The 54,205-nt window shown below is 74.2% G+C and carries 59 protein-coding genes and 1 pseudogene (2 of these 60 cut by a window edge); 23 read left to right on the top strand and 37 right to left on the bottom strand.

Annotated features, from left to right (window positions below; genetic code table 11):
* The 3 genes from ACH414_RS01600 to ACH414_RS01590 form a co-directional block, all read left to right on the top strand.
* Positions 1-1,093, top strand: the 3' portion of a protein-coding gene (locus tag ACH414_RS01600; protein ID WP_398940538.1) for an alpha/beta hydrolase. The gene continues 407 nt to the left of window position 1, outside the view; the window shows 1,093 of its 1,500 coding nt (coding positions 408-1,500); the start codon falls outside the window, past its left edge; the stop codon is at positions 1,091-1,093.
* 150 nt (positions 1,094-1,243) lie between these two features.
* Positions 1,244-2,446, top strand: coding sequence for an MFS transporter (locus ACH414_RS01595; protein ID WP_391768105.1), 1,203 nt, complete (start codon positions 1,244-1,246; stop codon positions 2,444-2,446).
* A 118-nt stretch (positions 2,447-2,564) separates the two neighbouring features.
* A complete protein-coding gene (locus ACH414_RS01590; RefSeq protein WP_382534356.1) occupies positions 2,565-2,966 on the top strand; it encodes a heme-binding protein in 402 nt (133 codons plus the stop codon).
* A gap of 37 nt (positions 2,967-3,003) precedes the next feature.
* On the opposite strand, the gene ACH414_RS01585 is transcribed toward ACH414_RS01590, so the two are convergent.
* Positions 3,004-3,534 carry a PadR family transcriptional regulator gene (locus ACH414_RS01585; RefSeq protein WP_398940537.1) on the bottom strand — a complete coding sequence of 177 codons (531 nt, stop codon included), beginning with the start codon at positions 3,532-3,534 and terminating at the stop codon, positions 3,004-3,006.
* A gap of 114 nt (positions 3,535-3,648) precedes the next feature.
* Between ACH414_RS01585 and ACH414_RS01580 the strand changes: the two genes are divergently transcribed.
* Positions 3,649-4,236, top strand: coding sequence for a hypothetical protein (locus ACH414_RS01580; RefSeq protein ID WP_386561941.1), 588 nt, complete (start codon positions 3,649-3,651; stop codon positions 4,234-4,236).
* A 52-nt stretch (positions 4,237-4,288) separates the two neighbouring features.
* Here ACH414_RS01580 and ACH414_RS01575 read toward each other — a convergent pair whose 3' ends face one another.
* On the bottom strand, positions 4,289-4,948 hold the full coding sequence (locus tag ACH414_RS01575; protein ID WP_398940536.1) for a Tat pathway signal sequence domain protein: 660 nt from the start codon (positions 4,946-4,948) through the stop codon (positions 4,289-4,291).
* A 448-nt stretch (positions 4,949-5,396) separates the two neighbouring features.
* Between ACH414_RS01575 and ACH414_RS01570 the strand changes: the two genes are divergently transcribed.
* From ACH414_RS01570 to ACH414_RS01560, 3 genes are all read left to right on the top strand, one after another.
* Positions 5,397-6,086, top strand: coding sequence for a TetR/AcrR family transcriptional regulator (locus ACH414_RS01570; RefSeq protein ID WP_382534348.1), 690 nt, complete (start codon positions 5,397-5,399; stop codon positions 6,084-6,086).
* 178 nt (positions 6,087-6,264) lie between these two features.
* Positions 6,265-6,918 carry a DUF6230 family protein gene (locus ACH414_RS01565; RefSeq protein WP_382534346.1) on the top strand — a complete coding sequence of 218 codons (654 nt, stop codon included), beginning with the start codon at positions 6,265-6,267 and terminating at the stop codon, positions 6,916-6,918.
* A gap of 2 nt (positions 6,919-6,920) precedes the next feature.
* On the top strand, positions 6,921-7,346 hold the full coding sequence (locus tag ACH414_RS01560; RefSeq protein WP_382534344.1) for a DUF6114 domain-containing protein: 426 nt from the start codon (positions 6,921-6,923) through the stop codon (positions 7,344-7,346).
* 130 nt (positions 7,347-7,476) lie between these two features.
* Here the strand turns inward: ACH414_RS01560 and ACH414_RS01555 are convergent, their stop codons facing one another.
* On the bottom strand, positions 7,477-7,827 hold the full coding sequence (locus ACH414_RS01555; RefSeq protein WP_382534343.1) for a winged helix-turn-helix transcriptional regulator: 351 nt from the start codon (positions 7,825-7,827) through the stop codon (positions 7,477-7,479).
* Between the two features lie 66 nt (positions 7,828-7,893).
* Here ACH414_RS01555 and ACH414_RS01550 point away from each other — a divergent pair, with 66 nt between their 5' ends.
* On the top strand, positions 7,894-8,787 hold the full coding sequence (locus ACH414_RS01550) for an NAD(P)-dependent oxidoreductase (RefSeq protein ID WP_386561935.1): 894 nt from the start codon (positions 7,894-7,896) through the stop codon (positions 8,785-8,787).
* A gap of 19 nt (positions 8,788-8,806) precedes the next feature.
* Here ACH414_RS01550 and ACH414_RS01545 read toward each other — a convergent pair whose 3' ends face one another.
* Positions 8,807-9,973 carry an alpha-hydroxy-acid oxidizing protein gene (locus tag ACH414_RS01545; protein ID WP_398940535.1) on the bottom strand — a complete coding sequence of 389 codons (1,167 nt, stop codon included), beginning with the start codon at positions 9,971-9,973 and terminating at the stop codon, positions 8,807-8,809.
* A gap of 118 nt (positions 9,974-10,091) precedes the next feature.
* Entirely contained in the window at positions 10,092-10,676 is a 585-nt protein-coding gene (locus ACH414_RS01540; protein ID WP_382534337.1) for a Type-2Aa cytolytic delta-endotoxin, read from the bottom strand.
* 339 nt (positions 10,677-11,015) lie between these two features.
* Here ACH414_RS01540 and ACH414_RS01535 point away from each other — a divergent pair, with 339 nt between their 5' ends.
* From ACH414_RS01535 to ACH414_RS01510, 6 genes are all read left to right on the top strand, one after another.
* The gene (locus tag ACH414_RS01535) at positions 11,016-12,110 is read left to right on the top strand and encodes a sulfite oxidase (RefSeq protein ID WP_398940534.1); all 1,095 of its coding nucleotides are present in this window, start codon (positions 11,016-11,018) and stop codon (positions 12,108-12,110) included.
* Positions 12,111-12,140: 30 nt separating this feature from the next.
* Positions 12,141-13,514, top strand: coding sequence for a rhodanese-like domain-containing protein (locus ACH414_RS01530; protein ID WP_398940533.1), 1,374 nt, complete (start codon positions 12,141-12,143; stop codon positions 13,512-13,514).
* 139 nt (positions 13,515-13,653) lie between these two features.
* Positions 13,654-14,769: a hypothetical protein gene (locus ACH414_RS01525; RefSeq protein ID WP_398940532.1), complete on the top strand. Its 1,116-nt coding sequence runs from the start codon at positions 13,654-13,656 to the stop codon at positions 14,767-14,769.
* A 14-nt stretch (positions 14,770-14,783) separates the two neighbouring features.
* A complete protein-coding gene (locus ACH414_RS01520) occupies positions 14,784-15,305 on the top strand; it encodes an NUDIX hydrolase (RefSeq protein WP_386561924.1) in 522 nt (173 codons plus the stop codon).
* Between the two features lie 90 nt (positions 15,306-15,395).
* Positions 15,396-16,250 carry a DUF6585 family protein gene (locus tag ACH414_RS01515; RefSeq protein WP_382534327.1) on the top strand — a complete coding sequence of 285 codons (855 nt, stop codon included), beginning with the start codon at positions 15,396-15,398 and terminating at the stop codon, positions 16,248-16,250.
* A gap of 112 nt (positions 16,251-16,362) precedes the next feature.
* Complete coding sequence (locus ACH414_RS01510; RefSeq protein ID WP_382534325.1) at positions 16,363-17,157, top strand: VOC family protein; 795 nt, start codon at positions 16,363-16,365, stop codon at positions 17,155-17,157.
* Between the two features lie 74 nt (positions 17,158-17,231).
* Here the strand turns inward: ACH414_RS01510 and ACH414_RS01505 are convergent, their stop codons facing one another.
* From ACH414_RS01505 to ACH414_RS01450, 12 genes are all read right to left on the bottom strand, one after another.
* The gene (locus ACH414_RS01505; protein ID WP_398940531.1) at positions 17,232-18,824 is read right to left on the bottom strand and encodes a hypothetical protein; all 1,593 of its coding nucleotides are present in this window, start codon (positions 18,822-18,824) and stop codon (positions 17,232-17,234) included.
* Positions 18,825-18,953: 129 nt separating this feature from the next.
* Positions 18,954-19,148: a hypothetical protein gene (locus ACH414_RS01500; protein WP_382534321.1), complete on the bottom strand. Its 195-nt coding sequence runs from the start codon at positions 19,146-19,148 to the stop codon at positions 18,954-18,956.
* A 150-nt stretch (positions 19,149-19,298) separates the two neighbouring features.
* Entirely contained in the window at positions 19,299-19,952 is a 654-nt protein-coding gene (locus tag ACH414_RS01495) for a hypothetical protein (protein ID WP_386561844.1), read from the bottom strand.
* On the bottom strand, positions 19,949-20,632 hold the full coding sequence (locus ACH414_RS01490; RefSeq protein WP_382534317.1) for an ABC transporter ATP-binding protein: 684 nt from the start codon (positions 20,630-20,632) through the stop codon (positions 19,949-19,951). The genes ACH414_RS01495 and ACH414_RS01490 overlap by 4 nt, the downstream gene beginning before the upstream one ends.
* Positions 20,625-21,647: an ABC transporter ATP-binding protein gene (locus ACH414_RS01485; protein WP_382534315.1), complete on the bottom strand. Its 1,023-nt coding sequence runs from the start codon at positions 21,645-21,647 to the stop codon at positions 20,625-20,627. The genes ACH414_RS01490 and ACH414_RS01485 overlap by 8 nt, the downstream gene beginning before the upstream one ends.
* Positions 21,644-22,480, bottom strand: a complete 837-nt coding sequence (locus ACH414_RS01480; protein ID WP_398940530.1) for an ABC transporter permease — start codon at positions 22,478-22,480, stop codon at positions 21,644-21,646. Before ACH414_RS01480 ends, ACH414_RS01485 begins: the two co-directional genes overlap by 4 nt.
* Positions 22,473-23,465 (bottom strand): ABC transporter permease, encoded by a 993-nt coding sequence (locus ACH414_RS01475; RefSeq protein ID WP_386561837.1) that lies wholly within the window; start codon positions 23,463-23,465, stop codon positions 22,473-22,475. The genes ACH414_RS01480 and ACH414_RS01475 overlap by 8 nt, the downstream gene beginning before the upstream one ends.
* Positions 23,462-25,069 carry an ABC transporter substrate-binding protein gene (locus tag ACH414_RS01470; protein ID WP_398940529.1) on the bottom strand — a complete coding sequence of 536 codons (1,608 nt, stop codon included), beginning with the start codon at positions 25,067-25,069 and terminating at the stop codon, positions 23,462-23,464. The genes ACH414_RS01475 and ACH414_RS01470 overlap by 4 nt, the downstream gene beginning before the upstream one ends.
* A gap of 111 nt (positions 25,070-25,180) precedes the next feature.
* Entirely contained in the window at positions 25,181-26,260 is a 1,080-nt protein-coding gene (locus ACH414_RS01465; RefSeq protein ID WP_382534307.1) for an acyl-CoA dehydrogenase family protein, read from the bottom strand.
* Positions 26,257-27,447: an acyl-CoA dehydrogenase family protein gene (locus ACH414_RS01460; RefSeq protein WP_382534305.1), complete on the bottom strand. Its 1,191-nt coding sequence runs from the start codon at positions 27,445-27,447 to the stop codon at positions 26,257-26,259. The genes ACH414_RS01465 and ACH414_RS01460 overlap by 4 nt, the downstream gene beginning before the upstream one ends.
* Positions 27,444-28,424, bottom strand: a complete 981-nt coding sequence (locus ACH414_RS01455) for an NADPH:quinone oxidoreductase family protein (RefSeq protein WP_398940528.1) — start codon at positions 28,422-28,424, stop codon at positions 27,444-27,446. The genes ACH414_RS01460 and ACH414_RS01455 overlap by 4 nt, the downstream gene beginning before the upstream one ends.
* Before the next feature lie 82 nt (positions 28,425-28,506).
* Entirely contained in the window at positions 28,507-29,097 is a 591-nt protein-coding gene (locus tag ACH414_RS01450) for a helix-turn-helix domain-containing protein (RefSeq protein ID WP_382534301.1), read from the bottom strand.
* A 112-nt stretch (positions 29,098-29,209) separates the two neighbouring features.
* On the opposite strand from ACH414_RS01450, the pseudogene ACH414_RS01445 reads away from it, so the two are divergent.
* From ACH414_RS01445 to ACH414_RS01435, 3 genes and pseudogenes are all read left to right on the top strand, one after another.
* A pseudogene (locus tag ACH414_RS01445) lies at positions 29,210-29,382 on the top strand (thioredoxin reductase); the annotation flags it as partial.
* A 42-nt stretch (positions 29,383-29,424) separates the two neighbouring features.
* The gene (locus tag ACH414_RS01440) at positions 29,425-30,363 is read left to right on the top strand and encodes an SDR family oxidoreductase (RefSeq protein WP_386561825.1); all 939 of its coding nucleotides are present in this window, start codon (positions 29,425-29,427) and stop codon (positions 30,361-30,363) included.
* Between the two features lie 145 nt (positions 30,364-30,508).
* Positions 30,509-31,288 (top strand): VOC family protein, encoded by a 780-nt coding sequence (locus ACH414_RS01435; protein WP_386561823.1) that lies wholly within the window; start codon positions 30,509-30,511, stop codon positions 31,286-31,288.
* A gap of 13 nt (positions 31,289-31,301) precedes the next feature.
* Here ACH414_RS01435 and ACH414_RS01430 read toward each other — a convergent pair whose 3' ends face one another.
* From ACH414_RS01430 to ACH414_RS01370, 13 genes are all read right to left on the bottom strand, one after another.
* A complete protein-coding gene (locus ACH414_RS01430; protein ID WP_391768095.1) occupies positions 31,302-32,135 on the bottom strand; it encodes an enoyl-CoA hydratase/isomerase family protein in 834 nt (277 codons plus the stop codon).
* A 60-nt stretch (positions 32,136-32,195) separates the two neighbouring features.
* The gene (locus tag ACH414_RS01425) at positions 32,196-32,960 is read right to left on the bottom strand and encodes a PIG-L deacetylase family protein (RefSeq protein WP_398940527.1); all 765 of its coding nucleotides are present in this window, start codon (positions 32,958-32,960) and stop codon (positions 32,196-32,198) included.
* A gap of 42 nt (positions 32,961-33,002) precedes the next feature.
* Positions 33,003-33,896, bottom strand: a complete 894-nt coding sequence (locus ACH414_RS01420; RefSeq protein WP_382534291.1) for an SIS domain-containing protein — start codon at positions 33,894-33,896, stop codon at positions 33,003-33,005.
* A 135-nt stretch (positions 33,897-34,031) separates the two neighbouring features.
* Positions 34,032-35,147 (bottom strand): substrate-binding domain-containing protein, encoded by a 1,116-nt coding sequence (locus ACH414_RS01415; protein ID WP_386561817.1) that lies wholly within the window; start codon positions 35,145-35,147, stop codon positions 34,032-34,034.
* 225 nt (positions 35,148-35,372) lie between these two features.
* Positions 35,373-36,674, bottom strand: a complete 1,302-nt coding sequence (locus tag ACH414_RS01410) for an alpha/beta fold hydrolase (protein WP_386561816.1) — start codon at positions 36,672-36,674, stop codon at positions 35,373-35,375.
* Between the two features lie 41 nt (positions 36,675-36,715).
* Positions 36,716-37,114 (bottom strand): VOC family protein, encoded by a 399-nt coding sequence (locus tag ACH414_RS01405; protein WP_386561814.1) that lies wholly within the window; start codon positions 37,112-37,114, stop codon positions 36,716-36,718.
* 132 nt (positions 37,115-37,246) lie between these two features.
* Entirely contained in the window at positions 37,247-38,095 is an 849-nt protein-coding gene (gene nadE, locus ACH414_RS01400) for an ammonia-dependent NAD(+) synthetase (RefSeq protein ID WP_382534284.1), read from the bottom strand.
* A 98-nt stretch (positions 38,096-38,193) separates the two neighbouring features.
* Entirely contained in the window at positions 38,194-39,348 is a 1,155-nt protein-coding gene (locus ACH414_RS01395; RefSeq protein ID WP_398940526.1) for a sulfite oxidase, read from the bottom strand.
* 83 nt (positions 39,349-39,431) lie between these two features.
* Complete coding sequence (locus tag ACH414_RS01390) at positions 39,432-41,021, bottom strand: molybdopterin-dependent oxidoreductase (RefSeq protein ID WP_398940525.1); 1,590 nt, start codon at positions 41,019-41,021, stop codon at positions 39,432-39,434.
* Between the two features lie 45 nt (positions 41,022-41,066).
* Positions 41,067-41,984 (bottom strand): amino acid ABC transporter permease, encoded by a 918-nt coding sequence (locus tag ACH414_RS01385; protein ID WP_398940524.1) that lies wholly within the window; start codon positions 41,982-41,984, stop codon positions 41,067-41,069.
* Positions 41,981-42,646, bottom strand: coding sequence for an amino acid ABC transporter permease (locus ACH414_RS01380; RefSeq protein ID WP_382534276.1), 666 nt, complete (start codon positions 42,644-42,646; stop codon positions 41,981-41,983). Before ACH414_RS01380 ends, ACH414_RS01385 begins: the two co-directional genes overlap by 4 nt.
* A 10-nt stretch (positions 42,647-42,656) precedes the next feature.
* The gene (locus ACH414_RS01375) at positions 42,657-43,502 is read right to left on the bottom strand and encodes a glutamate ABC transporter substrate-binding protein (RefSeq protein WP_382534274.1); all 846 of its coding nucleotides are present in this window, start codon (positions 43,500-43,502) and stop codon (positions 42,657-42,659) included.
* A gap of 30 nt (positions 43,503-43,532) precedes the next feature.
* On the bottom strand, positions 43,533-44,288 hold the full coding sequence (locus ACH414_RS01370; RefSeq protein ID WP_382534272.1) for an amino acid ABC transporter ATP-binding protein: 756 nt from the start codon (positions 44,286-44,288) through the stop codon (positions 43,533-43,535).
* 155 nt (positions 44,289-44,443) lie between these two features.
* Here ACH414_RS01370 and ACH414_RS01365 point away from each other — a divergent pair, with 155 nt between their 5' ends.
* Positions 44,444-44,953, top strand: a complete 510-nt coding sequence (locus ACH414_RS01365; protein WP_382534270.1) for a hypothetical protein — start codon at positions 44,444-44,446, stop codon at positions 44,951-44,953.
* 6 nt (positions 44,954-44,959) lie between these two features.
* Here the strand turns inward: ACH414_RS01365 and ACH414_RS01360 are convergent, their stop codons facing one another.
* The gene (locus tag ACH414_RS01360) at positions 44,960-45,655 is read right to left on the bottom strand and encodes an alpha/beta hydrolase (protein WP_382534268.1); all 696 of its coding nucleotides are present in this window, start codon (positions 45,653-45,655) and stop codon (positions 44,960-44,962) included.
* Positions 45,656-45,843: 188 nt separating this feature from the next.
* Between ACH414_RS01360 and ACH414_RS01355 the strand changes: the two genes are divergently transcribed.
* Positions 45,844-46,302, top strand: a complete 459-nt coding sequence (locus ACH414_RS01355) for a cyclic nucleotide-binding domain-containing protein (protein ID WP_382534266.1) — start codon at positions 45,844-45,846, stop codon at positions 46,300-46,302.
* A gap of 34 nt (positions 46,303-46,336) precedes the next feature.
* Here ACH414_RS01355 and ACH414_RS01350 read toward each other — a convergent pair whose 3' ends face one another.
* Entirely contained in the window at positions 46,337-46,801 is a 465-nt protein-coding gene (locus tag ACH414_RS01350; RefSeq protein WP_382534264.1) for a GNAT family N-acetyltransferase, read from the bottom strand.
* Between the two features lie 167 nt (positions 46,802-46,968).
* Between ACH414_RS01350 and ACH414_RS01345 the strand changes: the two genes are divergently transcribed.
* Genes ACH414_RS01345 through ACH414_RS01330 form a run of 4 tightly spaced genes read left to right on the top strand, consistent with a single transcriptional unit; the run spans position 46,969 to position 49,920 of the window.
* On the top strand, positions 46,969-48,429 hold the full coding sequence (locus ACH414_RS01345; RefSeq protein WP_398940523.1) for a diacylglycerol/lipid kinase family protein: 1,461 nt from the start codon (positions 46,969-46,971) through the stop codon (positions 48,427-48,429).
* Complete coding sequence (locus ACH414_RS01340) at positions 48,422-49,024, top strand: phosphatase PAP2 family protein (RefSeq protein ID WP_382534260.1); 603 nt, start codon at positions 48,422-48,424, stop codon at positions 49,022-49,024. Before ACH414_RS01345 ends, ACH414_RS01340 begins: the two co-directional genes overlap by 8 nt.
* A 49-nt stretch (positions 49,025-49,073) precedes the next feature.
* Positions 49,074-49,433: a zinc ribbon domain-containing protein YjdM gene (locus ACH414_RS01335; protein WP_382534258.1), complete on the top strand. Its 360-nt coding sequence runs from the start codon at positions 49,074-49,076 to the stop codon at positions 49,431-49,433.
* Between the two features lie 55 nt (positions 49,434-49,488).
* Positions 49,489-49,920, top strand: a complete 432-nt coding sequence (locus ACH414_RS01330) for a PPOX class F420-dependent oxidoreductase (RefSeq protein WP_398940522.1) — start codon at positions 49,489-49,491, stop codon at positions 49,918-49,920.
* A gap of 50 nt (positions 49,921-49,970) precedes the next feature.
* Here the strand turns inward: ACH414_RS01330 and ACH414_RS01325 are convergent, their stop codons facing one another.
* The 5 genes in view from ACH414_RS01325 to ACH414_RS01305 are tightly spaced (at most 40 nt apart) and all read right to left on the bottom strand, a layout consistent with a single transcriptional unit that may run on beyond the window.
* Positions 49,971-50,687, bottom strand: a complete 717-nt coding sequence (locus ACH414_RS01325) for a GntR family transcriptional regulator (RefSeq protein WP_382544663.1) — start codon at positions 50,685-50,687, stop codon at positions 49,971-49,973.
* 40 nt (positions 50,688-50,727) lie between these two features.
* Positions 50,728-51,714 (bottom strand): ornithine cyclodeaminase family protein, encoded by a 987-nt coding sequence (locus tag ACH414_RS01320; RefSeq protein ID WP_398940521.1) that lies wholly within the window; start codon positions 51,712-51,714, stop codon positions 50,728-50,730.
* Complete coding sequence (locus ACH414_RS01315; RefSeq protein WP_398940520.1) at positions 51,711-52,757, bottom strand: proline racemase family protein; 1,047 nt, start codon at positions 52,755-52,757, stop codon at positions 51,711-51,713. Before ACH414_RS01315 ends, ACH414_RS01320 begins: the two co-directional genes overlap by 4 nt.
* Complete coding sequence (locus tag ACH414_RS01310) at positions 52,754-53,758, bottom strand: proline racemase family protein (RefSeq protein ID WP_382544671.1); 1,005 nt, start codon at positions 53,756-53,758, stop codon at positions 52,754-52,756. Before ACH414_RS01310 ends, ACH414_RS01315 begins: the two co-directional genes overlap by 4 nt.
* A gap of 39 nt (positions 53,759-53,797) precedes the next feature.
* Positions 53,798-54,205, bottom strand: partial view of a dihydrodipicolinate synthase family protein gene (locus ACH414_RS01305; protein ID WP_382544673.1) — the 3' end only. Its footprint extends 504 nt past the window's final position; 408 of the gene's 912 nt are visible here — the last part of the coding sequence; its start codon lies off the right edge, out of view; the stop codon is at positions 53,798-53,800.

Here is a 54,205-nt window from a genome sequence, read left to right as displayed (position 1 = left end):
GCCGCCGTCGGGCGAGGGATGGGGGCGGTGGGGCAGTGTCGAGGGGATCCCGGCCGATGCGCTGGCCCGCCTGGACCGGCTCTCCGCGCCGCAGCCGGCGCGGACGCTCACCCAGCCGCTGCGACTGGCGGGCAGCCCCTTCGACCGGCCGTCGACCGGGGTGCTGTGCACCGCGAACGGCTCCGGGATCGCGATGGTCGAGTTGCTCGTGGCGTCGGGGCCGCCGGTGTTCCGGGCGCTCGCCGATCCGCGGGTGGGCTTCATCGAACTGGCCACCGGGCACTGGCCGATGCTGTCCGCGCCCGGCGAGCTCGCGGCGGCGCTGTCACGGGCCGCCGCGGACGAGGGGCACCGGGTGGCGGCGCCGGAGCACGCCCGGCCCGCGGACCCGGGCGCCTTCCTGCTGGACGTCCCGGAGCGTGCGCGCGTGCGCGAGGGGCGGGTCGACCTGCATCTGCCGGACGGGGAGGGACCGCGCCCCGCGGTGCTCTTCGTGCACGGCGGTCCGGTCGCCCCCGACCAGCGGCCCACGCCCCGGGACTCGCCGACGCTGCTCGGCTATGCCCGGTACCTGGCGGGTCTGGGGGTGGTCGGGGCGACCCTGGACCACCGGCTGCACGGCCTGGCGGACTACCCGGTCTCGGCCGGGGACCTCGCCGAGGCGGTGGAGTGCCTCCGCGCCGACCCGCGCGTGGACGGGGACCGGATCGCCCTGTGGTTCCTGTCGGGCGGCGGCCTGCTCTCGGCGGACTGGCTGGCGGCGCCGCCGCCCTGGCTTCGGGCCGTGGCCCTGAGCTGTCCCGTCCTCGCTCCGCCGCGCTCCTGGCGTGCCGTGCACTCCCGTTTCCGGCCGGTCGCGGCGGTGACGGAGGCGAGCCCGCCGATCGTGCTGATCCGGGCGGGCCTGGAGCACGAGATGTTCGCGACGGGCGTGGAGGAGTTCCTCACCGCCGCGGCGAGGGCCGGCGCAGGGATCGACCTGATCGACGCCCCGCTCGCCCACCACGGCTTCGAGACCCTCGACCACACCCCCGAGACCCGTGCCGCCGTGACCCGCGCGGCCCGCTCGGTGCTGGGGCACCTGGAGTCGTAGGGGACTGGGCGGGCCCCGGTGGCCGCGATCCTTTCGGATGCACACGCAGGTACCCATCGAGCACGATTACCCCCGCTTGCAATTATCCAGCGCCTGCAAGTATTGTCATAGCTCGTAAAACCCCTGTGCAATCTTTCCGGAAGGTTCGTCATGCCACTCGCGCTTCTGGCCTTGGCCATCGGGGCCTTCGGCGTCGGCACGACCGAGTTCGTGATCATGGGACTGCTGCCCGAGATCGCCGCCGACTACGGTGTCTCCATCCCCACCGCCGGCCTGCTGGTCACCGGCTACGCGCTCGGTGTCGTCATCGGTGCGCCGCTGCTGACCGTGCTCGGGAACAAGGTGAGCCGCAAGCGGATGCTCATGGTGCTCATGGGCCTGTTCGTGGCCGGCAATCTGCTCTCCGCCCTCGCCCCGAGCTTCGGGGTGATGCTGGCCGGCCGCGTGGTCGCCTCGCTCGCGCACGGCTCGTTCTTCGGCATCGGTGCCGTCGTCGCCGCCGATCTCGTCGCGCCGGACAAGAAGGCCGGCGCCATCGCCACCATGTTCACCGGACTGACCGTCGCCAACATCGTCGGCGTGCCGCTCGGCACCTTCATCGGGCAGGCGGTCGGCTGGCGGGTCACCTTCGCGCTGGTCGCCGGGCTCGGCGTGGCGGGCCTGCTCGGCATCGCCCGGCTCGTCCCCGCCATGCCCCGGCCCGAGGGCGCCCGACTGCGCCGGGAGCTGACCGCGTTCCGCAACCCGCAGGTGCTGCTCGCGATGGCGATGACCGTGCTCGGCTTCGGCGGCGTCTTCGCCGCGATCACCTACATCGCGCCGATGATGACCGAGGTCACCGGCTACTCCGACGGTGCCGTCACCTGGCTGCTCGTGCTCTTCGGCGTCGGCATGTTCCTCGGCAACCTGATCGGCGGCCGGTTCGCCGACCGCGCCCTGATGCCCCTGCTGTACGTCACCCTCGGCGGGCTCGCGCTCGTGCTGGCGCTGTTCACGGTCGCCGCCCACGACAAGATCCTGGCCGCGGTCGCCGTCCTGCTCGTCGGCGCACTCGGCTTCGCCACGGTGCCGCCGCTGCAGAAGCGGGTCCTCGACCAGGCCCACGGAGCGCCGACCCTGGCCTCAGCCGTCAACATCGGCGCCTTCAACCTCGGCAACGCGCTCGCCGCCTGGCTCGGCGGTCTCGTCATCGCCTCCGGCTTCGGCTACACCGCACCGAACTGGGTCGGCGCCGTCCTCGCCGCCGCCGCCCTCGGCCTCGCCTTCTGGTCCGCGGCCCTGGAGCGAAGGACCCCCGCGGCCGACGCCGCCGCCACCACCGACGCCGGCGCGCGCATCCCCGTACACCACTGAATCCCGCGGGGACCCTCCCCCGCGCCACCGAGACCCCCGTCAACCCCCGACCCCTCCCGCACCTCCGATTCCCCCAGCCCCGCCGAATCCCCCAGCACCACAGCAAGGACGCCCCACCATGAGCCTCACCACCCACGACGCCGAGATCCTGCTGACCGCCGCCCAGCGTGCCGCCGAGGCCGCCGGGGTCACCGTCAGCGTCACCATCCTGGACGCCGGCGGCCACCTGCTCGCCTTCCGCCGCGACGACCGTGCCGTGCTGATCTCCGGCGAGACCAGCACCCGCAAGGCCTACACGGCCCTCCAGCTCGCCGCCCCCACGGCCGACCTGGTGGACCTGGTCAAGCCCGACGGCCCGTTCCACTCGCTGCCCACGGCCCTCGACCGGCCGCTGCTGTTCATCGCCGGCGGCGTGCCCGTACACCGTGACGGGCGCCTGATCGGCGCCATCGGCGTCGGCGGCGGGGCCCCCGAGCAGGACCACTCCTTCGCCACGGCGGCGATCGCCGAACTCGGCTGATCCGGCCCAGCCCCTCCCCCGGCCCGTTCGGCCCGCGTCAGCGGGGCGGACGGGCCTTCGCGATCTCCTGCTCCGCCCAGGCGGCCCACTCGGCCTGCAGCAGCGTCATCCGCTTGCCCCACTCCAGGGTCAGCCGGCCGTAGACCGACAGGCCGCTGTCGTCCCAGTCCGTCGCCCGGTCCACGGCCTCCAGCTCGGCGTGCTTGCGGCGCGCGTTCTCGGCCTCGCGGCGCAGATAGGAGCCGGCCTCGTCCGCGGCGACCGCACCGAGCAGGAAGACCCGCAGCAGGTTGTCGTTCCGCTTGGAGCCGCTCGGCGGGACCTCCAGGAGCCAGTGGCGCAGCTCGACCAGGCCGGCGTCGGTGATCTCGTACGTCTTGCGCCCGCGCGGCCCCTCGTCGGCGACCCGGGTGAGTCCGGCGGCGTCCAGCTTGGTCAGCTCCGTGTAGATCTGGCTCTGGGTGGCGGGCCACACGTGCGAGAGCGTCGTACGGAAGGTGCCGAGGAGGTCGTATCCGCTGGCCGGACCCTCCGCGAGGAGGCCGAGGAGTGCGTGTCGAAGGCTCATGGGATCACTCTATCCCCGACATTCCACAGTTGACAGGTCGGGAGAGGAGTTTCTAGATTCGACATGTCACTTCAGGAATGTGGCCACCTGGACATGAGGAATGTGGGGGCTCCCATGACGTACCTGCTCAGCTTTCTTCCGTGGATCGCCGTCAGCGCGCTCACCGGCACGCTCGACATCCGTTACGCCCTGCTCACCGGACTGGTGCTCGCGGTCGCGGTGACCGTCCGGCAGCGGCGGGCGGGCCGCGCCTGGGACGCGCTGGTGATCGAGGCGAGCGCGGCGGTCTACTTCGCGGGCTGCACGGCCGCGGCCTTCGCGGCCCCCGACTCCGCCTTCGTGACGCGCTACGCCTCGGCGGGCGCCTCGCTGTGGCTGGCGGCGGTCGCCTGGGGCTCCCTCGCCGTGGGCCGCCCGTTCACGCTCGGCATCGCGCGCGCCTCGGTGCCCGCCGAGCACTGGGACAACCCGCTGTTCCGCAGGGTCAACCGCGTCATCACCGCCGTCTGGGCCACGGCCTTCACGGTCGGCGGCGCGGGCACGGTGTGGCTGCGCCAGGCGCGGCCCGAGGACGGCACGGCGCGGGCGCTGCTGACCGTCGGCTGCTTCCTCGTCCCGATCGTCTTCACGATGCGCTACCCGGCCGTCGCCCGCGCCCGGTTCGTCGCGGCCGCCGCCGCCCGGGGCGAGTCGACCGAGTGACCCCCGGCCGCCACGGAGGCGGCAGGGGGTCACAACGACCCTCGCCTTTGGGTCAGTTCACGATCACGGCCGGGCTGCCGGCCTGGGTGACGTCGAGCACCGGACCGTACTTGGCGGTGAAGTAGCCGCTGCCGGGACAGGTGCTGGGACCGCTGTACTTGGTGAACAACTGGTCGGTGAAGGTGAGCGAGTTGTCGGCGTTGGAGGGCGTGGCGGTCAGGCTGCCGGCCCGGTAGACGCAGGTGGTCAGACCCAGGATCGTGTTGATCTTCAGGGTGGTCTGGATCGGGCCCGCACTGCCCGCGGAGACCGTCAGCGGGCCGCCGGAGGTGACGGCCGCCGCGAACGGCAGGTTGTTGACGGTGATGCTCTGGACACCGGTGGCGCCGGTGATGTTGGTGGTGCAGGTGCTGAGCGTGTGGGCGGTGACCGTCTCGGTCGCGGTGCCGGGGGCCGCCGGGTTGGTGTTCGCGGTGGCGGTGAACGCGGAGGTGCTGCAGGTGATGCCGGTGCTGCCGCCCGGCGTGGTGGCGATTCTGGCCTTGGTCCCGGAGGCGAGGGAGGCCGAGAGGGTGTCACCGGACGCGACGGCGGTACCGCTCGTGGTGGTGAGGACCGCGCCGGCCGCGGCGGTCGCGGAGGCGGAGGCGGTCACCGCGAGCACGGCGGCGACGGCGGCGCCTAAGGCAGCACTGAGGGCACGCTTGTCCATGGGGGTTCCTTTCGCACGATGGCGGAGGGTGAGAGAAGGTGAGGGAACTCGACGGGCTGCGTGGGTGGGCGCACATGGGGACATGCGGGCCCACGGGGACGGTCGAGGGGCGCGCCGTGCGGGGATCGCGCACCGGGTACGGCCGACGGGAACGGCGCGCCGGAGCGTTCGGGGACGCGGTGACACGGCGGTGACGCGGACAGGCCTGCACGGACAGGCCTTGCTGGGCGACGGCCACCGCCGGAACGATCCGGCGCCACGGATCTCCGACAGCGGTGTCGCGATACGGGGTGGAGCGTAATACTCGGTGTGCGGCCCGCGGCGGCGGCGCAACCCGTCCCACCGGGGTGCGACTCCAGCGGTCCGCCCGGAACACCGAGAGGAAAACCCACGAGGGTTGTAATCCTGTCGCGTCCCTGACGTCAACAACCGCCGGAGGAAGTGGCCGATGACGAGCGCTCGCGGTGCCGAGGAGGAACTGGTCCTGCCGGGGGCCCGTACGGGCCGCGAGCCCGAGCGTTCGCTGCGGCCCGGCCCGCGCCGGCTCAGCCCCGAGCAGGTGGCCTCGCGCCAGCGCGAGCGGCTCCTCGACGGGGTGGCCCGCACGGTCGCGGCCAACGGCTACGCGGGCGCCCGGATCAGCGACATCTGCCGGGCCGCCGGGGTGACCCGACCGGTCTTCTACGAGCTGTTCTCCGGCAAGGAGGACGCGATGATCGCGGCGTACCGGGGTGGCACGCAGACGGTGGTACGGGCCATGCAGCGGGCGTACGAGGAGGCCGGTGGCGCCGCTTCCTGGCCCACCGCGGTACGGGCCGGGCTGCGGGTCCTGCTCAGCCTGCTCGCCCAGACCCCCGCCTTCGCCACGATGGTGGTCGAGATCGAGTCGGTGGGACCCGCGGGGCGCCGGGCGCGGTCCGAACTTCTGGCCAGTTTTCGCCGGTTCTTCGCGGACGCCCCGCCGGGCCCGTCCCGGGTCGGCCGGGCCGAGCTGGTGGACACGGTGGTGGGCGCCGTCCACGCGGCGGTGCACCGGGCGGTCGACGAGGGCAGGTTCGACGAGCTGCCGGAGCTCCTCGACGTGCTGGTGCACGTCGTCGTGACGCCCTTCGCCCGCTCCGCCTCCGCCGTCGGTTGATCATCAACACCCTTTTGTTACCGGGTAGTTGACGGCATGTATAACCCGGCGTACGGTCCGATCGGTTCCCTGCGGCAGGCTGCCTCCGCACGAGTCCGGGAAGACCCAGGCGGGTCGGGGAACCGTCCGCGCCAGGACGTAGCCGCGCTCTGTTTCTCACTCATGTCAGGAGCACCGCATGGCCCTGTCCGAAGGCACCACCGACCCCGACTCCCCGCCCGAGCCGCCCGGCGCGGACAGACGCGGCGGGGTGCGCTACCGCCGCGCCGCCGCGATGGGCATACCCGCGTTCCTGATGGCCGGGGCCCTGGTGGGCCTGACGGCCTCGGGCGCCCTCGCCGCCCAGTTCGCCATCTCCGGCATGCCGTTCGTCGTGACCGCCGACTCCCTGGAGGGCTCGGGCTTCGGGCAGTTCGGCGCGCTCGACACCATGGCCGAGGGCAGCCCCAACGAGGGCGACACCGGCGGCCAGGTGCTGGTGATCGTCACCGCCTTCCGCGAGGCGAAGCTCACCAACCTGTGCCAGAGCGTGGAGCTCGGCGGCACGTACCTGGTGATCACCGCGGGCGACAAGGGCACTCCGGTCAAGGCCGCCGGGCTGACCACCGACTCCACGGACATGGCCGCCAAGCTCGCCGAGTTCGAGGACATCGAGATCGGCCGGGACGCCAGCACCTACGACAAGCCCCCGATCAAGGGCCCGCTGGGCTCCTTCGGCCAGCAGGCCGAGAAGGTCAGCATCCAGAAGGTGCGGCAGAACAACTACGCCACGACCGCGACCCGGTTCACCCTGCCCGACCTTCACATGGGCTTCAGCTCGAAGGGCTGCTGAGCGTGGCACCCGACGCGGGGACCGAGGCCCCGCCGGCGGCCGGCCGGCGCCACCCGTGGCGGACCTTCCGGCGCTGGCGGCACCGCAGACCGTTCGGCGCCGGCCTCGCCGTGGCCCTGGGCGGCGCGGAGATCCTGGTGACCCAGCGGGCGAGCGTCTCCGTGGTCCTCGCGGCCGGAGCCGACAGCCTGGCCGGCTATGTGCTGCCGATCCTGATGGTGGTCTGCGGAATCCTCATCGTCCTCAACCCCCGCCAGCGCCTGTTCTATTCGGTGATCGGGGTGCTCGCCTCACTGGCGAGCTGGGTCACGTCCAACCTCGGCGGCTTCTTCGTCGGCATGCTCCTCGGCGTCGTCGGCAGCTCCCTGGCCTTCGGCTGGCTGCCCGACCGGCCGCGCCGCCGCCGCTGGCGGAAGCGGCACGCGTAGGACAGGGGCCCGGCCAAGCCGGGCCCCTCACCCACTTTTTTGTGGGTACTTGTCGCCCGCACGGCGCCCGGGAGAACCTGGTGGCGGCCGGAAGACCGGCCACCACCAGGCGAAGGAGGACGACGAACCCTCAGGACGCGGCCCGCTCCCCGGCGAGCCGGTCCAGTCGGCGATGGCCCCAGTCAGAGAGCGGAGCCAGCGCCTCGGCGAGCTCGCGGCCGAAGTCGGTCAGCGAGTAGACGGTCTTCGGCGGCACCACGTCGTACACCTCCCGGTGGACGAGACCGTCCGTCGCCATCTCCCGCAGCGCCTGCGTCAGCACCTTCTCGCTGATCGCGGGGATCTTCCGGCGCAGCTCGCCGGGCCGGTGCGGGCCGGATTCGAGCAGCCACAGCAGCAGGGTCTTCCACTTGCCGTCGATCACGGCGACGGCGGCGGTCACTCCGCAGACATCCGTCTCCCGGGCCCGGCTGCGTGTCATCGCCTCGTCCTCCTCCGCCTGGTTTCCCTTCCCTCTTCTTACCTCATGCACCAAGGGAGTTCCGCCATGTCCTCTTCCCCCGTCTCCCCCGCCGTCACCGTGATCGGCCTCGGCCCCATGGGCCGCGCGCTCGCCGGCGCCTTCCTGTCCGCCGGGGTGCGGACCACCGTGTGGAACCGCACCCCGGGCCGGGACCGCGAGCTCGTCGAGCGGGGGGCGGCCGGAGCGGCGAGCGCCGAGGCGGCGGTCGCCGCGAGCCCGCTGACGGTCGTCTGCCTGGTCGACTACGACGCCTCGGACGCCGTGCTGCGCCGCGGGCCCGTCACCGCCGCGCTGGGGGGCCGCACCCTGGTGAACCTGAGCGCCGACACCCCGGAGCGGGCCCGGGACACCGGGCGGTGGGCCGGGGAGCACGGCATCCGCTACCTCGACGGTGCCATCATGACCCCGACCCCCACCATCGGCACGCCGCACGCGGTGTTCCTGCACAGCGGCCCCGAGGAGGTCTACCGCGCGCACCGGCCGGTGCTCGACGCGCTGGGCGGCACCCACACCCACCTCGGCGAGGACGTCGGCCGCGCCGCCGCGTACGACATCGCGCTGCTCGACATCTTCTGGACCTCGATGGCCGGGTACGTGCACGCGCTGGCGCTGGCGTCGGCGGAGGGCGTGTCGCCGCGCGAACTGGCCCCGTTCGCGCAGGGGATCGGCGCGATCCTGCCGCCGCTCTTCCAGGAGTGGGCCGAGGACGTGGAGAGCGGCGGCTACTCCGGCGAGGGCAATCCGCTGACCTCGGCGGTGGCGTCGATGGGCCACATCGTGCACACCTCGGAGGCCCATGGCATCGAGGCGGGCGTGATGCGTGCCGCCGAGGGCCTGGCGCGCCGGACCGTGGGGCTCGGTCACGGCGCGGACGGCTTCTCCCGCCTCGCGGAGGTCCTCGGCCGGGGCGGCCGCTGAGCTCCTCCGCCCGGCGCGGTCACACCCGGCGCAGTGCTCCCTCGGCCCGCAGGTCGGCGAGGGTGGGGTAGCCGTCGACGGCCATGACGAGGTCGGCCTCGGCCAGCAGGGAGCGCAGGACGTGGACGATGCCGTCGGTGCCGTCGAGGGCGAGACCGTAGGCGTACGGGCGGCCGACGGCGACGGCGGTGGCGCCCAGGGCGAGGGCCTTGACGGCGTCGGTGCCGCTGCGGACGCCCGAGTCGAAGAGCACGGGCAGTCCGTCGGCGGCGGCCACCACGTCCGGGAGGGCGTCGAGGGCGGGCAGGCCGCCGTTGGCCTGGCGCCCGCCGTGGTTGGAGCAGTAGACGCCGTCCACGCCGCCGTCCCTGGCCCGGCGGACGTCCTCGGGGTGGCAGATGCCCTTGAGGATCAGGGGGAGGCTGGTGAGGGAGCGCAGCCAGGGCAGGTCGTCCCAGGTGAGCGGGTTGCCGAAGACGCCGGTCCACTCCAGGACGGCGGCCTGCGGGTCCTCCTCCGGCGGCTTGGCGAGCCGGGCGCGGAAGACCGGGTCGTAGGTGTAGTTGGCGAGCGCGTGGCCGCGCAGCTGCGGGAAGTTGGCGGTGGCGAGGTCGCGGGGGCGCCAGCCGGTGATCCAGGTGTCGAGGGTGACGACGATCCCGCGGAAGCCGGCCGCCTCGGCGCGGTGCACCAGGCTCTCGGCGAGGGCGCGGTCGGTCGGGGTGTAGAGCTGGAAGAAGCCCGGGGTGTCGCCGAGTTCGGCGGCGACCTGCTCCATGGGGGCGGCGCTCAGGGTGGACGCGATCATCGGGACGCCGGTGCGGGCGGCGGCCCGGGCGGTGGCGAGGTCACCGTGTCCGTCCTGGGCGCACAGGCCTATGACGCCGACGGGCGCCATGAGCAGCGGGGTGGGCAGCCGCAGGCCGAACAGGTCGACGGTGAGGTCGCGGTGGGCGGCGCCGACCATCATCCGGGGCACCAGGCCCCAGCGGTGGAAGGCCTCGGCGTTGGCGCGCTGGGTGTGTTCGTCGCCGGCGCCTCCGGCGACGTACGACCAGACGGACGGCGGGAGTGCGGCGCGGGCCCGCTCTTCGAGCTCGGCGAAGGTCATGGGCAGTTTCGGCAGGGTGCCGAAGAGCCCGTTGAGGTAGATCTCGTTCTGGTAGTCGCCGAACCGCTGGGTCATCGCGTGCCTCGTCCTTCCGCCGGTCAACCGCTGTGCGGCGACGCTACCGCCCGGTTCGGGCCCGGGGCCATGGCCCGGGACGGCGGGCCGTGACGTGGGGAGGGCGGGCGCGAGGGGATCAGGCGGTGAGCGCCCGCGCGAGTTCCTGGCGCACGACGATCGCGTTCAGCCGGAGCGCGAAGGGGACGGCGTCGGTCATCTCCAGGGCGCCGACGCGCGCCTTGTCGAGGCCGATGGTGACGTCGATGCAGAAGGCGAGGGCGTACATGTGACCGCCCGTCTCCTCGTCCTGGAGGGCGAAGAAGAGGTCCCGGTAGTAGCGGGTGCGGTCGGCGCCCTCCTCGTAGTACGAGAGTCCCGGCAGGCCCTCCTGCGCGGCGAGGCCGGTGAAGGCGTCGACGAGTTCGCGTTCGACGGTGGCCCAGAAGGAGGCCTCCGCGGACTCGGGCGGCAGGGCCTGGCGAACGGCCTCCTTGAGGGAGAGCACCATCACGAGGACGGGGGCGTGCTCCTGGAGTCCCCAGCCGCGGACCATCTTCACGATGCTGCTGTCGGGGATCGCGGCGGCGGCGTCGCGGATGTGGTCGAAGTCGTAGTTGACGGTGGCGGGGGCGATGGCCTCCTGGAAGGCGCGGGCGAGTGCCCGCGCCTGGTCGAGGTGGGCGGGGCCCACCTCGATGACCGTCTTGAAACTGGCGGCCAAGGGTCCTCCTTAAACATTCTGTTGATCAAGGAGGGGTCAGTATGACGCAGCGAGGGCCCGGCGGAGGAGGAGGGTCCGGCCCTCGGTCCGGACATGACAGTCCCCGGCGACTCTCTTCGGTGCCCGGGTGATCGGTCGTCGCCGATCGTCCGTCACCGACAGGGTCTGCCGGGGGCCTGGCCAGAGCCGAGATCAGGGTCACGCGGGCCTTCGGACGTCTCCGTCGGCGGGTGCGGCTCTCTCCGGTTATCCGGTGTATTGACGAGTTTCCTCCCTCTTCGTCCGAAGTCAATACCTTCATGGGAATCGGTCCGGATTTCCGCGTAGCCTGGAAGGACCATGTGCCCCTCCGTGATCCCCCGCGGGCCGGGCGCCACCGCCTGGTCGCCCGAGACGGTGACCACCGACCCGTACAACGCCCAGACGCCGTCGGCCGCCCTGACCGCACCGGTCACCCCCGCCGGCGCCCTCTTCGTCCGCGACCACTTCGGCGTGCCGGACCTCACGCCCGGGGGATGGCGGCTGCGGATCGACGGAGCGGTGCGGCGGCCGTGCTCCCTCGGGTACGCCGAGCTGCTCGGCCTCCCGCACACCGAGCTCGACGTGGTCCTGGAGTGCGCGGGCAACGGGCGCGCGCTGATGACACCCCGGCCACCCGGACTGCCCTGGGGGCAGCGGGCGGTCGGCTGCGGGCGCTTCGCGGGCGTGCCGTTCCGGCTGGTCGCCGAGCGGGCCGGGATCGACGCGGCGGCCGTCGAGTTCGTGTTCTCCGGCGCCGACTCCGGCACGGTGCGCGGGCGCCGCACGGCCTTCGAACGCAGCCTGCCGATCGCCGTCGCCCTCCACCCCGACACCCTCCTCGCCACCCGCCTCGACGGCGCCCCGCTCACCCCCGAGCACGGCGCACCGGTGCGCCTGGTGGTCCCCGGGCGGTACGCGGTCGCGGACGTGAAGTGGCTGGTCGGGGCGCGGGCCGTGACGGAGCCCTTCGCCGGGGTGTTCCAGGCCGAGGAGTACGTGTACGTCGACGCGGACGGCCGCTCCCGGGAGCCGGTCGCCGGGCTGCGGGTCAAGTCGCTGATCACCGCGCCGGAACCGGACGAGGACCTGCGGCGCGGCCGGGAGACGCTGGTGCGGGGCAGCGCCTGGTCCGGCGACGGCGTGCCGGTGCGGCGGGTGGAGGTGCGGACCGTGCCCGAGGACGAGCCGGACGGAGCGTCGGCGGCGTGGCGGGACGCGGAGCTGACCGAGCCCTCGGGGCCGTACGCGTGGACGGGCTGGTCCTGCCGGTGGACGCCGAACGCCCCCGGCCGCTACCGGGTGCTCGCCCGGGCCACCGACGCGCACGGCGCCGTCCAGCCGGAGCGGGCGCCGTGGAACGCCCGCGGCTACGGCTGCAACCCCGTGGCGTCGGTGGACGTGGTCGTCGTGTGAGGACGGCCGGCGGACGGAGGCGGTGGCGCCATGCACGAGATCGAGATCACGACCGCCGACTCGCTCGGCGACAACAGCTATCTGCTCGTCAGCGGCGACGAGGCCGCGCTCGTGGACCCGCAGCGCGACAGCTGGGCACTGATGGAGTCCTGCGCCCGTCGGGGCGTGCGGATCCGCTACGCCCTGGAGACCCACGTCCACAACGACTACGTCTCCGGCGCCCTGGAGGTGCGCGCGGCGACCGGGGCCACCGTGGCCGGACCGGCCCGCGCCCCCTACGCCTTCGCCCATCTGCCGCTGGCCGAGGACGACGAGATCACCGTCGGCGATGTCACCGTGCGGGCGATGGAGACCCCGGGCCACACCGCCGAGCACACCTCCTACCTCGTCCTCGACGGCGCCGGCCGCCCGCCGGCGGCCGTGTTCACCGGCGGCAGCCTGCTCGTCGGCAGCGCCGGCCGCACCGATCTGTCGGGGCAGGCGCACGCCGAGGAGCTGGCCCGCGCCCAGTACCGCTCGCTGCGGCGGCTCGCGCTGCTGCCGGACGCCACCCGGGTGCTGCCGACGCACGGCGCGGGCAGCTCCTGCGCCTCGGCGCAGGTGCCGCGCGAGCGGGACCGCACGACGACGGTCGGGGCCGAGCGGCGCGGCAACCCGGCGCTCGCCCCGCGCGACGAGGCCGAGTACCTGGCCCAGCGGGCCGTCGGCCTGCCGCCGTATCCCGCGTACTACCGCCACATGGCGCCGATCAACCGCTCCGGGCCCGCCGTGCTCGGCGGTCCGCCCGTGCCGCGCTCGCTCTCCCCGGCGGTGGTGGCCGGTCTGGTCGGGGACGGCGCGCAGGTCGTGGACGCGCGTGACCGCCGGAGCTTCGCCGCGGGCCATCTGCCGGGCTCGCTCTGCGAGGAACTGGACGAGCGCTTCGCGGGCCTGGTCGCGGAGGTCGTGCCCTTCGGCACCCGGCTGGTGCTCGTCCTGCCCGAGCCGGCGGACGAGGCGGCGGAGGAGGCGCTGGTCCAGCTGCTGCGGATCGGGTACGAGAAGGTCGTCGGTGTGCTCGCGGGCGGGGCCGACGCCTGGGGGCGGGCCGGGCGGGCCCTGCGCTCCTTTCCCACGGCCGACGCCGCCGAGCTCTCCGCCCGGCTCGCCGAGGTGCGGGTGCTCGACGTGCGGCCGGAGCGCCCGGAGGGCGGGATCCCCGGCACGCGGCACATCCCGCTGCGCGAACTGCCGCGGCGGGTGGCGGAGTTGCCCCGGGACCGGGAGATCTGGACGGTGTGCGGCAGCGGCCGGCGGGCGACCATCGCGGCGAGCCTGCTGGACCGGGCGGGCCTGGCGGTGCGGGCCGTGACCAGCGGCGGAGTGGGGGACCTTCGGATCCCGCCGGGTCAGCCGATCGGATGACCCGACGGGCCCGGTACCGGCCCGAGCATGGGAGAAGGGACGGCCCCGCCGACGCCCGCCGCCGACGGATCACGCGGCCATCCCGCCGCCCCGCCGTCCCGCCGTCCCGTCCGCCACCCGCGCCCCAGGAGTCCCGCCGATGAACCGTCCCCGCCCCCTCGCCGGACTGGCCGCCGCCCTCGCCCTGCTGGCGGGCTGCGCGCAGAGCGGCACGGAACCCGCCCGCGCGGCCTCGCCCTCCCGCTCCCCCGCCCCCGCCCCCGCCCCGGCCTCCGCGTCCGCCCCGGCGGGCACGCTGCTCCTCGCCGACTTCGGCGCGGACACGGTCACCTTCGTGGACCCGGCGCGCGGACCGCTCTCCTCGGTGCGGGTCGGCACCGCGCCGTACGGGCTCGCGGTCGGCGGGGACGGCCGGGCCTGGGTGGCCACCGCCGAGGGCGTGGCCGTCGTGGACACGGGGACCCGCACGCGCCTCGCCCTCATCCCGTACCGCACGCCCACCGGCCCGGTGACCACCGGCGAGTACCGGGGCGGCGGCATGGGCATCGCGCTGGCGCCGGACGGGCGCCGGGCGTACGTCGGCGTCAACGTGCCCGGCGGGAACGGCACCCTGGAGGTGATCGACACGGCGGCCCTGAAGGTCACGGAGACCGTGCCGGTCGGGCGGCGCCCGTTCGACGTGGACGTCTCGCGCGACGGCGCGGAGGTGTACGCGACCGGCCACGACTCCTTCGACGTGACGGTGGTCCGCGCCGACACCCTGCGCCCGCGCCGGATCGAGGTGGCCCCGTACGGCACGGAGGGCGGGCTCGGCTCCTGGCTGAAGCCGCACTACGCCGCCGTGCGCCCGTCCGACGGGCGCCTGTTGCTGCCGTTCGAGGGCGAGCGGCTCGTCGTGCTCGACCCGCGCACCGGCCGCTCCGAGGTCGAGCCGATGACGGCGAACACCCACCAGCACGGGGTGGCGGTCGCCCCCGACGGCACGCTCCTCGCGGTCGGCACGGGCCCGATCGACCCCGCCGCCGACCGCGGCCCCTCGCTCACGGTCCGCGCGCCCGACGGCACCGAGCGCGTCCACCCGCTGGACGGACCGCACGAGGACGTCGCCGTCTCGGCCGACGGCCGCACCGCCTATGTCACGGGCGGCTTCACCCGCGACGGCTTCTGGGACGGTCTGACGGTCGTCGACCTCACCGACGGCTCCACCCGCCGGCTCGCGGCCGGTTCGCGCCCGTTGGGCATCGCGGTCCTCTGAGGACCGTCCGTGCCATGGTGTCGGCTGTGACCAGCACCGACCCGGCCCGAGGAGAGTCCATGACCGCCGCCCACCGCAACACCCAGCCGCCGCCCGCGCAGGCCTCCCTCGGCGCGGGGGTGGTGGTCACCGACGCCGCCGGGCGGGTCCTGCTCGGCCTGCACCGCTCGGGCGTCTGGGAGCTGCCCGGGGGCAAGGTCGACCCGGGCGAGTCGATCGAGCAGGCGGCGGTCCGTGAACTGGCCGAGGAGACCACGCTGGTGGCGGCCGAGGCCGACGCCCAGGTGATCGGCCTCATCCTCGACACCCACACCTCCACGGAACTGACCCGGCTGACCGCCGCGACGGTCGTCCGCGCCCACACGGGCACCCCGGCCGTCGCCGAGCCCGACAAGATCGAACGCTGGGAGTGGACCGCCCCCGACCGGCTGCCCGACGCCCTCTTCGTCCCCTCGGCCCAGGTCCTGAAGCTGTGGCGCCCCGAACTCCCCATCCCGGACGGGCCGTTCCACCGCTACGGCATGGTGCCGCGCTGAGCCGCCCGGGCTTTCGGCGGATGGTGGCGGACGATCTGGCACGGCCGGGGCGCCCCTGACATCATGCCGGGAGGGGGAGGGGGTGTCGCTGTGGGGACGGGTGACCGGGTGACGGTGCCGCCGCCGGGCGAGGGCGACACGCGGGTCGCGCGTGAGGCCGGGCTCGGGATGTATCTGCGGGGGTTCCGGGCGCACCACTCCGAGGGCGAGCGGCGCCGTGGCGTACCGCCCTCCGCGCTGCTGCTGCTCGGGGTGGCGACGCTCGGGCTTCCGGTGCTGGCGACGCGGTCGGTGGCGCCCTGGGCCGGGATCGTGCTGCTCGCGGTGCCGTTCGGGCTGATCGGACAGCTGCTGTGGCGGCACGGCAGGGCACCGAGCGCGTCGCTGCGGCCCGGCGAGTACCTGTACCTGTACGAGCGGGGCCTGCTGTGCCCCGGTGAGGACGGGCGGGCGCGGGCGGTGCCCTGGGGAGCGGTGACGGCGATGCACCAGGACGTCACCCGCACCTACGTCCACGGGGGCTACACGGGGACGCACTACTCGTACCGCCTGCTGACCGGCGGGCGGCGCGCGGTGACCGTGCGCGGCTTCGTCAACGAGGAGACGGTGCCGGCGCCCGCCGACTCGCAGATCCGCGAGCTGGCCCAGATCCTCCTGGACGAGACCGTGCGGCGCGCGCTCCCCGTGGCGGTGGCGGCCCTGGAGGAGGGCGGGAGCGTGGCGTTCGGCGAGGTGGCGCTGGACGCCCGGGGCATCACGCTGCCGTCCGGGGCGGCGCCCTGGGACCGGGTGCGGCGCTGCGAGCTGCGCGGGGACGGTCTGGTCGTGGTGCGGACCGCCGGGGGCGGTCGCTGGGCGCGGGAGTCCAAGGAGATCCCCGACTTCCCGGTGTTCTGGGCGCTGGTCAGGGAGCTGCTCCCGACCGCCCGCGAACACCGTCGGTGACGGAGGACGGGGCAGGATCCGAGGTGCGGTCACCGTACGTCACCGAGCGGGGTGCGGCGTCCCTGGTTAGCGTGGCCGTACACACGTCATCGATCGGAAGAGAGTCAGCGTCATGGCCTCACGACCTGAAGGCGCGCCGGTCTGGACCGACGCGATGTTCACGGACATCGAGGGTGCGAAGTCGTTCTACGAGGACGTGCTCGGCTGGACCTTCGGCGAGTCCGCCTCGGAGTTCGGGAACTACACCCAGGCCTATCGCAACGGAAAGGCGGTCGCCGCGGTCGTCCCGCCGATGCCGGGCCAGGACGAGCCGAAGTCGGCCTGGTGTCTGTACTTCGCCTCGCCGGACGTGGCGGCGACGGCGGAGAAGATCAGGGCCGCGGGCGGCACGCTGCTGATGGAGCCGATGAAGGTGGGCGACTTCGGTTCGATGTGCCTGGCGCAGGACCCGGCGGGCGTCGCCTTCGGCGTCTGGCAGGCCGGGGCCCACGAGGGCTTCGAGCTGGAGGGCGAGTCGGGCAGCTATGTGTGGGCGGAGGTCTTCACCCGCGAGCCGGAGCGTTCCGACGCCTTCTTCACCGAGGTCTTCGGCTACGGCTCGAAGAAGATCATGGACGAGCACATGGACTACCGGGTCTTCGACCTGGGCGCCGGGCCCGTCCTGGGCCGGATGGTGATGAGCTCGGACGACTTCCCGCCGGAGATCCCCTCGTACATCCAGATCTACTTCGCCGTCGACAACTGCGACAAGGCCGTCGAGGCGGCCGAGCGGGCCGGCGGGCGCAAGGTCTTCGGCCCCATGGACAGCCCCTTCGGCCGGTTCGCGGCCGTCCTCGACCCGCAGGGCGCGGCGTTCGCGGTGATCGACGTGAAGACCACGGTCGGCGAGATGCCCGAGATGGTCTGAGGGCTCCCCGCGGGTCGGCGCGGGAGCGGAGGTGCCCGGGACCGCGCGGTCCCGGGCACCGTGCGTTTCGCCCCTCAGGCGCCGTCGCGGACGGCGACGATGCCGTTGAAGACCCCGACGTACGCGGTGCCGTCCGGGCCGATGGTGATCGGCGCCCAGTTGTTGTCGTAGGCGACGCCGGTGCCGGTGAGGCGCGACCAGGCGCGCTCGCCGGTGCGGAAGTCGACGGCCGTCAGGTACCAGGCGTCGATGCCGAGGACGTGGGGTCGCTTCTCGTAGAAGTAGAGCAGGCCGTTGGCGGTGGAGAGCTTGGGCACGGTGGACGGCGAGCGGACGTCGCTCTCCCACACGGTGTCGCAGCCGCTGCCGTCGGCCCGGACGTCGACGCGGGCGGCGCCGCCGACGACACTGCGGCCGAAGCTGAGCGTGGTGACGTTCTCGTAGCCGTAGTTGTTCTCGACGACGAGGCTGTTGCCCCAGCTGATCAGGGAGTTGTCGGTGGTGGAGGCGCCCGGGCCGAAGACCGGGACCTTGCAGACGAGCCGGTCGGCCGCGGCCACGTCGGTGCCGCGCCGGTAGACGAGGACGTTCATCCGGTCGTCGGCGTTGTCGGTGATGGCCACGTACTTCGCGCCGTTCAGCCCGAACAGGTCGGGCGTGGTGCCGGAGCCCTGGTTGACGGAGCCGGGCTTGGTGCCGGTGCCCCGGTCGTAGGTCTGGCGCCACTGGACGCGCGGGGTGCCGTCGGCGTCGGCCCGGAAGCTGTAGAGGGCGTGGTCGGAGACGATGGAGACGCCGTCCTCGGCGACGGAGAAGGAGTTCTGGATCTCCTCGCCGTCCAGCCGGATCGCGCGCGGGACGCCGGTGGCGGGGTCGAGGGTGCCGACCCGGCCGAGCCGGGTCACCCACCAGATGCGCCCGTTCCAGTCGGGCATCACGGAGGTGACGGGGTCGCAGACGCCGCTGGGGAAGAGACGGGTCCAGCTGACGCAGTCGTGCGGGACGAGGGAGGTCAGGTCCCAGTCGTCCTCGACGACGAACTCCCAGCCGCCGTCCGCCTTCTGACGGTGCGCGATGCGCTGGATGTGCTGGCGGGAGTCGGCGAGGACGACCCGGTCGCGGTTGTCGAGGTAGAAGTAGGCGCCGCCCGAGGTGTCCTTGAAGATCTTCTCGAAGTCGAGGCGGGTGATGGCCTCGACGGTGGAGGAGCGCTGCGGCAGCTGGTACTCGGCGAGGGTGTCCAGGCCGCGCGGGTCGAGCAGCTTGAGCAGGAAGCCGTTGAAGGTGCCGCAGACGGTGACGAGCCGGCCGCCGGCGTCGAAGGTGACCGTGGCGCACTCGCCGCCGAGGGCGGCGATCTTCTCGCTGTCGACCCGGGGGTCGCGGCCGAGCGGCCCGGACCAGGGGTGGGTGCCGCTGCCGGCGGCGTCGGCGTGCATGCCGCTGCGGCCGTTGGGGGCGAGGTACGGGTGCTGGGGCGGGGCCTCGGCGGGGACGGGCCGGGCGGTGGCGGGCGCGCCCTCGTAGTGCGTGACGAGCCGGTGCCCGGGGGCGAGCGGTATCTCGTCGGCGAGGGCGACGGGCGTGGCGAGGGCGAGCGCGGTCGCGCTCACGGCGGCGATCAGCGCGACTGCGCGGGCTCGCCGACCGGGAGGTCGGGTGGTCAATGCGGCTCCTCGGGTACGTACGTAGGTCGCGCCGGCCGCGACGGTAGGCCCGAGTGCTTGAGATGTACATGGAAATGCGCGCCGTTTCACGCGCACTTCACGATCATGAAACGTTCCGCCGGGACGCGGTCAGGGCTTCAGGCTGGACACCACGTTGGCGGTGGCGGCGACCCCGTTCTGGATCGTGGGCGCCATGCTCGTGCTCGCGAGGAAGAAGCCGAGCAGCGCGCAGACCAGCGCGTGGGAGAACTTCAGACCTCCACTGCGGAGGAAGATCACGGCAAGAATCAGCAGGAGCAGCACCACGGATACGGAAACGGCCATCGCCCAACCCTCCTCCCGCCGCACCGGAATTGCGGCGTTCGGCCGACAGTGTGGCGGACCGGACGATCCGGACGGCGGTACGGCGGCGCGGCCATCCGGGTGACGTTCCGGAGCGGACCGTTCCTGGACGCCGCTTTCCCGGGGCGCGCCCTATCCCCAGGTCTCGGCGATGCTCGGGTGGCGCACCGCCTCCAGCTCCTCGTCGGCGAGGAGCGAGGCGATCAGCGCGGCGCTGCCGAACACCTCGGTGGCGCACAGGTCCCAGTCCGTCAGCACGAACCAGGAGCCGTCCACCGCCCACCAGTTGGCCGGGAACTGCAGCCAACCCCCGCCGCTCCGGCCCGAGCAGCGGTCGTGGTGGGCGGGCGCGTCGGCGAGGCGTCCCGCGCGGGCCGCGACCGGCGCGCCGAGGTCCTCTATGGGCGCCTGGGCCGCGTAGCACGGGGTGTCCGGCCCGTCGGCGCCGTGCCGGGCGAGCAGGGCCACGAGGCGCACCAGGCACGCGCGGTCGATCTCGCCGTCCGAGGGGCCCTCGTGGTCCTGCCGTCCCTCGATGCCCTGGAAGAGCAGATACGAGGGGGTCTTCGGCCAGTCCTCCAGGCGCCGCCCCGCACCCGCGAGCACCTCGCGCCAGCGCAGCCGCCGGCCGTGCTCGTCGTGGATCGTGTGCAGCACCCAGCAGCGGTCCTCGTAACCGCCCCCCGGCTCATGGCCGAGGACCGCGTCACCCGCGTCGAGGACGGGGCGCAGGCCGCCGAGCGGGTGCGCGTCGGGCAGCGGCGTCCAGGGGCTGGTGCGGGTCATGCCGCATTCTCCCGCGGGTCTCCCCCGCCCAGGCAGCCGGCCCACTCCACCGTCCGGTCGCACCAGCGCTCCAGGAGCACCCGGTCGTGCCCGACCGCGAGCAGGCCCGCACCGGTCTCGGCCCGGTAGGACTCCACCGCGCCGACGAGGGCGGCGGTCGTCGAGGCGTCGAGCATGGCGGTCATCTCGTCGCAGACCAGCCAGCGCGGCCGCAGCACCAGGGCGCGGGCCAGGCAGGCGCGCTGGAGCTGCCCGTCGCTGACCTCGTGCGGGCGGCGGCCGAGCAGGTCGGCGGTGAGACCGACGGCCGGGGCGAGGGCCGCGAGGCGTTCGGCGACCAGGCCGCGCCGGCCGGTGGCCCGCAGCGGCTCGGCGATCAGGTCGGCGAGCCGGAGCCTCGGGTCGGCGGCCAGGCGCGGCTGCTGGAAGACCACCCCGATCGCGGTGCGCAGCTCGCGCGGCGCGCGGTGGCGCCAGGCCCGGACCTCGGTGCCGTCGAGGCCGACGTGTCCGGCGTCGGGGCGGTGCAGCAGGGCGGCGACCCGGGCGAGGGTGGACTTGCCGCAGCCGCTGGGGCCGAGCAGGCCGACGGCCTCGCCGGGGGCCACGGTGAGCGAGGCGTCCCGGAAGACCGGCTTGCGGCGCTCGTACCCGGCGGTGACGGAACGGAGTTCAAGCACGCTCGGACCCCCAGGGGTGGTGGCAGGCCGTGCCCGCCAGGAACGTCGGCCGGACGGCACAGGCCTCGTCGGCCCGGGGGCAGCGCGGGGCGAAGGCACAGCCCGGCGGCAGGTCGGACAGTTCGGGCGGCAGTCCCGGGATCGGGGTGAACTCCCGCTCGGGCAGGGCGTCGAGCAGTCCGCGGGCGTAGGGGTGGCGCGGGCCGGGGCTGCCGAAGAAGCGGGCGGCGGGGGCGATCTCCACGATCCGCCCGGCGTACATCACGGCGACCCGGTCGGCGACCCGCCGGGCCGCCGCCAGGTCGTGGGTGATGAGCAGCAGGGCCTTGCCCTCGTCGACGTGCCGGCGCAGCTCGTCGGCGGTGCGGTCGACGAGCTCCCGGTCGAGTCCGGTGGTGGGCTCGTCGGCGAGCAGCAGCGGTGCGTCGCCGATGAGGGCGAGCGCGGTGGCCGCCCGCTGGGCGAGGCCGCCGGAGAGCTCGTGCGGGTAGCGGTCGAGGTGCCCGGCGGGGAACGCGGCCCGTTCCGCGGCGGCCTCGGCCGCGGCCCGCCGCCCGCGCCGAGGGGTGTTCGTGAGCGCGCGCACGGTCTCCTCCAGGTGGTCCCGTACGGTGCGCACCGCCGTGAGGTGGGCGGCGGGGCTCTGCGGGACGAGCCCGACGCGCCGTCCCCGTACGGTGCGGGCGAGGGTGCGCTCGTCGGCGGCGAGCAGCTCCAGGGCGGCCTCGCCGGACCCCGGACCGGCTCCGGTCAGCAGGGCGCTGCCCGAGGTCTCGGCGTTGCCCGGCAGGAGACCGAGCAGGGCGGAGGCGAGGACGGACTTGCCGCAGCCGCTCTCGCCGACGAGGGCGAGGCACTCCCCCGCCGCCAGGTCGAAGTCGGCGCCGGTGACGGCGGCGACGCTGCGGCCGCCCCGCAGGCGGAAGCGGACGGAGAGGCCGCGGACGCTGAGGACGGCGTCGCCGGCGCGCTCGGCGGTGACGGCCTGGAGGGCGCGCACGATCTGCTCGTTCACAGCATCAGCTCCGATCGCCGGCGCGGGTTGAGCCGGTCGCGCCAGATCCCGGCGAGGCCGGCGAGGGCGAGGGTGGGCACGATGAGCAGCAGGCCGGGGAAGAGGGTGGGCCACCAGGCGCCGGCCAGGAGCGAGGAGCGCGCGGTCTGCACGAGGTTGCCGAGGCTGGCCTGGTGGCTGGGCAGGCCGAGGCCGAGGAAGGAGAGCGCCGACTCGTGCCACATGGCGTGCGGGACCATCAGGACGGCGGCGAGTCCGGCCTGGGGCAGGACCGCGGGCAGCAGGTGGCGGACGGTGACGCGCAGGCGGGAGGAGCCGCCCGAGACCGCGGCGTCCACGAAGGGCCGCGTGCGCAGCGACAGGACCTCGGAGCGCACGATCCGGGCCGTGGAGAGCCAGTGGGTGAGGGCCACGGAGACGATCACGGGCCAGAGCCCGGGCCGGAACATGGCCACGACGAAGATGCCGAGGAGCAGGTGCGGCACGGAGGAGAAGGCGTCGACGATCCGCATCACGAAGCGGTCGAACCGGCCGCCGAGCGCGCCCGCGGCGGCGCCGACCGCCGTCCCGATGACGGTGGCGACGAGGGCGGCGACCAGGCCGACGAGGAGGGAGATGCGCAGGCCGTAGACGCAGCGCAGCAGCAGGTCGCGGCCGAGGTCGTCGGTGCCGAAGGGGTGGTCCCAGGACGGCGGCAGCAGCTTCTGCCCCAGGTCGACGGCCTGTTCGTCGAGGTGGACGAGGGGCGGGACGAGGAGGACGGCGAGGCCCAGGGTGCCGGCGACGAGGGCGGAGCTCCAGAGCCGGAGGCGCCGGGTGTGGGGGTCAGCCATCGAAGCCCACCCTCGGGTCGGCGAGTCCGTACAGCAGGTCGGAGAGCAGGTTGCCGAGCAGGACGGCGGCGGTGGCGAGCACGGTGAGCGCGGCGAGCAGCGGGAAGTCGACGGAGACGGCGGCCTGGACGGTGGCGGCGGCGATGCCGGGCCAGCTGAAGACGGTCTCCACCAGGAGGGCTCCGGTGATGAGTTCGGGGACGCGGGAGCCGATCAGGGTGAGCATGGGCAGCATGCCCGAGCGCAGGGCGTGGCCGGTGAGGACGGTCCGTTCGGCGAGGCCGCGGGCGCGGGCGCCGCGCACCGGGTCCTCCTCCAGGGCGTCGCCGACGCCCTGCCGCACGTAGAGGAAGAACCAGGGCAGTTGGGAGACGCCCAGGACGAGGGCGGGCAGCACGAGGTGGGTCGCGACCTGGCCGGCGGTGACGGTGTCGCTCGCGGTGTCGGTGAGTCCGCCGGCGGGCAGCGCGCCGAGCCTGAGGGCGAAGAACCAGATGGCGAGCAGGCCGAGCCAGAAGGCGGGGGCCGCTTCCAGGGTGTACGCGGCGGAGCTCACCGCCCGGTCGACCAGGCCGCCCCTGCGGCGCCCGGCGAGCACGCCGAGGGCGGTGCCGAGGGTGACGGCGACGAGGAAGGCGGTGGCGGCGAGCAGCACGGACCAGCCGAGGCGTTCGGCGATGACGTCGGCGACGGGCTGGCGCATCACGGTGGACTGGCCGAGGTCGCCGCTGACGGCGCCGGTGAGCCACTCCCACCAGCGGGTGAGCAGGGGCCGGTCGACGCCCAGGTTGGCGCGCAGCTGGTCGAGGTTCTCCTGTGAGGCGGTGAGTCCGGCGGTGCCGGCGTAGGCCTTGACGGGGTCGAAGGGGGAGGCGTCGGCGACGGCGAAGACGGCCAGGGTGACGCCGAGCAGGACCGGGACGGCGGCCAGGGCGCGCCGTCCCGTCATCCGGGCCAGGGCCCCCCAGGGGAGGCGGCGGCTCACCGCTTCGGCTTCCAGCTCTCGACGTTCCACCAGGGCCCGGAGGCGAGGCCGTGGTCGTGCGGCTCGACCTGGGTGGTGAGCCCGCCGGAGGGCGTGTCCCAGCGGTCGTTCACCACGTAGAGGTGGTCGATGTGGGTGAGGAAGGTGTAGCCGGGGTTCTTCACCAGGGCGCGCTGGACGGTGTCGTAGGCGGCGCGGCGGGCGGCCGGGTCGTTGGTGCGGCGGCCGTCCTCCAGGGCCTTGTCGACGGTCTTGTCGGAGTACCAGGCCATGTTGTTGAAGCCGTCGCCGGCGAGGGAGGAGGTGAGCAGCAGGTACTGGTCGAAGTCGGGGTCGCCGGGCGAGCCGCCGCCGGCGAGGACGGCGTCGGTCTTCATGCGGGGTTCGATGACCTCCCAGGTACCGGCCTGGGCCTTGATCTCGATGCCGGCCTTCTTGGCGTCGGAGGCGTAGGCGAGGGCGTGGTCCTGGCGGAGTTTGTCGCCGGTGAGGTACCACAGCGGGAAGGAGGCGCGGACGCCGTTCCTGACGCGGACGCCGTCGGGGCCGGGCTTCCAGCCGGCCTCGTCGAGGATCTTCCGGGCGCCGGCGAGGTCGTGGCGGCGCTCGGTGCCCTTGGCGAACCAGGGGCTGTCGGTGGGGACGGGGCCGTAGGCGGGCTTGCCGGCGCCTTCGAGGATCCGGTCGACCATGGCCTGGCGGTCGACGGCGATGTCGAGGGCGCGGCGGACGGCGGTGTCGCCGGTGACCGGGTGGTGGGTCGGCAGGGTGACGGTGCGGTAGTCGTAGGTCCTGGCCGCGTGGGTCTTGCGGCCCTTGTCGTGCGCGAAGCCGGCGGCCAGGGCCGGCGGGAGGATGGCGCCGTCGAGGTCGCCGGCGCGCAGGCGGGTGGCGCGGACGTCGTCGTCCTTGATGATCGCCATGGTGAACTTCTTCACGGCCGGTGCGCCGCCCCAGTAGTCGGGGTTGGCCCGGAAGGTGAGCTTCTCGCCCTTGGACCAGCCGGTGAGGACGTACGGTCCGGTGCCGACGGGCCGGGTCGTGAAGGGGCCGGTGTTGACGTCCTGGTGGCCCGCGATGTGCTCGGGGGCGATGGCGAGGACGGTGCGCTGGGCGAAGGGCGCGTAGGGGTACTTGAGGGTGAAGACGACGCGGTGGTCGCCTTCGGCGCGTACGTCCCTGAGGGCGTCGAGCTCGGTCCTGGAGGCGTTGTTGGTCTTCGGGTCGAGGACGGTGCGGTAGGTGAAGACGACGTCCTTGGCGGTGAACGGCCGGCCGTCGCTGAACTTCACGCCCTTGCGCAGCTCGTAGCTGTAGGTCAGTCCGTCCGCGCTGATCTTCGGGAGGGCGGTGGCGAGGGCGGGTCGCAGCTTCATGTCGGCGTCGAAGGCGAGCAGGCCGTCGAAGATCTTGGAGTTGCCGTCCTTGCCGTAGCCGAGGAGGGGGCTGAGCGACTCGGGCTCGTAGGCGATGCCGACGACCGCGGAATCCCCGGGGCCGCCGGAGCCCGCGGCGCCGCCGGGGGTCGAGCAGGCCGCCGCGGTGAGGGCCAGGGTTCCGGCCAGCGTCGCGGCGGCCGCGCCGCGTATGGATCGGGCGGTCATGACGTCCACACCCCTTTTGAAGATCAACCGTTATTGCGAACAGCTTGCAATTAAACAGTATGTAAAGGGGTGCCGGCGGCAGGGGTCCCTTACGGGACCTCTCGCAGCCGCCTACGCGGGCGCCGGGAGGTCCACCAGAGCGGCGATCGCGTCCTGGTGACGCCCCGCCGAACCCAGCGCGATGGCATCGGACTTGGCCCGCTTCAGCGCCAGGTGGGCGGGGTGCTCCCAGGTCATCCCGATGCCGCCGTGCAGCTGTACGCACTCCTCCGCCGCGCGCACCGCGGCCTTCGAGCAGTACGCCTGGGCGACGGCCACGGTCAGCTCGGCGTCCTCGGCGCCGGTCGCGAGTGCGTCGGCCGCCGCCCGTGCCGCCGCCCTGGCCCCCACGAGCTCCAGCCAGAGCTGGGCCATCCGGTGCTTGAGCGCCTGGAAGGAGCCGACCGGCCGGTTGAACTGGTGCCGGTCACGGGTGTGCCGCACGGTCTCCTCCAGGCACCATTCGGCGAGCCCGAGCTGCTCGGAGGCGAGCAGCCCGGCGCCGGTGAGCAGCCCGCGCCGGACCGCCTCGCGGGCGGCGGCGGCGTCGGCGAGCCGGGTGCCCCGCGCGCCGCTCGCGTCGACGGTGGCGAGCGGGCGGGTCAGGTCGAGCGGGGACCGCGGGGTGACGACGGCGTCCGCGGCCTCGACCGCGTAGAGGCCGTCGGCGCGCGGCACCAGGAGGACGTCGGCGGCGACGGCGTCGGCGACGGCCGGGACCGGCGCCTCGGAGCCGGCCGGCACCCCGTCGGGGGCCGTCGAGAACGGGACGGCGAGGACGGCGACGCGCTCGCCGCGCGCCAGCGCGCCGAGCAGGTCCGCGACCGGGCCCGTCTCCGCGCCGAGCGCCAGGAGCGTCCCGGTGGCCACCACCGCGCTCGTCAGATACGGCGCCGGGGTCACCGCGCGCCCGAGCTCCTCCAGGACGACGGCCGCCTCGCGGTGGCTCGCGCCCTGGCCGCCCAGCTTCTCCGGCACGAGCAGTCCGGCGGCGCCGATCCCGCCGGCGAGGGCCTCCCAGAGGCCCGGCGGGTAGGGGTTCGGGGTCTCGATCCGGCCGAGCACGGTCGCCGTGTCCGCCCGGTCGGCGAGCAGGGAGCGGATCGCCGCGCGCAGGTCGTCCTCGGTCTGGGAGTACAGCAGGTCGCTCATCGCGCGAGGTCCTTCCAGGCGACGTCCTTGTCGTTGCGGGGCTCGGCGGGCAGCCCGAGGACCCGCTCGGCGACGATGTTGAGCAGCACCTCGCTGGTGCCGCCCTCGATCGAGTTGCCCTTGGAGCGCAGATAGCGGTAGCCCGCGTCGCGCCCGGTGAAGTCGACGAGGTCGGGCCTGACCATCGTCCAGTCCCCGTACGACAGGCCCTCGTCGCCGAGGAGTTCGACCTCGAGGCCGCTGATCTCCTGGTTGAGGCGGGCGAAGGCGAGCTTCATGGCGCTGCCCTCCGGGCCCGGCTGGCCCGCGACGAGCTGCTGGCGCAGCCGCTCGCCGGTGAGCCTGGCCACCTCGGCGTCCACCCACAGGTCGAGCAGCCGTCGGTGCAGGGCGTGGGTGCGCAGTTCGGGCCGGGCGCGCCAGGTCCCGGCGGCCTTGCCGATCATGCCGCCCTCGCGGGGGATGCGGGCGCCGCCGATGGAGACCCGCTCGTTCATGAGGGTGGTCTGGGCGACCCGCCAGCCGTCCCCGACCTCGCCGATGCGGTGGCTGTCGGGGATGCGCACGTCGGTGAGGAAGACCTCGTTGAACTCGGCCTCGCCGGTGATCTGGCGCAGTGGGCGGACCTCGACGCCGGGGTCGGTCATATCGCAGACGAAGTAGGTGATGCCGCGGTGCTTGGGCTGTTCGGGGTCGGTGCGGGCGATGAGGATGGCCCAGCGGGCGACATGGGCGCTGGACGTCCACACCTTCTGCCCGTTGACGACCCACGAGTCGCCGTCGCGCACCGCGCGGGTGCCGAGCGCGGCGAGGTCGGAGCCCGCGCCGGGCTCGCTGAAGAGCTGGCACCAGACCTCCTCGCCGACCCAGAGCGGCTTGAGGAAGCGCTCCTTGACCTCGTCGGAGCCGTAGGCGAGGAGCGTCGGGGCGGCCATGCCGAGGCCGATGCCGATCCGGCGCGGGTCGTTGTCGGGGGCGTTCGCGGCGGCGAGTTCGGCGTCGACGACGGCCTGGAGGGAGCGCGGGGCGTCGAGTCCGCCGAGGCCGACGGGATAGTGCACCCAGGCGAGTCCGGCGTCGAAGCGGGCGCGCAGGAAGTCGGTGCGGTCGGTGGTGGCGGGCGGGTGCTCGGCGAGCAGCCGGCGGGTGCGCTCGACGAGCGCGGCGGCGTCGGGGGCGGGCGTCATGCGCGGGCTCCTTCCGGGAGTCCCGCCGGGAGAACGACCAGCCGGCCGGTGGTGACGCCCTCCGAGACCCGCTGCACGGCGTCGGCCGCGGCGTCGAAGGGGACGCGCTCGCTGACGTACGGCTTGATCAGGCCCTTGGCGGCGAGCTCGGTGAGGGTCTCGTGGCAGCGCAGGACGGCGGCCGGGTCCTTGAGGTTGTACAGGCCCCAGTGCAGCCCCAGGATCGAGTAGTTCTTCACCAGGGCGTGGTTGAGGGCGGGGGCGGGCACGGTGCCGCTGGCGAAGCCGACGACGACGATCCGGCCCTCGAAGGCGACCAGTTTGGCGGACTGCTGGTAGGCGGCGCCGCCAACCGGGTCGTAGATCACGTCGGCGCCCCGGCCGCCGGTGGCCTCCTTGACGGCGGCGACGACGTCCTCGGTGCTCCGGTCGACGACGGCGTCGCAGCCGAGCTCGCGGGCGACGGCGGCCTTGTCGGGGCCGCCGACGACGCCGATGACGGTGGCGCCCGCGGCCTTGCCGAGCTGGACGGCGGCGCTGCCCACGCCACCCGCGGCGGCGTGCACGAGCAGGGTCTCGCCCTCCTTCAGGGCGGCCCTGCGGTGCAGCCCGAACCAGCCGGTCTGGTAGGCGATGTGGAGCGCGGCGGCCTCCGCGTCGTCCAGGGCCTCGGGGGCCGGCAGCAGGGCGCCGGCGTCGGCCACCGCGTAGGCGGCGAGGCCGCCGTGGGGAAGGGCCGGGGTGGCGATGACCCGGCGCCCGTCCTCGGTCTCCCCGCAGATCTCCACGCCGGGGGTGAAGGGCAGCGGGGGCCGCACCTGGTACTGGCCCCGGCACAGCAGCGCGTCGGGGAAGTTGATGCCGGTGGCGCGGACCTTGAGCAGGACCTGGCCGTCGCCGGGCACCGGGCGTTCGATGTCGTCGCGCTGCATCACCTCGCCCGGTTCGCCGTTCTCGTGCACTCGCCAAGCCTGCATCCGGGGCCTCCAGCAGCCGTCGTCGGTCCTGCGCGGTCGACGGCATACTAAGCGGTCGCTTGGTCCTGGGGGAACCAGGCGCTCAGGACTTCTTCGGACGCGCCCTCACATGCATCCGCTCCCCCTGCGGTCCGAACAGGCTCAGGAACTCGACCGGCCGGTCCCCGGCCGCACCGAACCAGTGCGGCACCCGGGTGTCGAACTCGGCCGCCTCGCCGGGCCCGAGGACCACGTCGTGCTCGCCGAGCACCAGGCGCAGGCTGCCGGAGAGCACGTAGAGCCACTCGTACCCCTCGTGCACCCGCGGGTCGGCCGGCTCGGCGCCCGGTTCCTGGACGACCTTGTAGGCCTGGAGTCCGCCGGGCTGGCGGGTGAGCGGGTAGAGGGTGCGTCCGTGCCGGACGATCGGCTTCGCCCGCACCCGGGGGTCGCCGACGGGCGGGGCGCCGACCAGTTCGTCGAGCGGCACCTGGTGGGCGCGGGCGATCGGCAGCAGCAGCTCCAGGCTGGGCTTGCGCTGACCGGACTCCAACCGGGAGAGGGTGCTCACGGAGATGCCGGTGGCGGCGGAGAGCTCCGCCAGGGTGGAGCCGCGCTCGCGGCGGATGCGGCGCAGCCGGGGGCCGACCTCGGTCAGCACCGCGTCGATGCGGTCGTCGTCTTCGCTGGTCATGGCTCCATTGCAGAAACGGCAACTTCCTTTGTCAAGCGAGCACGGTCGGGGCGACCCTCGCGGCATGGCCGGGAACGAGATGTACGACGTGGTGGTGGGCCGCTTCACGGCCGTGGACGAGACGGGCCGCACCAGCGTGCCGGGCGTGTGGGCGGCGGGGAGCGCGGTCGGCGCGCACGAGCAGGTGGTCAACGCGGTGAGCGGCGGCTACCGGGCGGGGGCCGCGGTCAGCGGGACCTCCTCCTCGCCGACCTGGACCGGAGGGCGGGCGCGAACGGGGCCTGACGGGGCTTCAGTTCTCGGCCGCGGGGCGCTATCGATGCGCCCATGGACGAGACGAAGGACACGACGGACGAGGGCTTCGCCAGGACTCCGGGATTGCCCGCCCCTCCCCCGCTCGGCGCGAGCGCACTGCCGGCCGGCACCTTCCGGGGCCGGGCGGTCCTGGTGACCGGCGGGGGCTCCGGCCTCGGCAAGGCGATCGCCGCCGAGTTCGCCCGGCTCGGCGCCGATCTGGCGATCCTGGGCCGCACGGCCGGGCGGCTCGCGGCGGCCCGCGAGGAGCTGGCGGCGGTCGCCGGGACCCGGGTGGTGACCGGGGTGTGCGACATCCGGGACCCGGATCGGGTCGCCGGGGTGCTCGACTCCTGCGAGGCGGCACTGGGCGCCCGGCCGGACGTCCTGGTGAACTGCGCGGCCGCCAACTTTCCCGTGCCGGCGGAGGAGTTGTCGCCGAACGGCTGGCGGGCGGTGGTGGACATCACCCTCACCGGGACCTGGTTCGCCACCCGGGAGTTCGCCCGCCGGCATCTGGCCGCGGGGACGCCCGCCTCCGTCGTCAACGTCGGCGCCTCGTACGCGTGGACCGGCGGCCCCGGGTACGCGCACTCGGCGGCGGCGAAGGCCGGGGTGAAGAACCTGACGGAGACCCTGGCCGTGGAGTGGGGGCCGTACGGAATCCAGGTCAACGGCCTGGTGCCGGGCCTCATGCCGCACGAGGACATGGTGCCCGCGGTCCGGGCCACCCTCGACCGGACCGGGCGGCCGGACGCCCGGCAGCCCGCCCTGCGGGTCGGGCACCCGCGCGAGCTGGGCTGGGCGGCGACCTTCCTGGCCTCCCCGTACGCCCGTTTCGTCAGCGGGCACACCCTGGTGGTCGACGGGGCCAACTGGCAGCGCAGGTCCCTGGTGAACGATCCGGTGGTACCGGTGCGGGCACAGCTGGGGCACGGGGCGTTCGTGTGGCGCGCGGCGGACGGGGGCTGAAGCGCGCTGGGCCGTGCGGATGAAACCGGGCCGGCGGGGCTGCGGCGGGCGGGAGCCGGGGCGAGGATCGGTCATGGTGGCCGGAACCCGGTCACCCGCTCCGCCTCGGCACGGCCTCCCCACCGGAAGGACGGGACTCTTCCTCATGCTCGGTACGGACTTCACCACGGGCTCACCCGACTGGCTCGACCTCGGCAGCCCCGACACCGCCGCCGCAGCGATGTTCTACGGCCGGGTCTTCGGCTGGGACTTCGTCTCCGCCGGCCCCGACACGGGCGGCTACGGCTTCTTCCAGCAGGAGGGCAGGACCGTCGCCGCCCTCGGCCCGCTCACCGAGGAGGGCGCGAGCAGCGCCTGGACGATCTACTTCGAGACGCCGGACGCCGAGGCCACCGCCAAGGCCGCCGAGGAGGGCGGCGGCCGGGTCCGGCTCGCCCCGGTGGACGTCATGGACGCCGGGCGGACGGCCGCCCTGACCGACCCGGCCGGCGCCGACTTCGCCGTGTGGCAGCCGAACGCCGTGCGGGGCCTGGAGCGGACCTCCGAGAACCACACCCTGCTCTGGGCCGAGCTGCACGTCCCCGACCCGGAGGCCACCCTCGGCTTCTACCGGGAGCTGTTCGGCTGGCGGTGGTCGGAGATGGAGTCGTCCGGCATGACCTACCGGGTGATCTCGACGGCAGCCGGCGACCAGGAGGACGCCACCTTCGGCGGGGTGGCCCCGCTGCGGGAGGGGGCGAAGAAGGCGCACTGGATCCCCTACTTCGCGGTGGCGGACGCCGATGTCGTCGCGACCTCCGTCCAGGAGAGCGGCGGCTCGGTGCTCATGCCGCCCGCGGACGTCCCGGACGTGGGCCGGATCGCCTGGCTCGCGGACCCCTTCGGGGCGCCGTTCGCCGTCCTGCGGCCGGACCCCGGGATGTGACGGTCGGGGCCGCTCAGCGGCCCTCGAAGCGGGGCGGCCTGCGGGCCGCCTTCGCCGTGTAGCCCTCCCGGGCGTCCTCGGAGGCGAGGGTGACCGCAGCGGCGAGCGCGGTGCGGTCGAGGGCGGCGGCGAGGCCCTGGTCGGCGAAGGCGTCGATGTTCCGCTTCACCGCCCGGACGGCGAGCGGGGCGGCCGCGGCGATGGCCCCGGCCGTCTCGTACGCGGCCGGCGCCAGGCCCCCGGCGGTCGTGACGCGCTGGACCAGGCCGAGGCGTTCGGCGGTGGCGGCGTCGATCCGGCGGCCGGTGAGCGCCAGGTACTTCGCCCAGCCCGCGCCCGCCTCGCGGGCGATCCGCAGGTCGCCGCCCGCGTCCACGGCGACGCCGATCCCCGTCTCGGGGAGGGCGAAGACGGCGTCGTCGGCGGCGATCCGGATGTCGGCCATGAGGGCGAGCTCGAAGCCGAAGCCGAGGCAGTAGCCCTGCACGGCGGCGACGACGGGCTGCGGCAGCCGGGCGAAGGCGGCGAAGCGCTCGTGGGCCCAGCGGACGCCCTCCGCGTAGTTCTCGGTGCGCTCGGCCGCCGACCGCCCGGAGATGGCCCCGCCGGGTGCGGTGACGTCGATCCCCGCGCAGAAGGCGCGCCCCTCGGCCCGCAGCAGCACCGCGCGGACGCGCTCGTCGAAGCGGATCCGGTCCGCGACGAGACCGAGCTGGCGAGTGGCCTCCCAGCTCCAGCCGTTGAGCTTCTCCGGGCGGCAGAGGGTGACCACCGCGATGCCGTCCTCGACCCGGAGGGTGAGCCGTTCCCCGCCCTCCGGGACGGTGTGGTCGAGCGTGTCGATCACCGCGACCTCCCCGATTCCTGATGCACCGTCAGACCGGGGGTGGAGCCTAGCGTCCGCGCCCTACCGGGGGAACACCTCGAACGCCACCGCGGGGCGCCCGCCGAAGCGGCCCGATGCGCGGGCCGTCGAGGTGGCGACGAACTCGCGGCAGTACGCCTCCGCGTCCTGGTCCGTCAGCGCCTCGATGTAGGTGCGGTGGGACAGGAGCGAGCGGGTGGCGCGCTCCAGGCCCGGGCCCGCGTCGACCGCGTGGGTCGGGAGGTTGGAGCCGGCCACCGCGACCCAGCGCACCCCGTCCCAGGGTGCGAGGCCCTCCTCGGTCAGCTCGGGGAAGATCCAGCGGTTGCCGGCGTCGGCGGCCGCGTCCAGGGTGGCGCGGCCGACGGCCCGGTGGTCGGGGGTGTTCCAGAAGCCGCCGGGCTCGGGGCCCCAGGTGTCCCGGTGGTTGAGGGTGAGGACGAGTTCGGGACGGTGGCGGCGGATGGCGGCGGCGATGTCGCGGCGCAGCCCGAGCCCGTACTCGATCACCCCGTCCCGGTGGTCGAGGAACTCCACCGTCCGTACGCCCACCACCGCGGCGCTGTCCCGCTGTTCGCGCTCGCGCAGCGGACCGCACTCGGCCGGCCCGAGGCCGTCGATGCCCGCCTCACCGCGGGAGGCGAGCACGTAGACGACCTCCTTGCCGGCGTCGGTCCAGCCGGCGACGGCCGCGGCGCAGCCGTACTCCAGGTCGTCGGGGTGGGCGACGACGGCGAGGGCGCGCTGCCAGTCGGACGGCATCTCTTCCAGCTGCGGCGGGGTCTGCCCGGTGGTGGTGTCGGTCATGGGCGCAGGATACGGGCCGCGCCCCCGGCGGCGGAGGGGGGTTCAGCGCGCCCCGGCGAGGATCACCGAGCGGGTGAGGTGGCGGGGGCGGTCGGGGTTGAGCCCCCGGCGGGCGGCGAGGGCGACGGCGAGGCGCTGGGCGCGCACCAGGGCGGCGACCGGGTCGACGGCGTCGGAGACGAACCGGGCGCCGGTGGCGCCGACTTCGTCGGCCAGGCCGGACGGCACGGGGCCGAGGCACCAGACGAGGCTGCCCGGGTCGCTGATGCCGATCGGCCCGTGCCGGTACTCCATCGCGGGGTACGACTCGGTCCAGGCGCGGGCGGCGCCGCGCAGCTTGAGCGCCGCCTCGTCGGCGAGCCCGACGGTCCAGCCGGTGCCGAGGAAGGTGAACTGGCCGTGCCGGGTCCAGCTCGCGGGCAGCGGTTCGTACAGGGCGAGTTCGGCGTCCACGATCGAGGGTCCGAGGTCGACGCCGAGGCCGGCCCGCAGCAGCTGGAGCGCGGTGGTGGGGAACCGCGTCTGCACCACGGAGCGTTCGTCGGCGAAACCGAGGTCGAGGACGGCGTCGGCGAGACGCGCCGCCGGGCTGCCGGGCACCCCGGTGAGGAGCAGGGTCGGGACGTGTCCCGCGGCCCGCACGAGCAGGTCGGCGACCTCGGTCGTGGTGCCCGAGCGGCTGAGCGCGACGATCCGGTCGTAGCCCCGGCCGAGCGGGGTCGGGTCGGAGGCGGGGAAGGCGTCGGTCTCGCCGCCGCCGAGGGACTCGCGCAGGGCGGCGTAGGCCCGGGCGATGAAGTACGAGGTGCCGCAGCCGACGACGGCGACCCGCTCGCCGGCGCGGGGCAGCAGTTCGGCGCGGTCCGCGGCGATCTCGGCGGCCCGGCGCCAGCAGTACGGCTGGCTGGCTATCTCGATGTCCACATGGGTGGTCATATGCGTCCTCTCCGGACCAGGTCCCGGATCGGACGCCGGGGCTCGGACGGTGTTGTACCCCGGGAGACGCTAGCGAACAATGCGCAAACTGTGAGGAGAACTTGGACTTTCATGCTCGCTTCTTGGGGTAAACGCTCACCCTCGCGCACTCCGGGGCGCCCCGCACGAGGCCCGCACGACCAGTCGCGGCCGCAGCCGCACCTGGTGGAGCGCGGAGGCCTCGCCCTCGGCGAGGCGGCGCAGCAGGATCTGCGCGGCGAGCCTGCCGAGCTGGAACTTCGGCGGGGAGACGGCCGTCAGCGGGGTCTGCGCCACATCGGCGAACTCGTTGTCGTAGCTGATCAGGGCCAGTTCGCCGGGGACCCGCAACCCCGCGCGGCGGGCCGCGGCCAGCACGAGGGCGGCCTCGCGGTCGCCGAAGCAGAGCGCGCCCGTGACCCCGGCGGCGCGCAGCGCGGCCACGGCGCGGTCGGCCCGCTCCGCGTCCCACTCCCCCATCGCCGCGCTCACCCGGCCGGGATCCGGCAGCCCCAGGTCGGCCACCGCGCGGGCGAAGCCCGACCTGATGGGCGCCGTGGTCGGGGCGTCGGAGCGCACGACGAGCCCGAGCCGGCGGTGGCCCAGGGCGTGCAGGTGCCGCACGGCGTCGTAGGCTCCGCCCTCGTGGTCGGTGCAGACGTGCTCGGTGGGATCGCCGGGGCCGTGGGCGGCGAGCCGCCGTTCGACGAGGACGGCGGGCACGGGCAGGGCGAGCAGCTCCTCGGCGCGCCGGCCCGGGTCGGTGGCGGTGTGCAGGGTGGGCACGAGCAGCAGCCCGTGGACGCCGGCGGACAGCAGCCGCGCGAGGGCCGCGTCCTCCTCGGCCGGGTCGTAGTGCGAGCAGGCGAGGACCAGCCGGGCCCCGGCCGCGGCGAGCTCCTGCTCGATGCCCTGCAGGACGCGGGGGTAGTAGAAGGCGGTGTCGGGGACGAGGACGCCGACGACCCTGCGGTCGGCGCGCTCCTCCTCGGCGCGCCGGCCGGCGAACGTGCCCACGCCCTGGCGCCGTTCGACCAGGCCCAGCGCGACGAGGTCCTCGTACGCCCGCCGGACCGTGGTCACGGAGACCCCGGCCTCGGCGGCGAGCGCGCGTTCGGTGGGGAGCTTGCTGCCGGGCGGCCAGGTGCCGTCGAGCAGGCCGCGGCGCAACTGGGCGGTCAGGGCGCGGAACTTCAGCTCGCGTCCGGAGACCGGGATCCCGCCGTGTGCCACCGGACCCCCTGGTGCTCCGAGCGCCGAACGCGTGCCGATCGCACGCCGATCGGGTCGTGGCCGGGGTGCCGACCGCCTGCCGACCGCGTGCGCCGCGCATCCTATCCCCGGTCAGAGCCCGCCGCGCCGGTCAGAGGCCGCCGCCCCGGTCAGAGCCCGCCACTCCGCGCGGAGCCTGCCGCCCCGGTCGGAGCCCGCCGCCCCGGTCAGAGCCCGCCGCTGGGGTCAGAGCTCGCCGCGGGCCAGGGCCAGCAGGCGGTCGAGCACCCGCGGGCCGCCGGCCCTGACCCCGTCGTGCTCGTACTCGTCGGTGACCCAGGTGCGCAGCCCCCGGATGGCCCGCGCGGTGTCCAGGGAGTGGGCGGTGTCCACGTACATGTCGTCGTGGTAGACGGCGGCGGCCACGGGGACCTCGTTGGCGGCGAGCCGTGCCGGGTCGTAGAGCGGGGCCCAGTCGGTGCGGGCGGCGAGGAGCTCGGCGGTCTCGCGCAGGGGGCGCAGGGCGGGGTCCGTGACGAAGTGCCAGGGGTGGACGGTCTCGCCGGTGAACAGCAGCGGCCCGTCGCCCGCCAGCGTCTTTGCGGCGTCGAACCGCGGGAACTCTGCGCGCACGCGTTCGGCGGCCCAGCCGGTCGGGCCCTGCCCCTGGGCGTAGATGGCCTCGTGCAGGACGGCGTACAGCGGGTGCCCGGCGTACGAGAGGTGGGCCTGGACGCCTTCCAGGAATGCGTCGGAGAGGGCCGGTCCCGCCGGGGTGGGGACGAAGGCGTCCTCCAGGAGGAGGTGGAGCTGGTGGGTGCCGTCGCCACCGCCGAGGAGGATGCCCAGGGACTGGAAGGCCTCGGGGGTGAGCAGTCCGCCGCCGGGCAGGACGACCTCGTGCTCGGTGAGGTGCGCGGCGATCCGGCGGGCCCGCTCGACGTCGTCGGGGTAGCGGGCGTAGTGGGCCTCGTTCTTGCGCTGGACGCGCGGGTAGGCGGCCCGGTAGACCTCGTCGGCGGTTGCGTTCAGGGAGGGCAGTCCGCCGGTGACGAGGACGGTCTCCAGGCCCTCGGGGGCGGCGCCCAGGTAGTGGGTGGCGCAGAAGCCGCCGAAGCTCTGGCCGAGGACGGTCCAGGGGGCGCCGCCGGTCAGCTGCCGGCGGATCAGCTCGCAGTCCCTGACGATGGAGTCGGCACGGAAGTGGGCCAGGTAGGCGGCCTGTTCGCGGGGCCCGCCGCGCAGCGGCAGGGTCTGCCGGGTGGCGGGGGTGGAGCGCCCGGTGCCGCGCTGGTCGAGGAGGAGGACCCGGAACTCCCGCACGGCCCGCCCGAGCCAGGCCTGCGGGCCGATGAAGCGGCGGGCGCCGAAGCCGGGCCCGCCCTCCAGGTAGAGCAGCCAGGGCAGGTCGGTCCTGGCCGCCTTGTCGCCCGCGACGACCTCGCGTCCGTAGACCTCCAGGGTCTCGCCGTCCGGGCGGTCGTGGTCGAGGGGCACGGTGAAGCGCCGGTCCGTGAGGACGAGCCCGGGCTGGCGGTAGGTGGTCAAGAGTGCTCCTGTGCGTGACGTACGGGGCGCCCGTCGGTGCCTCAGCGCTGGAGGACCGCCAGGACGTTCTTCGCGGGATCGGCGAACCAGGCGACGGACGGGCCGCCGCCGGCCTGGCGGGCGATGCCCTTCTCGTCCTGGTCGAACTCGGGGTAGCGCAGGGTCTCCACGCCCTTGGCCCGCAGCTCGTCGACGGCCGCGTCGACGTCGTCGACGACGAAGTTGAGGATCGTGAAGCTCGCCGGGATGTGCCGGTCGCCCTTCGGGTAGACGAAGACCCTCGCCCCGCCCGCGAGGGTGAGGAAGAGGACCTGCATGCCCCCGTCCGCGCCCTCGTCCTCGACGGACGTCTGGAGGCCGAGCGTCTCGCCGTAGAAGCGGCGGGCCTCGGCGAGGTCGTCGACCGAGAAGCCGCTGAATGCCCTCGCGGTGCCGAACATGGCGTTCTCCCTTCGGTGGCACGTCTTCTGACGTCCCATCAGGGCACACCACGGCCCGCGCACCCGGCCGCGCCCGCCACGCGGAAACGGCCGGATGGTCCCTCGCCTGTCACCCTCGCGTGAGGGCCCGGATCAGGGCGCGATGGGGAGCCGGCGCTTGTGCTCGGTCAGCTCGTAGCGGCGCACGATCGAGGCGAAGGCGGCCTCGCCGACCGGCTTGCCCTCCAGGAAGTCGTCGATCTCGTCGTACGTCACGCCGAGGGCGTCCTCGTCCGGCTTGCCCGGGTCGAGGGTCTCCAGGTCGGCGGTCGGGGTCTTCCAGACCAGCTCGGCGGGGGCGCCGAGCTCGGCCGCCACGGCGCGGACCCGGCGCTTGGTGAGACCGGTGAGCGGGACCAGGTCGGCGGCGCCGTCGCCGTACTTGGTGAAGAAGCCGGAGACGGCCTCGGCGGCGTGGTCGGTGCCGACGACCAGGCCGTTGTGGGCGCCCGCGACGGCGTACTGGGCGATCATCCGCTGCCGGGCCTTGATGTTGCCGTGGACGAAGTCCTGGTGGTGCGCGTCACGGAAGGAGACGCCGGCGGCCACGGTGGCGTCGAGGGCGGCGTCACTGGCCGGCTTGACGTCCACGGTGAGGACCTCGTCGGCGCGGATGAAGTCGAGGGCGAGCTGGGCGTCGTGCTCGTCGGCCTGGACGCCGTAGGGCAGCCGCATCGCGTAGAAGGTGGCCTGGTGGCCGGCGGCGCGGGCACGCTCGACGGCGAGCTGGCAGAGCCGACCGGTGGTGGTGGAGTCGACGCCGCCGCTGATGCCGAGGACGAGGCAGCCGAGACCGCTGGAGGTGAGGCGCTCGGCGAGGAAGGCCACGCGGCGCTCGATCTCGGTGGCCGGGTCGAAGGTCTCACCGACCTCGAGCTCACGGGCGATCTGCTGCTGCAGGGCGGTGGTCTCCGGGTCGGTCACGGAATGCTCCTCGGTCATGCGGGATGTGCGGCGTCCGGGTCGACCCTACGTTGCCGTGGCCGGGGCTGTCGCCCTGCCCCGCGCCACCGCCCCGGCGCCCCGCCGCGCCGTCGGCGCTAGGTGACGCAGAGCACTTCCACCCGCTGCACCAGGTTGTTTCCGAAGCCGCCCCGGTTCCACGGGGCGGTGAGCGGCTGGGTGTGCCCGGCGGCGTCGGTGGCGCGGACGGTGAGGAGGTGCGGGCCGGGGACCGGCGTCCAGGTGGTGTGCCAGGCGGCCCAGGCCCAGGGGCGCCGCGGGTCGGCGGTGACCTCGGCGTCGGTCCAGGTGCGCTCCCCGTCGGTGCTGAGCTCGACGCGGGTCACGGGCGCGTGGCCCGACCAGGCGCGGCCGGCGAGCGGGACGGGGCCGGGGCGGACCACGCGGGTGCGGGTCATGAAGTCGGGGAAGCCGGGCGGGATCATCAGGGCCCGGGGCGCGATGACGTCGACGGGTTCGCCGGGCTCGTCGGGGCCCTGCCGGTAGCGGTAGGCGACGGACTGCTGGAAGCCGGTGAAGGGGGTCGCGGTCACGGTGACGTCCCGCAGCCACTTCACCGAGGCCATGCCGTACCAGCCGGGCACGACCAGGCGCAGCGGGTGTCCGTGCTGGGGCGGCAGCGGGGCGCCGTTCATCGTGTGGGCGACGAGGACGCCGCGGTCCGGGTCGGCGGCGAGGGCGAGCGGCAGGCTGCGCCGGTAGTCCTGTTCCGTGCCGCGCTCGACGCCGTGGTCGGCTCCGGTGAACACGGCCTCGACGGCGCCTTCCCCGACGCCGGCCTCGGAGAGCAGGGCGGCGAGCGGGACGCCGGTCCAGTCGGCCGTGCCGACGGCCTCGACGAGCCAGGGCTGGCTGACCGGGCGGGGGCTGAGCCGGGCCCGGCCGTTGCCCGCGCACTCCAGGGTGACCCGGTGGGTGACGGAGGGCCGCGCCCGCAGCTCCGCGAGGCCGAGGTCGAGGGGCCGGCGCACCAGGCCGCCGACGGTCAGCCGCCAGTCCTCGGCGTCGGCGGCGGGGATGTCGTAGTGGACGAGGACGTAGTGCAGACCGGGCGGGGTGGTGTCGTAGCGCAGTGCTTCGAGGGGCAGTCCGTGGTTGCGGGCGGCGAGGGCCAGCTCCGCCGTGCCGATGCCCTCGTCGGGTCCGGCGACGCGGCCGGGGGCGCTCACCTCGCCGAGTCCGGCAGGGCCCGGCGCACGGCCCGTACCGCTCGTGCCGTCCGTACCGTCCATGCCTTCCATGGTGCTGCGCCGGTGCGTCCCCGGCACCCCGGAGCCCTCCCGGCCCTCCCCCGCGGCGGGCCCCCGCCCCGCCTTCAGTCCGCCTCGACCGTGACCGTGACGGAGTGCAGACCGGTGGCCCCGTCGGGCATGGTCCCGACCCACCGCTCGGTCTGGACCGCGCCGGTGCCGTCGGTCGCCCGGGCCGTGAGGGTGTGCCGTCCGGGCTTAGCCGGCCAGCGGTAGACCCACTGGCGCCAGGTGTCGCGGCCGTCCTCGGTCCCCAGCTCGGCGTCCTGCCAGGGGCCGTCGTCGACCCGCACCTGGACGCGTGAGATGCCCCGGTGCTGGGCCCAGGCGACCCCGGCGACGGGGACCGTTCCGGCCTTCGGACGGCTGAAGGCCTTGGGGGTGTCGATCCGGGACTGGGTCTTGACGGGGGCCTGGGCCGCCCAGCCGCGCGGCACCCAGTAGGCGTCGTACGCGGCGAAGGTGGTCAGCTCGATGGAGGTGATCCACTTGCAGCCGGAGACATAGCCGTACAGGCCGGGGACGAGCATGCGCACCGGGAAGCCGTGGGCGAAGGGCAGCGGCTCGCCGTTCATCCCGAAGGCGAGCAGGGCGTCCCGGCCGTCCATGACGGTCTCGACGGGGGTGCCGATCGTCATGCCGTCGACGGAGCGGGCGACGAGCTGGTCGGCCGGGCCGCCGGCCGAGGGCGGGCGCACCCCGGCCTCCCGCAGCAGCCCGGCGAGGCGCACGCCCAGCCAGCGGGCGTTGCCGACGTACGGTCCGCCGACCTCGTTCGAGACGCAGTTGAGGGTGATGTCGCGCTCGACGACCTCGCGGCGGAACAGCTCGGCCAGGGTCAGGGTGAGCTCGCGGGCCACGCCCTGGCCGTGGATGCGCAGGGACCAGGTGTCGGCGTCGATCCGGGGCACGACGAGGGCGGTGTCGACGCGGTAGAAGTCGCCGTTCGGCGTGACGAAGGGGCTGATCCCGTCGACGCCGAGCTGCGCCCCGGGCGGTACGGCGGGGGCGGGCGAGGCGGGGCGGGGCAGCCGGAGGGCCTTGCGGGAGGAGGTGGCGTGCTCGGAGCGGGTGGAGCCGACCGAGCGGGCGAGGAGGAGGGCGCCGGTCGCCCCGAGGAGGGTGCCGGCCCCGGCCGCCAGGAACCGCCGGCGGGCCTCCTCGGGCGCCTGGCCGGAGGGGCCGGCGAGCCGCCGGGTCAGCAGGTACAGGACCAGCGCGGCGGCCGCGGCCCCGGCCAGCGAGGGCAGGGCGTCGGTCCAGGACTCCGAGTCGGGGCGGGTCACGGCGGCGAGGGCGCCCACCAGACCCAGCCCGCCGACCCCGGTGAGGGCGGCGGCACGGCTGCGCAGGGCGAGCGTCCCGAGCCCCGCGGCGAGGGCGGCGAGCAGGATGAGGACGCCGGTCTGGAGGACGGTCTTGTCGCTCTCGCCGAAGGTGCGGATGGCCCATTCCTTGACGCCCGCGGGGGTGTGGTCGACGACGACCCCGCCGACGGCCGCGACGGGGGCCGCCTCGGGGCGGACGGCGACCGTGACGAGCGCGGCGAAGGCGAGCCCGCCGTATCCGGCGAGCAGTCCGCCGAGGGCGGCGGGGAGGCGGTCGGTGCGCGCCGGGGCGCGGGGCGCCTCGGGCGGCGCGGGCGAGAAGGTCATGCCCTTCGTTTCGGCAGCCCGCCGCCCGGGGCTGAGCACCCGCCGTCAGGGGGGCCCGGCCCGCCCCGGCTCGCCCGGGGCGGCCAGGTCCTCCACGGCGTCGGCGCCGACGACCGCGCCGGTGGAGCGCTTGCCGCGGCGCAGGCGGCGCTCCAGCCAGGAGGCGAAGGTGGTGAGGGCGAAGTTGAGGAGGACGAAGACGACGGCGACCACGGTGAAGGAAGCGATGGTGTTGGCCCCGTAGTTGGCGCTCATCGGGCGAACGGAAGCGAGGAGTTCGGAGAAGCCGAGCATCGCGCCGCCGAGCGCGGTGTCCTTGACGATGACGACGAGCTGGCTGACCAGGGCGGGCAGCATCGCCGTCACCGACTGCGGCAGCAGCACGTACGCCATGGTCTGGCCCTTGCGCATGCCGATGGCCTTGGCCGCGTCGATCTGGCCGGCCGGCAGCGCGAGGATGCCGGCGCGGACGACCTCGGCGAGGACGGAGGCGTTGTAGAGGACGAGCCCGGTGACGACGGCGTACAGCGGCCGGGTCTCGGGGCTGACGGCGGTGAACTCGGCGTAGGCGGCGTTGGCGAAGAGCATCAGGATCAGGACGGGGATGGCGCGGAAGAACTCCACGACCGTGCCGGCCGCGCCGCGCACCCAGCGGTGGTCGGAGAGCCGGGCGATGCCGAAGAGCGCGCCGAGCGGCAGGGCGATGGCCATGGCGAGGGCGGCGGCGGTCACGGTGTTCCTCAGTGCGGGCAGGAGGTAGGTGCTCCAGACCCGGGAGTCCGTGAAGAACGGGGCCCACTTGGCCCATTCGAGCTGGTTCTTCTCGGCGAGGCTGCCCACGACCCACCAGACGACGGCGCCGACGGCGAGGACGAAGAGCAGGGTGTACAGGAGGTTGCGGCGGCGGGCGCGGGGTCCGGGGACGTCGTAGAGGACGGTCCCTGCCCGCTTGCTCTCCTTCATCGCTTCACCGCCACCTTCTTGGCGATCCAGCCGAGGAGCAGTCCGGTGGGCAGGGTGAGGCACAGGAAGCCGACGGCGAAGACGGCGGAGACGAGCAGCAGCTGGGCCTCGTTCTCGATCATCTCGCGCATCAGCAGGGCGGCTTCGGCGACGCCGATGGCGGCGGCGACGGTGGTGTTCTTGGTGAGGGCGATCAGGACGTTGGCCAGCGGGCCGACGACCGAGCGGAACGCCTGGGGCAGCACGATCAGCCGCAGGGTCTGGGTGAAGCCGAGACCGATGGCCCGGGCGGCCTCGACCTGGCCGAGGGGGACGGTGTTGATGCCGGAGCGCAGTGCCTCGCAGACGAAGGCGGAGGTGTAGGCGGTGAGGCCGAGGACGGCGAGCCGGAAGTTGATGGTGGTGAACTGCTCGGCGCCCAGGCTGACGCCGAGGGTCTGGAACAGGCCGAGCGAGGTGAAGACGATGATGACGGTGAGGGGGATGTTGCGGACGATGTTGACGTAGACGGTGCCGAAGCCCCGCATCAGGGGGACGGGGCTGACGCGCATGGCGGCCAGCAGCGTCCCCCAGACCAGGGAGCCGATCGCGGAGTAGACGGTCAGCTGGACCGTCGTCCAGAAGGCTCCCAGCAGGTCGTAGCCTTCCAGGAAGTCGAACACGACGGCCCGCTCACTGGACGACGACGCCGATCTTCGGTGCGGGTTCGGCCTGGTATCCGGCGGGGCCGAAGTTCTTCTGCACGGCCTTCTCCCAGGACCCGTCGGCGACCATCTTCTCCAGGGCCTTGTTGATTTGGTCCTTGAGCGCGCTGCCCTTCTGGACGCCGATGCCGTAGTTCTCGTTGCTCAGCTTGAAGCCGCCGAGCTTGAACTTGCCCTTGAACTCGGGCTGTGCGGCGTATCCGGCGAGGATCGAGTCGTCGGTGGTGATGGCGTCGATGACGCCGTTCTCCAGGCCGGTCAGGCACTCGGAGTAGCCGCCGTACTCCTGGAGCTGCGCGTTCGGGGCGATCTTCGTCTTGACGTTCTGCGCGGAGGTGGAGCCGGTGACCGAGCAGAGCTTCTTGTTGTTCAGGTCAGAGGGCTTGGTGATGGAGTTGTCGTCGGCGCGGATCAGCACGTCCTGGTGGGCGAGCAGGTAGGGGCCGGCGAAGTCGACCTTCTCGGCGCGCTTGGCGTTGATCGAGTAGGAGGCGGCGATGAAGTCCACGTCGCCGCGTTGCAGCAGCGTCTCGCGGTCGGCGCTCTTGGCCTCCTTCCAGACGATGTCCTTCGGGTCGTGGCCCAGTTGCTTCGCGACGTAGGTGGCGACGTCGACGTCGAATCCGGTGTAGCCGCCGTCGGGGGTCTTCAGGCCGATGCCGGGCTGGTCGAACTTGATGCCGACGGTGATCTTCCCGTCGTCGTGCCGGTGGGCCGCCCCGCCGGAGGCGTACGCGGTGCCGGTGAAGGAGAGGACGACCGCGGCGGCCGCGGCGATGGTGAGCCTTCGGGTCCGGTGCGGATTCATGGTCATCACCCCACGGTGATACGGATGGTGTACGGGTCAGTGGTGGAGGATCTTCGACAGGAAGTCCCGGGCGCGCTCGCTGCGCGGGTTGCCGAAGAACTCCTCGGGCGTGGCCTCTTCGACGATCCGGCCGTCGGCCATGAACACCACGCGGTTGGCCGCCGAGCGGGCGAAGCCCATCTCGTGGGTGACGACCACCATCGTCATGCCGTCCCGGGCCAGCTGCTGCATCACCTCCAGGACCTCGTTGATCATCTCCGGGTCGAGGGCCGAGGTCGGCTCGTCGAAGAGCATGACCTTCGGGTCCATCGCGAGGGCGCGGGCGATGGCGACCCGCTGCTGCTGGCCGCCGGAGAGCTGCGCCGGGTACTTGTCCGCCTGGCCGGCGACGCCGACCCGATCCAGGAGCGCACGGGCCCGCTGCTCGGCACTCGCTCGGTCCTTCTTGCGGACCTTGATCTGGCCGAGGGTCACGTTGCCGAGCACGGTCTTGTGCGCGAAGAGGTTGAAGGACTGGAAGACCATGCCGACGTCGGCGCGCAGCGCGGCCAGTTCGCGACCCTCGGCGGGCAACGGGCGTCCGTCGACGACGATCTCGCCGGAGTCGATCGTCTCCAGGCGGTTGACGGCACGGCAGAGCGTGGACTTGCCGGAACCGGAGGGGCCGATGACGACCACGACCTCGCCGCGGTGGATGGTGAGGTCGATGGATCGGAGGACGTGGAGCGTCCCGAAGTGCTTGTCCACGCCTTTCAGTACGACGAGCGCGTCACCGCCGTCCGGGACGGGCATGGCACCCTCCTGGGTCACCGCCCCCGTTTGCCGCTCCCTCCTCTCGTTCATGCTCCGCCCTCCGCCGGACGGGCGCACGCCGGGGGCCGTCCCGCCATACGGGACGGCCGGTGAAAGGCCTTGCCGGTGCGGCCCGGGCTTGCTTGGATCGGGCGGTGATCTATGCGCGACCGGACGACACCCGGCCTCTACCGGAGTACCTGCGCGCCGAGGGCGCCGTGCTCACGGACTCCCTGATTCCGCTGGTCGACCGCTTCCGGGCCCGGCAGGCCGGGGACGGCACGGTGCCCAGGCCCGACGGCGCCGACCGGGCCCTGCTGCTGCGGATCCGGGAGGAGGGTGCCGCCTGGTGCCGGCGGCACGCGCTCGACGGACAGGCCCGGGCCCTGGAGGAGGACATCGACGGCTGGCTGGCCGCCGGGCTCGACTCCCGGCCGTTCTTCGCCCGCTCCATGGGCGCGGTGCCCCGGGTCGCCGCGGGCGAGACGGTGTTCCTGCTCGCCCCGGCGCACGGCTCGGGCGAGCGGCTGGAGTGCCTCTTCGCCGCGCGCGCCACCGGGGGCTACCCGGTCCTCGTCCGGGTGGCCGGCAGCGAGGGCTTCGACCGGGGCATCCGGCCGGGCCTCTTCGTCGAGCGGGCCCGGCAGGGCGCTGCCGCCGTGTGACGCTCCCTAGCCGGTGGTCTCGCGGGCGGCCATCTCGATGAGGTCGGTGACCGCGCCCGGCTGGGAGGCCAGGGAGGCGTGGCCCGCGTCCAGCTCGATGGTCTTGACCGGGTCCATCCGGGCGGCCATGCGGCGCTCGTTGTCCGGGTGGATCATCCGGTCCTCGGCCGAGACCTGGTACCAACAGGGCTTGGCGCGCCAGGCGGGCTTCGTCACGTTGTCGCCGAAGGTGGAGCCGAGCGGGGCCTTCTGGGTGACGGCCATGACGAGGGCCTCGTCGGCGTCGAGGTCCTGACAGAAGCTCTCGTGGAACTTGTCCTGCCTGATCCACAGGTAGCCGTCGGAGTCCGGGGCGATGTTGTCGAACGCGGCCGGCGGGTGTTCCTGGCTGAGCTGTCCCGGGCTCTCGCCCGCGTCGGGGGCGAAGGCGGCGACGTAGACCAGGGCCCGGACGTTCGGCAGGTCTCCGGCCTCGGTGATGACGGCACCGCCGTAGGAGTGGCCGACGAGCACGACGGGGCCGGCCGCCTGGCGGATCATCTTGCGGGTGCGTTCGGCGTCGTCGGCGAGCGAGGTCAGCGGGTTCTCGACGGCGTGCAGGTCGCCGAAGCCGCGCCGGTGCAGCTCGGTGATGACGTGCGACCAGTGGGCGGCTCCGCCCCAGAATCCGTGGACGAGGACGATCGAGGGCTTTTCTGCCATGAGAGGCACCGTTTCTGCGTGGGGTTCCCCCGGGCGCTCCACGCTAGGCGGAGGGTGATCGTTCCGCCACCGAGCGCGAGGTCGTACGGCGTCCGTGTGACGGGCCGCGCGGGGCTCCTGCGCACGGTGCGCGGGCGACGGACACTGGAGGCGGGACGCACCGCTGTCGCCGGTCGAGGAGGCCCGCCATGAGCACCGCCGCACCCAAAGTCAGCACCCTGCCGGCCGAGCACCGGGAACGGCTCATGGCCTTCGCCGAGGACGTGTACTTCGAGTCGGGGCACCGGCTCTTCGAGGAGCAGGAACACGCCGACCGGTTCTGGATCGTCAAGACGGGCGCGGTCACCCTCGACGCCAAGGTCCCCGGGCGCGGCTCGCCGGTCATCGAGACCCTGCGGCACGGCGAACTCGTCGGCCTTTCCTGGCTCTTCCCGCCCTATCTGTGCCAGTCCGGCGCGGAGGCGATGACCCCGGTGCGGGCCCACGAGTTCGATGCCACGGCCGTGCGGTCGCTGTGCCGCACGGACCCGGAGTTCGGCGCCGCGGTGACGTTCTGGGTGGGACGGATCCTCGCCCACCGGCTCCATGTGACGCGGGTCAGGCTGCTCGACCTGTACGCGCCGCACGGCAGCGGCATCCTGGCCTGAGGGCACCCCGACGCCCGCCGGGGTGCGCCGGTGTTCAGAGCCGGTCGAGGTCGCGCACGTACCAGTCGAGGAGGGTGCCGTCCCGGTGGCTGATCTGGCCCCGCCGGAGGAAGCCGGCGCGGCGGGCGACCGCCGCGCCCGCCCGGTCCTCGGCGCGGGTCTGGACGACCGCGCGTCGGGCCCCCTCGCAACGGGCGTGGGCGCAGGCCAGGAGGACGGCGCGGGTCGCGAAGCCGCGGCCGCGGGCCTCGGGGTGGAGCTCGTAGGTCAGCTCGACGTCGCCGTGGGCGAGTCCGGCGGCGGCGAACCGCAGCGCGACGCTGCCCACGCACCGCCCGGCGCGGATCCCGAAGGTGCGGAGCGGGCCCAGGGGCCCGGTCGTCCCCGCCTCGGCGGGGGCCGGCGGCACCAGGGTGACGACTCCGTCGGAGAGCTTGGCCGGCACGGCCGTCTCCGGGGGCACGGCCGTCTTCGGCGGCACGGGCATCTCTGAGGGCATCTGTTCACGCACCCCAGAGATCCTTTCGCCTCTTCGCCCCCACCACAATCGGTATCCGGCCGGACCCGCCGGGCCGACCTGCCGGGGCGTCACCCGAACGGGCCCGTGAGGGCTGTGCGGCTGATGAGCGGGTACGAGGCTGGGGTCGAGACACAGGGGAGGCAGAGGTGAGTGAACCCGGCACGGCGGCCCGGGCCCGGTCCCGGGCACGGCTGTTCGCGCGGTGCGCGCTGCTCGCGGCGCTGGCCGCGATCGTCGCGCTGTTCGTCCCGTTCGGAAGCGGCGGTCTGCTGATCGTCTTCAGCGGTCTGGTGGGACTCGTTCTGTGCGCGGCGGGCACCTGGTGGTTCCTGGCCCACCGCGGACCCGTGCGGCTCCTGGGCGCGCTGCTCGCGGTCGGGGCCCCCGCGGGCCTGCTCGTGCTCTACATCCACGAGAGCCTGTGGCCGACCGCGCTGACCTCGCTCGCCCTGTGGGGCGCGGCCCTGCTCTGCGCCCGCACGGCGCTGCCCCGTCCGCATCCGAGCCGTCCGGCCGCGCCCGCGACGCCTCCGCGGCGGCCCGTGCTCCTGATGAACCCGAAGTCGGGCGGCGGCAAGGTCGAGCGCTTCGGCCTGGTGGAGCGGGCCGAGGCGCTCGGCGCGCGGGTGGTGCTGCTCGGCACCTCCGAGGCGGACGGCCCCACGGACGTCGCCGAGCTCGCCCGGCAGGCCGTCGCGGACGGCGCCGATCTGCTCGGGGTGGCGGGCGGTGACGGCACCCAGGCCCTGGTGGCGGCGGTCGCCGCCGACCACGACCTGCCGTTCCTGGTGATCAGCGCGGGCACCCGCAACCACTTCGCCATGGACCTCGGCCTCGACCGCACCGACCCGTCCCGCTGTCTGGACGCCCTGGTCGACGGTGAGGAGCTGCGGGTGGACCTGGGCGACGTCGCGGGGCGCCCGTTCGTGAACACGGTCTCCTTCGGGGTGTACGCGGATGTGGTGCAGCGCCCCGAATACCGCGACGCGAAGGCGGAGACGGCGCTCAACGCGATGCCCGACCTGCTGTCGGGCGGCGAGGGCGGCCGGCTCGACGCCGACGCCGACGGCACCCGGCTGGAAGCGCAGCAGGCCCTGCTCGTCAGCAACAACCCCTACATCTCGCCCGACCCGCTCGGCGGCGGTCGCAGACCCCGGCTCGACCGGGGCGAGCTCGGGGTCATCGGCGTCCGGGTGGAGGGCGCCGCGCAGGCCGCCGAGCTCGCCGTACGCGGCGCCCAGTCGACCGGTCTGAACGTCCTGACGGCCCACCGGGTCGAGGTCTTCGCCGAGGCCGCCACCCTGCCGGTGGCGGTCGACGGCGAGGCGCTGACCCTGCCGGCCCCCGTCGTGTGCACCCTGCGGCCGCGCGCCCTGCGCGTCCTGCTCCCGCGCGAACGGCCCGGAACCGCACCACCCGCACCACCGCTGAACTGGGGCCGGATCGTCGTCCTGGCCTTCGGCCACCGAGGAGGGAAAAATGCCCGAGCCCGAGAAGAAGACACCGAACGAACCGCTGGACGGGACGCCGGACGCACCGCTGGGCGGGACGCCGGACGCACCGGCGAGCGAGAGGCCGGAGGGGCGCACGGCGGGTCCGATGCCTGAGTCCGCGGCGGCGGCCGAGGGACCGACGCGGTCCTCCGTCCGCGACGTGCTGGCCGATCTGCGGGCGGTGGACGGCGCCCTGTACGCGGCGGTGGCCGCCACGCCCACGCCGGCCCTGGACCGGGGGCTGCGCCGGCTCTCGCACGCGGCCGACCACTCCAAGATCTCCTTCGCCGTCGCCGCGGCGCTCGCCCTCGCCGGGGGCCGGGCCCGTACCGCCGCGCTCGTCGGGGTCACGGCGATCGGGGTCGCCTCGGCCTCCGCGAACCTGCTGGGCAAGCGCCTGGTGCGCCGGGCCCGCCCGGACCGGGAGGCGGCCCGGGTCACGGTGGACCGGCACGTGCCGATGCCGACCTCGGCGTCCTTCCCGTCGGGGCACACCGCTTCGGCGGTCGCGTTCGCCACCTCGGTGGGCGTGGTCCTGCCGCCGGCCGCCGTGCCGCTGAGCCTCCTGGCCTGGGCCGTCGGGTACTCGCGCGTCCATACCGGCGTCCACTACCCGGGGGACGTGGCCGGCGGGGCGGTGCTCGGGCTGGCCAGCGCCGTGGTGTCGCTGGCCGCGGCGAGCGCGGTGGCCCGACGCGGGGGAGCTTAAGTAATTGCTCATTTTCGCAATTAACAGGTCCGCGATCTACCATCGCCGGGTGAACGAGACTCTTCCCCCCTGCCCCCAGTGCTCCAGCGCCTACACGTACGAGATGGGTGCGCTCCTCGTGTGCCCCGAGTGCGGCCACGAGTGGACGGCTGCCGCGGCCGACGCCCCCGCGGGCGAGGCCGCCGGAGAGCGGGTGGTGAAGGACGCGGTCGGCAACGTACTGGCCGACGGCGACACCGTGACCGTGGTGAAGACCCTCAAGGTCAAGGGCAGCCCGAGCGGCATCAAGGCCGGCACCAAGGTGCGCAACATCCGGCTGGTCGACGGCGTCGACGGGCACGACATCGACTGCAAGGTCGACGGCTTCGGGCCGATGCAGCTCAAGTCGAGCGTGGTCAAGAAGGCCTGACGCGGCTGTGCCCCGGCGGGGAACAAAGCGCCCCCGCCGGGGACTTGGAATCGTCATGACGACCACACGTTCCGACAGCCGGGAGCTCCTCGCGAAGAGCCGGCTCGGTGTCCTCGCGACCCTCAAGGCCGACGACCGGCCCCAGCTCTCGCCCGTCATGCTCTTCTACGACGCCGCGACGGAGACGCTCTACGTCTCGATGACGGAGGGCCGCGCCAAGACGGCCAATCTGCGGCGCGACCCCCGCGCGGCCCTGGAGGTCACCAGCGGCGACGGCCGGTCCTGGGCGACCGCCGAGGGCACGGTGACGCTCACCGGCCCCGGCACCGACCCGCACGGCCCCGAGGTGGAGGCACTGGTGGAGTACTACCGGCTCGCCGCCGGGGAGCACCCCGACTGGGACGAGTACCGGGCGGCGATGGTGGCCGACCGGCGGGTGCTGATGCGGATGCGGGTCGACCACGTGTACGGCCGGAACCTGGGCTGATCCCGCGACGGAACGCGCGCCGCGGGGTCCGCCCCGGGGCGCGCGTTCCGTCAGCCCTTGCGGACCTGGCCGAGCCGGCCGGCGGGGCGCTCGACGGGCTCGTCGCGGGCCTCGGCCCACAGCGAGCGCACATGACCCAGGTGCCGGTGCATACAGGCCTCCGCCGCCTTCGCGTCGCCGGCGATCATCAGGTCGAGGAGCTCCACGTGCTCCTCCGCCGAGGAGACCAGCTTGCCCGCCTCGTCGAGGCCGGTGAGGCCGTAGAGGCGCGAGCGCTTGCGCAGGTCGCCGACGGTCTCCACGAGCCGGTCGTTCCCGGCCAGGCCGAGCAGGGTGAGGTGGAAGCGGCGGTCCGCCTCCAGATAGCCGATCAGGTTGTGCTCGCGCGCGTTGGTCACGATCTCCTGAGCGAGCGGCCGCAGTTCCTCCAGCTGTTCGCGGGTGGCCAGTTCGGTGACCCGGCCGACCGTGGGGACCTCGATCAGCATGCGCAGCTCGGTGCACTGGTCGAGCTCGCGCTCGCTGACCTCGGTGATCCGGAAGCCCTTGTTGCGCACCGGCTCGACCAGGCCCTCCCGGGCGAGGTCGAGCATGGCCTCGCGGACCGGCGTGGCCGACACCCCGAGCTCGGCGGCGAGGCCGGGCGCCGAATAGACGCTTCCCGGCCGTAGTTCGCCCGCTATCAGGGCGGCCCTGAGTGCATGACCCACCTGGTCGCGCAGCCGTTCCTGGGCCTTGATGAGACTGTGCTGCTTCAGGTCACCCATGCCGTTCCTCCGAGAACTCGCAGGAGGACAGCGTACAATGTCACGTTTCGCAGGCGGACCCGCCGTTCGCCTCCCGTCGCGCGGCCCGGTACACGGCGACCGCCACGGCCAGATCCTCCCAGGCCATGCCGACGCTCTTGAAGAGGCGCGGGGCGGCCGGGTCCGCGGGCGCGCGTCCGGCCACCAGATCGGCCAGGGTGCCGGCGATGTGTCCGGGTCCGACGGCGCCCTCGGCCATCGGGACCAGCAGGTCCCCGGCCTCGCGCAGCGCCGCGGCGCGCGACTCGACGTAGACCTCGGCCCGTCGGACCAGGGCGGTGTCGGTCTCGCGGGCGTCCGGCTCGTGCGAGCCGACCGCCACGACGGTGGCGCCGGGCCGCACGAGCCGCCCGTCGAAGAGCGGGGCGCGGGCGGTGGTGCAGCACACCACGAGGTCCGCCGCCGCCACGTCCTCGGCCGTGCCGGTACGGGCCTTCGGCACGCCCCGCCGCGTCGCGTACGCGGCCAGCAGCCCGGCCCGCTCCTCGTCGCGGGCGACGACCACCACCTCGGCCGGCTCCCGGACCGCGAGCAGTGCTTCGAGGTGCCCGTAGGCCTGCGGGCCCGAGCCGAACAGCACCACGTGCGGCGGCTCGTCCGGCGGGGTGAGGTGACGGACCGCCAGGGCGGAGACCGCCGGGGTGCGCAGGGAGGTGAGCGCGGCTCCGTCGAGCAGGGCGGCCGGGCGCAGGGTCGGGCCGTCCAGGAGGAGGTAGCTGCCGGTGATGCGCGGCAGCCCGCGGGCCGGGTTGCCGGGCGCCACGCCGGCGATCTTCACCCCGGCCCAGGACTCCGAGGCGGCAGGCATCAGGAGCAGTTCGCCGGCGGGCACCGGCAGCGCGCTGCGCTGGGGACAGGACTCCGGGTCGAGGCCCTCCGCGAGGACCCCGGCCAGCGCGTCGGCGGCGCCGGCCGGGGAGAGCAGCCGCGCCACGGCGGCGGCGTCGATCCACAGCGGGGCCGGGGGCCCGGGCGGCTCGGCGGTCACAGCGGGAATCCCGAGCCGAGGGTGTCGTACGGGTCGAGCGTGAAGAGGTGCTCGCCCGTGCGGTGGGCGCTGCCGGTGACCGTGGTGACCAGGCCCTGGGGGGTGTCCCCGCCGGGTGCGATCCGGCCGGTGAACACCGTGCCGACGAGGGAGTCGTGGGTCAGGGTGTCGCCCTCCTTCAGGCGGCCCTCGTCGGCGAGCAGGGCGATCCTGGTGGAGGTGCCGGAGCCGCAGGGCGAGCGGTCGATCTGGCCGTCGGCGAAGACGGTGACGTTCCGCTGGCGCGGTCCGGCGGGGGTGTCGGGGAGCTCCTCGTGGAGGATCACCCCGTAGACCCCGGACAGCAGGGGGCCGTGCGGATGGCGGGTGGCCGGGTGCCCGGCGAGCGCGGCCCGGATCTCCCGGCCGACCGCGAGCAGCGCGGGCAGGTCGGTGCGGTCGACGCCGAGGCCGAGGTCGCGGGCGGCGACCGAGGCGTAGCAGGCGCCGGCGTGTGCGAGGTCGACCTCGACCGGGCCGAGACCGGTGGTGACCGGGATCCGCCGGCCGGTCACGCGGGCCGGGACGTTGCGGAAGGTGACACCGGTGGTGCGGCCTCCCGCGCGGTGCACGGTGGCGGTGACCCGCCCTGACGGGACGTCGATCCGCACCTCGACGTCCCGTCCGTCCTCGGGGGCGACGACGAGGCCGGTGTCGACGGCCCAGGTGCCGAGGGCCATGGTGCCGTGGCCGCAGGCGGTCGAGTAGCCGTCCTTGTGCCAGAACAGGACGCCCAGGTGGGCCCCGTCGTCGTCGGGCGGCACGACGAAGCCGCCGTACATGCCCGCGTGGCCGCGCGGTTCCTGGACGAGCAGCCGGCGCAGGCCGTCCAGGGGGCCGGGGCGCGGCGCGGTGCCGTCGCCGCCCGGGCCGAGGAGCGTGGCGCGGCGCTCGGCGACGGTGTCGCCGGGCACCGGCGGCAGTCCCGCGGCGGCCAGGTCGACGATCCGGAAGGGTTCGCCGGCCGTGTGGTAGTCGGTGGTGCGCACCTCCGTGGAGCTCACAGCAGGAATCCCGCGGGGAAGGGGTCGGTCGGGTCGAGGAAGTACTGGCCGGTGCCGGTGACCCAGGCGCGGCCCGTGATGGTGGGCACGATCGCGGGCAGGCCGGCGACCGTGGTCTCGTCGACGATCCGGCCGGTGAACTCCGTCCCGATGAAGGACTCGTTGACGAAGTCGGCGCCGGGAGCGAGCAGTCCGCGGGCGTGCAGCTGGGCCATCCGCGCGCTGGTGCCCGTGCCGCACGGGGAGCGGTCGAACCAGCCGGGGTAGATGGCCATGGCGTGCCGCGAGCGGTGCCCGTCCGAGCCGGGGGCGGCGAGGTACACGTGCTTCACGCCGCTCTGCCGCGGGTCCTCGGGGTGGACGGGGCGGTCCGGGCCCGCGTTGATGGTGTCCATCAGGGAGAGCCCGAAGGCGAGCAGGTCGTCCTTGCGGGCCCGGTCGAAGGGCAGCCCGATGGAGTCGAGCTCCACGAAGGCGTAGAAGTTGCCGCCGTACGCGAGGTCGTAGGTGACGGTGCCGTGGCCGGGGACCTCGGCCTTGAGGTCGAGGCCGACGCTGAACGCGGGGACGTTGGTGAGGGTGACGGAGCGGGCGGCGCCGTCCTCGACCTTGACGTCCACGCTGACGAGTCCGGCCGGCGTGTCGAGCCGGACCGTGGTGACCGGCTCGCTGACCGGGACCATCCCGGTCTCCACGAGGACCGTGGCGACGCCGATGGTGCCGTGGCCGCACATCGGCAGCAGGCCGGAGACCTCGATGAACAGCACCCCGTAGTCGGCGTCGGGCCGGGTGGGCGGCTGGAGGATCGCGCCGCTCATCGCGGAGTGGCCGCGCGGTTCGAACATGAGCAGCGTGCGGAGGTGGTCCAGGTGCTCGATGAAGTGGGTGCGCTTCTCCGCCATGGTGGCGCCGGGGATCACCCCGACTCCCCCGGTGATCACGCGGGTGGGCATGCCCTCGGTGTGCGAGTTGACCGCGTGGTAGACGTGACTGGTGCGCATGGTTCCCCTCGGTCGGTGGTGGACGTCGGTGCGTGGCTGTCAGTGGTGGCCGTCGGCCAGGGCCTTCTCCGTCGCGGAGCGTACGGCGGTGAGGGTGTCGCCGCTGAGCGGGAGGCGCGGCGGGCGGGTCGCGCCGCCGGGGCGTCCGGCCAGGTCCATGGAGACCTTGATGGCCTGGACGAACTCGGTCTTGGAGTCCCAGCGGAGCAGCGGGTGGAGGGACTTGTAGAGCGGCAGCGCGGTGGCCAGGTCGCCCGCGACGGCGGCGCGGTACAGCTCGGCGCAGGAGGCGGGGAACGCGTTCGGGTAGCCGGCGATCCAGCCGACGGCCCCGGCCAGCGCCAGTTCGAGGAGCACGTCGTCCGCGCCGATCAGCAGGTCGAGCTCCGGGGCGAGTTCGGCGATCTCGTAGGCCCGGCGGACGTCGCCGCTGAACTCCTTGACGGC

This window comes from Streptomyces sp. NPDC020422 (assembly GCF_044386705.1).
In the GTDB taxonomy this organism is placed as follows: Bacteria; Actinomycetota; Actinomycetes; order Streptomycetales; family Streptomycetaceae; genus Streptomyces.
The sequence above is the reverse complement of the archived record's forward strand: the minus strand, read 5'-3'. Positions and strand labels throughout refer to the sequence as shown.

Excerpts from the sequence above, each read along its gene's own strand:
- ACH414_RS01435 (WP_386561823.1), top strand. The coding sequence starts at position 30,509 with ATGCTCGGTACGGACTTCACCACGGGCTCACCCGACTGGCTCGACCTC.
- ACH414_RS01425 (WP_398940527.1), bottom strand. The coding sequence starts at position 32,960 with ATGACCGACACCACCACCGGGCAGACCCCGCCGCAGCTGGAAGAGATG.
- ACH414_RS01520 (WP_386561924.1), top strand. The coding sequence starts at position 14,784 with ATGGTGTCGGCTGTGACCAGCACCGACCCGGCCCGAGGAGAGTCCATG.
- ACH414_RS01405 (WP_386561814.1), bottom strand. The coding sequence starts at position 37,114 with ATGTTCGGCACCGCGAGGGCATTCAGCGGCTTCTCGGTCGACGACCTC.
- ACH414_RS01440 (WP_386561825.1), top strand. The coding sequence starts at position 29,425 with ATGGACGAGACGAAGGACACGACGGACGAGGGCTTCGCCAGGACTCCG.
- ACH414_RS01530 (WP_398940533.1), top strand. The coding sequence starts at position 12,141 with ATGCACGAGATCGAGATCACGACCGCCGACTCGCTCGGCGACAACAGC.
- ACH414_RS01545 (WP_398940535.1), bottom strand. The coding sequence starts at position 9,973 with ATGACCCAGCGGTTCGGCGACTACCAGAACGAGATCTACCTCAACGGG.
- ACH414_RS01355 (WP_382534266.1), top strand. The coding sequence starts at position 45,844 with ATGAGCACCGCCGCACCCAAAGTCAGCACCCTGCCGGCCGAGCACCGG.
- ACH414_RS01455 (WP_398940528.1), bottom strand. The coding sequence starts at position 28,424 with ATGCAGGCTTGGCGAGTGCACGAGAACGGCGAACCGGGCGAGGTGATG.
- ACH414_RS01370 (WP_382534272.1), bottom strand. The coding sequence starts at position 44,288 with ATGCCCGTCCCGGACGGCGGTGACGCGCTCGTCGTACTGAAAGGCGTG.
- ACH414_RS01450 (WP_382534301.1), bottom strand. The coding sequence starts at position 29,097 with ATGACCAGCGAAGACGACGACCGCATCGACGCGGTGCTGACCGAGGTC.
- ACH414_RS01550 (WP_386561935.1), top strand. The coding sequence starts at position 7,894 with ATGTCCTCTTCCCCCGTCTCCCCCGCCGTCACCGTGATCGGCCTCGGC.
- ACH414_RS01385 (WP_398940524.1), bottom strand. The coding sequence starts at position 41,984 with ATGAAGGAGAGCAAGCGGGCAGGGACCGTCCTCTACGACGTCCCCGGA.
- ACH414_RS01555 (WP_382534343.1), bottom strand. The coding sequence starts at position 7,827 with ATGACACGCAGCCGGGCCCGGGAGACGGATGTCTGCGGAGTGACCGCC.
- ACH414_RS01325 (WP_382544663.1), bottom strand. The coding sequence starts at position 50,687 with ATGGGTGACCTGAAGCAGCACAGTCTCATCAAGGCCCAGGAACGGCTG.
- ACH414_RS01590 (WP_382534356.1), top strand. The coding sequence starts at position 2,565 with ATGAGCCTCACCACCCACGACGCCGAGATCCTGCTGACCGCCGCCCAG.
- ACH414_RS01330 (WP_398940522.1), top strand. The coding sequence starts at position 49,489 with ATGACGACCACACGTTCCGACAGCCGGGAGCTCCTCGCGAAGAGCCGG.
- ACH414_RS01350 (WP_382534264.1), bottom strand. The coding sequence starts at position 46,801 with ATGCCCTCAGAGATGCCCGTGCCGCCGAAGACGGCCGTGCCCCCGGAG.
- ACH414_RS01575 (WP_398940536.1), bottom strand. The coding sequence starts at position 4,948 with ATGGACAAGCGTGCCCTCAGTGCTGCCTTAGGCGCCGCCGTCGCCGCC.
- ACH414_RS01460 (WP_382534305.1), bottom strand. The coding sequence starts at position 27,447 with ATGACGCCCGCCCCCGACGCCGCCGCGCTCGTCGAGCGCACCCGCCGG.
- nadE (WP_382534284.1), bottom strand. The coding sequence starts at position 38,095 with ATGACCGAGGAGCATTCCGTGACCGACCCGGAGACCACCGCCCTGCAG.
- ACH414_RS01565 (WP_382534346.1), top strand. The coding sequence starts at position 6,265 with ATGGCCCTGTCCGAAGGCACCACCGACCCCGACTCCCCGCCCGAGCCG.
- ACH414_RS01535 (WP_398940534.1), top strand. The coding sequence starts at position 11,016 with ATGTGCCCCTCCGTGATCCCCCGCGGGCCGGGCGCCACCGCCTGGTCG.
- ACH414_RS01500 (WP_382534321.1), bottom strand. The coding sequence starts at position 19,148 with ATGGCCGTTTCCGTATCCGTGGTGCTGCTCCTGCTGATTCTTGCCGTG.
- ACH414_RS01570 (WP_382534348.1), top strand. The coding sequence starts at position 5,397 with ATGACGAGCGCTCGCGGTGCCGAGGAGGAACTGGTCCTGCCGGGGGCC.
- ACH414_RS01375 (WP_382534274.1), bottom strand. The coding sequence starts at position 43,502 with ATGACCATGAATCCGCACCGGACCCGAAGGCTCACCATCGCCGCGGCC.
- ACH414_RS01510 (WP_382534325.1), top strand. The coding sequence starts at position 16,363 with ATGGCCTCACGACCTGAAGGCGCGCCGGTCTGGACCGACGCGATGTTC.
- ACH414_RS01595 (WP_391768105.1), top strand. The coding sequence starts at position 1,244 with ATGCCACTCGCGCTTCTGGCCTTGGCCATCGGGGCCTTCGGCGTCGGC.
- ACH414_RS01495 (WP_386561844.1), bottom strand. The coding sequence starts at position 19,952 with ATGACCCGCACCAGCCCCTGGACGCCGCTGCCCGACGCGCACCCGCTC.
- ACH414_RS01525 (WP_398940532.1), top strand. The coding sequence starts at position 13,654 with ATGAACCGTCCCCGCCCCCTCGCCGGACTGGCCGCCGCCCTCGCCCTG.
- ACH414_RS01470 (WP_398940529.1), bottom strand. The coding sequence starts at position 25,069 with ATGACCGCCCGATCCATACGCGGCGCGGCCGCCGCGACGCTGGCCGGA.
- ACH414_RS01585 (WP_398940537.1), bottom strand. The coding sequence starts at position 3,534 with ATGAGCCTTCGACACGCACTCCTCGGCCTCCTCGCGGAGGGTCCGGCC.
- ACH414_RS01390 (WP_398940525.1), bottom strand. The coding sequence starts at position 41,021 with ATGACCTTCTCGCCCGCGCCGCCCGAGGCGCCCCGCGCCCCGGCGCGC.
- ACH414_RS01310 (WP_382544671.1), bottom strand. The coding sequence starts at position 53,758 with ATGCGCACCAGTCACGTCTACCACGCGGTCAACTCGCACACCGAGGGC.
- ACH414_RS01395 (WP_398940526.1), bottom strand. The coding sequence starts at position 39,348 with ATGGACGGTACGGACGGCACGAGCGGTACGGGCCGTGCGCCGGGCCCT.
- ACH414_RS01340 (WP_382534260.1), top strand. The coding sequence starts at position 48,422 with ATGCCTGAGTCCGCGGCGGCGGCCGAGGGACCGACGCGGTCCTCCGTC.
- ACH414_RS01360 (WP_382534268.1), bottom strand. The coding sequence starts at position 45,655 with ATGGCAGAAAAGCCCTCGATCGTCCTCGTCCACGGATTCTGGGGCGGA.
- ACH414_RS01420 (WP_382534291.1), bottom strand. The coding sequence starts at position 33,896 with ATGACCACCCATGTGGACATCGAGATAGCCAGCCAGCCGTACTGCTGG.
- ACH414_RS01580 (WP_386561941.1), top strand. The coding sequence starts at position 3,649 with ATGACGTACCTGCTCAGCTTTCTTCCGTGGATCGCCGTCAGCGCGCTC.
- ACH414_RS01465 (WP_382534307.1), bottom strand. The coding sequence starts at position 26,260 with ATGAGCGACCTGCTGTACTCCCAGACCGAGGACGACCTGCGCGCGGCG.
- ACH414_RS01480 (WP_398940530.1), bottom strand. The coding sequence starts at position 22,480 with ATGGCTGACCCCCACACCCGGCGCCTCCGGCTCTGGAGCTCCGCCCTC.